The sequence below is a fragment of the Pseudofrankia coriaricola genome, from assembly GCF_001854805.1.
GTDB lineage: Bacteria > Actinomycetota > Actinomycetes > Frankiales > Frankiaceae > Pseudofrankia.
Map to the genome: position 1 here is coordinate 1 of NZ_MBLO01000091.1, position 55,964 is coordinate 55,964.

A 55,964-nucleotide genomic window follows, 5' to 3' on the forward strand; every position below is an offset into this window, starting at 1 on the left:
GACCTCCTCCAACGTCCGAGGATGCCCATCCGTCAACCCGAACCGCAGCTGGATGACCTTCTTCTCCCGATCCGACAACGTGTGCAACACCGAGTCCAGCTGCTCCTGCAACAACAGGAAACTCGCCGCGTCCACCGGCACCACGGCGTCGGTATCCTCGATGAAGTCCCCGAGGTGGGAGTCCTCCTCCTCACCGATCGGCGTCTCCAGCGAGATGGGCTCCTGGGCGACCTTCTGGATCTCCCGGACCTTGTCCGGGGTCAGGTCCATCTCCTTGSCGATCTCCTCCGGGGTGGGCTCACGGCCCAGGTCCTGCAGGAGCTGCCGCTGGATCCGGATCAGCTTGTTGATCGTCTCGACCATGTGGACCGGGATCCGGATCGTCCGCGCCTGATCCGCGATCGCCCGCGTGATCGCCTGCCGGATCCACCACGTCGCATACGTCGAGAACTTGTAGCCCTTGGTGTAGTCGAACTTCTCGACCGCCCGGATCAGACCCAGGTTCCCCTCCTGGATCAGATCCAGGAACAGCATCCCCCGGCCGACGTAGCGGCGGGCGATGGAGACCACCAGCCGCAGGTTCGCCTCGACCAGTCGGCTCTTCGCGACCTCGCCGTCACGCTCGACCCACGACAGGTCCTCGCGCAGCCGGACCGCCAGGCCGCTGCCGGCGGCGAGTTTCTCGGCGGCGAACAGGCCGGCCTCGACCCGCTTGGCGAGGTCCACCTCCTCCTCGGCCGTCAGCAGCCGGACCCGGCCGATCTGGGAGAGGTACTGGCGGACACTGTCGTGCGACATCCGGTCAGCGGCCGACGCCGCCGCGGGCGTCGGGCTGGCCTCCTGCTCGTCGGGCTCGTTCTCGGCCTCGGCGGACGCGTCGAACTCGGCGTCCTCCTCGTCGTCGTCGTCACCGCCCGCCGCGCGCGGGGCCGGTGTCGCCTCGGCTGGCGCCGGCGTCTTGTCGGCGTCGGCCTTGCGACGCCCCGCCCCGCCCGGGCCAGCAGGCCGGCGGGACGGGGCTTTCGTGGCCTGCCGAGGGGCCTGCGCCGCTGGCTGCCCCGCGCCCTGGGCGCCGGGCTCCTGCGCTGACGGCTGCCCCGAAGACTGCGTGACAGGCTGAGTCGCGGGCTGTGTCAACGCCACCCCTCCCGAATCCTGTTGCCGGAATGACGATGATGAACCGATCTGGCGTGATCGACCGACCTACAGTAATCGCCAAAGTGGCCGGGACCGGTAGATGCGCGCTCGATTTTCAAGATCGCACCTCCTTTGGTCGGCCCGCCCTGCCTGATCTGGTCGTTTCGTCGCGCCGGACTGTCGTCGGGCTCACCGTCGCCGCGCATCCAATGTATTGACCAAACTACCGTGATGTAGTATAGTGGCGAGGTTTCGCCCTCAAGGATACGACACAACTCGCGGTGAGTGGGTAGCGAGGCTGCGGCCCGGTTCGACGAGGCGGTCCTCGCTGTTCCCGGCCCCCCGGCGGTGACCGGTGGCCGCCCGACGGCGGCGCGGATTCCCGGCGGCTCCCGGAGCGCGTCGACCGGGGAGACGTTCACCCGATCTCCTGCTCGGTGCCCGGAGAATCTCGCTTCGCACGGGGGCGGGCGCGGGCGCCCGACCGCGGGTCGGTCCCCTGAAACTCCCGGTGGTGGGTGGAACAGCCCAGGCTCCCGGATGTCACGCTTCGGCTCGCTCCGATCCTCGCGGGTCGGCATGGCTGACCCGCATACTTTCGCACTTGGGCGACGGCTGGACCGGCGGCACGCGGAGACGACGGCACAAGGACCCTCCGCCCTGCCTGGCCGGACTCGCCCATAGCGCCCATCTCCTCGCCTGCCGACGTCACCGGGCCCGGCGACGCCGAGTCCCCGACGGCGGCGTGATCGTTAGGGGAGCGCAGCCATGGTCGCACGATCTCGCCTCCGCCACCACAACCGTCGTCTTTCTCATCGAGTGGTAGGCCGGGGAGTGCCGCGCGCCGGAACGCCCGGTCCTCGGCAGTTCGGCCGCCCGCCGCGTCGCGTCGCGTCGCGGACCTCGCGGGAACTCCGGGCTCCGCCGAACGGCGGGAACCTGGTGCCCTGTGCCCCGGTGTTCCCGCTCCGGTGCCCTGGTGCGACGCGGACACGTCGGTGCCGAGGACGACGCTCGTGGGCCTGCTCCGGTTGTCAGGCGGCTGTTACCCGCTGAGAGATGCGCCAGCCGGCCGTGGTGCGGACCAGAGTGACGTCGTGGCGCTCGGGCGCGGCCTGCTCCTTGCGCAGGAGCACCTTGCCGCTCGCGTCCAGGATCTCGTAGGCGTCCAGCTGGTCGGTGACCCGCAGTACCGCGCGGTCCTGGGTCTGCTCGCGGATCTGGAGGTCCACGACCCGCAACGACAGCCCGGAGACGTGGCCACCCTGGCTGGCGACCTGGCGCAGGAGGGCCAGGTCGGCGGCGTAGACCGCGCTGCCGACCTCGTAGACGTCGGCGAGCGCGGACTCGTTGGCCTGCTCGAAGGCGCGGCCCCTGGCCGCGTCCAGACCGGCGAGCACCGTCTCCCATGCCTTCTCCGGCGGCTGGCTCGCCGTCGCGGGCGTCGTCGCCGACGGCCTGGGCGCGCTCCCGCTGGCCGAGCTCCCGCCGCCGGGAGTGACCGCGCCGGATACCGGGGCACCCACCTCGTCGTGCGTGCCGCCGCCCGAGGTGCTCAGCAGCACCGCGGCGACAGCGACCGCGACGAGCCCGACGACCCCCGTCAGCACCAGCACCGGGCGTGACAGCCGGCCGCGCCCGCGCGCCTCCCGGCTGCCCAGCCGGGGCGGTGTGTGGGCCCGGTTCCGGCCCGCGGTGCCCGCGCGCCCGTCCGGCCGGGCGCCTCCCACCCGCGCGCCCGACCGGATGTCCGGCCCCGCCGCGGTGCCAGGACCGCCGCCGCGTGGCGCCGTCGCGGGACCTCGCCCGGCGCCGGGAGTCGAACCGTCCGTGGGGCGGCCGCCGGGGAACGGCCGGGGGGCGCGGCCGCGCGGGCGTCCCTCGCGGATCGGGGGTGCCGACCCGGGAGGCCTGGGGTGCCTAGGGCCTGGCGGTTCCGGCCGGGGCAGTATCGGCAGGACGTCGACCTCCGGGTCGACGACGGCCCCCTCGACGACCGTGCCGTCGGCCGCGGGCTCGTCGTCCATGACGGATGGGCCGATGATGACGGCGTCGACGACGTCGTCGTCTTCGCCTCCAGTGCCGGTGCCGAACGTCTCGTGGACGGCGCCGCCGCCGTACCTGTCGTATCCGTCGTCCTCGTCCTCGTCCTCGTCCTGCCCGCCCTCTCGGCCTGGGTCGCCCGGCTCTGCCTCGGTGGCGGGCGCCTGGGCGTCATCTGTGGCCAGGACGCCGTCGCCGCCCCGGGGACGGAGCTCCTCGTCGGGAGGCGGCACCGGTGGCGGGGGGTCAATCATCTGGACGGGGGCCGGGCGGGCGCTGTGCGCGAGCGCCGAGGCGAGCTCCGCCGCGGTGGGCCGTCTGGCCGGGTCGGGCACCAGGGCGGTCGCCACGGCGACCGCCACCGCCGCGGCATCCGGCCCGGTCGCCCGCGCCATCGTGTCGAGCAACAGGTCCGCGAGGTCGTACACGTCGCCCGCCGCCGTCGGCGCGGGCCCGCCGGCCGCGAGCGCGCGCAGCGCCGCGACGCCGATCCCGGCGAGCTGGGGCCGGCCGTTCGGCTCCAGCAGGATGTCGGCCGGAGTGAGCGTGCCGTGCGCGAGGCCGGCCTCGTGCGTGGCCGCCAGCGCCTGCGCGAGCGGCAGGCCGACCGTGACGACCTCGCCCGGCTCCAGCCGGTCACGTGCGGCGAGCAGCCTGCGCAGGCTCACGGCCTCCGGTACCCGAGCCATCACCACCGCGAGGCCGTCGTCGACCTCCTCCACCGCGAGTACCGGCACCAGGTGGGCATGACTCAGCTGGATGAGACGCCGCCCCGCGGAGGCGGCCCGGCCGCGCCTGACAGGGTCGGCCGGCAGCCGGATCAGCCGGACCACGCACGGGGTGGCGTCGTCGTCGAGTGTCGCGGCCCAGACCTCGCCGGTACCCGCGTCGCCCGGCCATCCGCCGAGCGTCACCCCTGGCACCGTCGGCGGCGCGGGCGTCTCCGCCCCGCCCGGCGGCCCCAGCTCGTCCGGGCCGTCGGGCGGGGGAGGTTCTGGCCCATAACCGTGGGTCGACGTCACAAACCGCGACGCTGGCCGATTGGGATAGCGATGTCCCGGGTTCCGCGCAAGTTGTGGATAACTTCCTGCCATGCGGTGCTGATCCCGGCCGCACCGATCGTCGGAGCGGGGCCAGCGCGGCACCTCGGCACCGGCACGTCGGCCTGATCCGCCGCTTGGCCACCCATCACGGACCTCCTCGCGAACCTCCTGGCTGGCCTGCCGGCGGGCGGCTCGGCTTCGCCGGTCCGGGAGGATCCACGGGAGCCCCGCGGATAGGTTGGGATCGAGGCCGGACCGGCCCCAGGTCCCGCCCTAGGACTGGAGCGCAGCGGTGAACATCCTCGCGACGAGCGGCGGCTACCGCCCGGACGGGCGCTACGGGGCCCGGATCGGGCCGCTGATCGAGCATGCGATCGCCCTGTCGGGCGCCGGTGACCGGCCGCGGGTGTGCCTGCTGGAGACCGCGCTCGGCGACGACTCGGCGGCCTACGCCCGCTGGTACGCGGCGATGTCGCGCGACCGTCCCGACGTGCGGGCCAGCCACCTGGCGCTGTTCCCGATGCCGAACGTGGACGACGTCCGCGCACACCTGCTCGGCCAGGACGTCATCTGGGTCGGCGGCGGAAGCGTCGCGAACCTGCTCGCGGTGTGGCGCGCGCACGGGCTGCCGGAGATCCTGGCCGAGGCATGGCGGGCCGGGGTGGTGCTCGCGGGAGTGTCGGCCGGCTCGCTGTGCTGGCATGTCGGCGGCACGACCGACTCCTTCGGCCCCGACCTGCGGCCGGTGACGGGCGGCCTTGCGCTGCTGCCGTTCAGCAACACCCCGCACTACGACTCCGAGGCCGCCCGGCGCCCGCTCTACCAGAAGCTCGTCGGCGACGGCGTGCTGCCCGCGGGCTGGGCCACCGACGACGGGGTCGGCCTGCACTTCCGCGGTACGGAGCTCGTCGAGGCGGTCGCCGACCGGCCGAACGCCAAGGCCTGGCGAGTCCAGCTCGGTGAGGACGGCGCGGTCGTCGAGACGGCCGTCGAGCCCCGGCTGCTACCAGACCCGCACGGCTGAGCCTCAGTCCTTCGCCCGCTTCTACTTCTGCCCCGGCCCGGCGCGAGGGGTCCCGGTGGCAGGTAGGCTCGGGCGGGTGGATGTCCTGCGGTTGTCCGTAGTGCCGTATGTCGAGGCGTGGGATCTGCAGCGTGACCTGGCGGCGAGGCGGGCCGCGGGGGACGCGCCGGACACGCTGATCCTGCTGGAACACCCCGACGTCTACACCGCCGGCCGGCGCACCGAGGCCTGGGAACGCCCGCTCGACGGCACCCCGGTCGTCGACGTCGACCGAGGTGGCAAGATCACTTGGCACGGCCCTGGCCAGCTCGTCGGCTACCCGATCGTGGCGCTGCCCCGGCCGCTCGACGTGGTCGCCTACGTCAGGGCGCTTGAGGGCGCGATGATCGCCGTGTGCGCCGGGTTCGGCGTGCCGACCCATCGGGTTGAGGGGCGATCGGGCGTCTGGACGATGGACGACCAGCGAAAGCTGGGCGCCATCGGCATCCGGGTGCGCAAGGGCGTCACCTACCACGGCTTCGCGCTGAACTGCTGCCCCGACCTGGAGGCCTTCAGCCGGATCATCGCCTGCGGGATCACCGATGCGAGCGCCGGCAGCCTCACCGGTGAGCTGGGCCGGACCGTGACGGTCGCCGAGGCCCGACCGGTCGTCGAGCACCACATGCTCCATCACCTCAGCCACCTCCTCACCGGCGGTCGCCCGTCCGACGGGGACGGCGCGGTCCTGGCGGCGCACGAGCCGACGGCGGCGGTGTCCGCATGAGCGCGGTGGCGCCGGAGGGGCGCCCGCTGCTGCGGCTGGAGGCGCGCAACGCGGCGACGCCGATCGAGCGCAAGCCGCCGTGGATCCGCACCCGGCTGCGCACCGGGCCGCAGTACTCCGACATCAAGAACCTGGTCCGCGCCGAAGGCCTGCACACGGTGTGCGAGGAGGCCGGCTGTCCCAACATCTACGAGTGCTGGGAGGACCGGGAGGCGACGTTCCTCATCGGCGGTGATGTCTGCACCCGCCGGTGCGACTTCTGCCAGATCGACACCGGCCGGCCGGCCCCGCTCGACCGGGACGAGCCCCGCCGGGTCGCCGAGTCGGTGCGCACGATGGGCCTGCGCTACGCGACCATCACCGGTGTCGCCCGCGACGACCTGCCCGACGGCGGCTCCTGGCTGTACGCGGAGACGGTCCGCGCCGTGCACGAGATGTCTCCCGGTACCGGGGTCGAGGTGCTCATCCCCGACTTCGGCGGCCGTCCCGAGCAGCTGGCCGAGGTGTTCGGCGCCGTCCCAGAGGTGCTGGCGCACAACGTCGAGACCGTTCCCCGGATCTTCAAGCGGATCCGGCCGGCGTTCCGCTACGAGCGCTCGCTGGAGGTCATCGGCGCCGCCCGCGCGGCGGGGCTGGTGACGAAGTCGAACCTGATCCTCGGGCTCGGCGAGACCGACGACGAGATCGAGACGGCGATGGCCGACCTGGTCGCCGCCGGCTGCGACCTGCTGACCGTCACCCAGTACCTGCGGCCCACCCCGCGTCACCATCCGGTGGAGCGCTGGGTCAGGCCGGAGGAGTTCGTCGCGTGGGCGCGGCGAGGCGAGGAGCTGGGCTTCGCCGGTGTGCTCGCCGGTCCGCTCGTCCGCTCGTCCTACCGCGCCGGCCGCCTCTACCAGCAGGCGATCGCGGCCCGCCGCCAGTCTCCGGACGCGATGACCGCCCCGACCGCCTGAGCACCGCCCGCGTATCCAGTCGGATACGCGGGCCCCGCAGACATCCCATGGGCTCGGATGTCCAGCCACAGCTGGTGACGGCGCATTGGCGCAGTACCTACCCAGCCACCTCGTCAGCCCGGTCCCAGCTCTACCACCGCCATCTGCCAGGGCCCGGTACCACGCGGGGAGGGCGCTCAGCGCCCGACACGGGGCGAGCGCGTCCAGCGTCTCGCCCCGATGGGCGGCCCGCGCGGTGCGCGGGCCGCCCTCGTACCCGGTGCTAGAGGCCGAGCTCGGCCTCGAAGGCGCCCTCTTCCAGGCGGGTCTTGATCGTGTTGAGGAAGCGGGCCGCGTCGGCGCCGTCGACGACCCGGTGGTCGTAGGTCAGCGACAGGTAGACCGTCGAGCGAACGGCGATCACCTCGCCGAGGTTCGGGTCCTCGATGACGGCCGGGCGCTTGACGACGGCGCCGGTGCCGAGGATGCCGACCTGCGGCTGGTTGATGATCGGCGTGTCGATCAGCGCGCCCCGGCTGCCGGTGTTGGTCAGCGTGAAGGTGCCGCCGCCCAGCTCGTCGGGCGAGACCTGGTTCGCCCGGGTCCGCTTCGCCAGGTCGTCGATCTTGCGGGCCATGCCGGCGAGGTTCAGGTCGCCGGCACTGTGGATCACGGGCACGAGGAGGCCGCGATCGCTGTCCACCGCGATGCCCAGGTGCTCGACGTCGTAGTAGGTGATCGTGCCGGCCTCGGTGTCGACGCTGGAGTTGAGCACCGGGTGCTCGCGCAGCGCCTCACAGGCGGCCACCGCGAAGAACGGCAGGAACGACAGCTTCACACCCTCGCGGGCCACGAACGCGTCCTTCGCCTGCGCCCGCAGCCGGGCGATCTTCGTGACGTCGGCTTCGACGATCGTGGTCAACTGGGCGCTGACCTGCAGCGACTCCACCATGCGGCGGGCGATGACCGAGCGCAACCGGGACAGTTTCTCGGTCTTGCCCCGCAGCGCCGGCACCGGGGCGGGGGGGGCGGCCGGGCGGGTGGGCGCGGGAGCGGGCACGGCGGCGGCGGTCGGAGCCGGGGCAGCCGGGGCCGGGGCGGCAGTGGGAGCCGGCGCGGGTGCTTCGGCCGGCGCGGGTGCCGCCGAGCGGGCGGCGTCCAGGATGTCCTGCTTGCTGATGCGGCCGCCGGGGCCTGAGCCGGTGACCGACCCCAGGTCGACGCCCAGCTCGCCGGCCATCTTGCGCACCAGCGGGGTGACGTAGCGCGCCTCGCCGTTGGCGGAGGGAGCCGGGGCGACGGCGACCGGGGAGGGAACCGGCGGGGGCGTCGGCGCGGCCGGCGCCGGCGCCGGCGGCGGGGTAGCGGCGACAGGAGCTGGTGCCGGCGGGGGCGTCGGTGCCGGCGGGGGCGGGGGCGGGGGAGCCGGAGCGGGCTCGGGCGCGGCGGCCGCGGCCGGGGCCGCGGCCCCGCCGGCGCCGTCCTCGATCACCGCGAGCTCGACGCCGACCTCGACGGTCTCGTCCTCGGCGACCTTGATCGAGGCGAGCACGCCGGAGGCCGGCGCCGGGATCTCGGTGTCGACCTTGTCAGTGCTGACCTCGAGGAGGGGCTCGTCGGCCTCGACGCGCTCACCCTCCTGCTTGAGCCACCGGGTGACCGTGCCCTCGGACACGCTCTCGCCCAGGCGGGGCATCGTGACGGATACAGACATTGCTGCGGGACTCCTTCATGGTGCCCGTGGGGCGCCCCGCCACCGCGCCGCCCGGCCGGCGTCTCGACATCGCCCCGCTCGCCTGCCGCCGGACCGAGCGTGCGGTGGCAGGCGGGCAGACGGGCGGCATGATGCCGCGACGCCGGGCGGGCGTCCACGGGGCGGCGATACGCCTAGCGGGACGCGTGCCGGCACTGGCCGAGGCCAGGTGCCGTGCCTGGCGAGTTGCGGTGCGGTGCGGTGCGGCGGGTCGCCGGGGTCTCGCGTGAGCGGGGATGCACCCGGCGCCAGCCGTCAGTCGTGCAGGTGCAGCGGCTTGCCGGCCAGGGCGAGGTGGGCCTCGCCGAGTGCCTCCGACATGGTGGGGTGTGGGTGGATCAGCTGGGCGACGTCCGCCGGGTACGCCTCCCAGTTCGTGATCAGCTGCGCCTCGGCGATCAGCTCGCCAACCCGGTCACCGACCATGTGCACGCCGACCACCGGCCCGTCCTTGACGGCGATGACCGTGACCGCGCCGGAAGTCTTCAGAATCTGGGACTTCCCGTTGCCCGCGAGGTTGTAGGTCACGGAGGTGACCGCGTCCGCGCCGAACCGCTCCTTCGCGACCGCGAGCGTCACGCCGACCGAGGCCACCTCCGGGGAGGAGTACGTGACCCGGGGGACGTTGTCGTAGTCGATCGGCACCGGGTTCAGCCCGGCGAGCTGCTCGGCTACGAAGATGCCCTCGGCGAAGCCGACGTGCGCGAGCTGCAGGCCCGGCCGCAGGTCGCCGATCGCCGAGATCGTCGGGATGTTGGTCCGCAGGTCGCGGTCGACGAGCACGAAGCCACGCTCGATCGCGACGCCGACCTCGTCGTAGCCGAGGCCCTCGGAGACCGGGCCGCGGCCGACCGCGACGAGCAGCAGCTCGGCGTCCAGCGTCGAGCCGTCCTCGAGCGAGACCGTGACGCCGTGGTCGGTGGTCTTCACCCCGGAGAAACGGGTCTTCAGCTTGAACTTGATGCCACGGCGACGGAAGCCGCGCTCCAGCAGCTTCGAGCTGGACTCGTCCTCCAGCGGCACCAGGTGCGGCAGGGCCTCGACGATCGTGACGTCGGCGCCGTAGGAGCGCCACACCGACGCGAACTCGCAGCCGATGACGCCGCCGCCGAGCACGACGACCGAACCGGGCACCCGGTCCAGCTCCAGCGCGTCCTCGCTGGTGATGACCTTCTCGTGGTCGATCTCCAGGCCAGGAAGGGAGCGCGAGTAGGAACCCGTGGCCAGGATCACGTGCCGGCCCTCGACGACCCGGCCGCCGACGGCGACCGCGGTCGGGGAGACCAGCCGGCCCTCGCCCGTGACGACCTCGATGCCGCGCGCCTTGATGAGCCCCGTCAGGCCCTTGAACAGGCCGCCGACGACCGACTCCTTATACGCGTTGACCTTGGCCATGTCGACCCCGTTGAAGGTCGACAGGACGCCGAAGGTCTCGCTCTCGTGGATGTTGTCCACGATCTCCGCCGAGTGCAGCAGCGCCTTCGTCGGGATGCACCCGCGGTGGAGGCACGTGCCGCCAAGCTTGTCCTTCTCGACCAGGACAACGCTCAGTCCGAGCTCGGCGGCGCGCAGCGCGGCGGCGTATCCGCCGCTGCCGCCACCGAGGATGACAAGGTCGACGGGACCGGCCGCAGATTCTGCCACGCCAAGGGCCCCTTCTCGTTACTCGTAGCCAGCAGGGCCGCGCGGGCCGCGATCATGTTGATCCGCGTGCCCTGCCACCCCTGCGGGACCGCCGATGGTCCCGGCTGCCCAGTCTTTCACGGCATGGCCACCCGTCGGGCAGGTTGTGGCGGTCGGCGATAAGGATGCTTGCGCATCCATCGCCGACCCGCCTGTCGGGGCGAGACGCTGGGCGCGCTCGCCCCGTGTCGGGCGCTGAGCGCCCTCCCCGCATGGTTCCGGGCCCTGGCATATGGCGGTGGTAGAGCTGGGACCGGGCTGACGCGGTGGCTGGGTAGGCATTGCGCCAATGCGCCGTCACTTGCTGTGGCTGGACATCCGAGCCCATGGGATGTCTGTCGGGCGCGGGGCGCCCTCCCTCTGTGGTTCCGGGGATGGCGTGTATGTCCGGGGCTGGGCTGGTTACGGGTCGGGAACATGCCGTGCGCTGTGCATCGATTCCGGTCCGGTTCGAAGCCGGGATTGCGACCAGGCTTCGTCGATGGCTGCCGGCCAGTGTGACCAACCTCGCAGGTCGGCCGTCGAGGATCGACGACCGCGGCGCGGCCGCTACTTGGGCGACGACGGGACGAACGGCGGGCGCACCACCGTCATCGTCGACCGCCGTCCGCGGACGTCCACGCCGACCTCGTCGCCCTCGCTCACAGAGCGGTCGAGCAGCGCGAGGCCGATGCCGACCCGCAGGGTCGGCGAGAACGTGCCGCTGGTGACCTCGCCCACATCGGTACCGGCCGCGTCGAGGACGTGCATGTGCGGCCGGGGGATCCCGCGGTCGGTGGCCTTCAGGCCCCACAGCAGCCGCGTCGCCCCGGCGGCCCGCTCGGCGAGCAGCGCCTCCCGGCCCCAGAACGCCTCCTTGCCCCAGCCGACCGCCCAGCCGGCCCGCGCCCGCACCGGGCTGATCGACAGCGACAGGTCCTGACCGTGCAGCGGATAGCCCATCTCGGTGCGCAGCGTGTCCCGCGCGCCCAGACCGCAGGCCCGCCCGCCGAGACCGGAGGCGACGGCGAGCAGCGCGTCCCACAGCTCGACCGCGTCGCCCCAGCGGGGCAGCAGCTCGTAGCCGCGCTCGCCGGTGTAGCCGGAGCGGCAGACGACGACCGGCCGGCCCTTCCACTCGGCGTCGCGGAACGACATGTAGTCGCCCTCGGCCGGCAGGCCAAGCGCCACGAGCACCTCGGGCGCGCGCGGGCCCTGCACGGCGAGCACGCCATAGGCGTCGTGCAGATTGGTGACCGTGAGCCCGGGCGGCGCGGCGGCGGCGAGCCGGCGCACCACCTCCGCGGTGTTCGCCGCGTTCGGCACCAGAAAGACGTCCTCGTCACCGTAGAGGTAGGCGATCAGGTCGTCGACGACGCCGCCGGACTCGTCGCAGCACAGCGTGTACTGCGCTCGCCCTGGGCTGATGCGGCCGAGGTCGTTGGTGAGGGCGGCGTTGACGAAGGCGGCGGCGCCGGGGCCGGCCACCCTGGCCTTGCCGAGGTGGCTCACGTCGAAGACGCCGACTGCCTCGCGGACGGCCTTGTGCTCGGCGAGCACCCCGCCGCCGGTGTACTCGATCGGCATCTCCCAGCCACCGAACGAGGCGAGCTTGGCACCGGCCTCAACGTGCCGCTCGAACAGCGGCGTGCGCAGCAGCGGGGCGCCGCCGGTGGTCTCGGTGGTCTCGGAGGTCGCGGAGGTCTCGGCCATGTCACCGCAGCGTAGACCGCTTCCACCTGGTCGGGCGCGAGCAGGCACTTCCGCTTGGAAGCACTAGGCTTTGGGCATGACCTCCGCCGCCGCCGCAGCCGCAGCCCTCAAGACCCTGGACGTGGACGCGGTGGTGATCGGTACCGCCGCCGGCGATGACGGCCCGATACCGCTCGGCGGCTCGACCGAGCTTGACGCGGCGCTCGGCGGCCGGCTGGCCAAGGTGCTCGCCGACGTCGGCGCGACCGGCCGGGCCGGCGACGTGGTCCGGTTCGCGACGCTCGGCGCGATCCAGGCGGGCAGCGTCGTCGCCGTCGGGGTCGGGCCGCTGCCGGCCGGCGGGGCGGGGGAGCTCGAGCACGAGGCGCTGCGGCGCGCCGCGGGGGCGGCGACGCGGGCGCTCGCCGGCACCGCCAAGGTCGCGACCACGCTCGCGCTCGCGGGCGGCGCGGCCACCCCCGAGTCGGTGCGGTCGGTCGCCGAGGGCGCGCTGCTCGGCGCGTACAGCTTCGACGTGTTCCGGACGACGTCGGCGAAGGGCCGCCCGGCCCCGGCCGAGGAGGTCGTCGTGCTCGTCGACGAGGCGGACGCGGAGATGGCCGCCACCGCGGTCGAGCACGCGGTGACCGTGACCGACGCGGTCCGGCTGGTGCGTGACCTGGTGAACACCCCGCCCGGGCACCTGCCCCCGGCGCGGCTCGCGGAGATCGCCGAGCAGGAGGCGGCCGCGGCCGGCCTGCTCGTCGAGGTCCTGGACGAGAAGGAGCTCGCGGACGGCGGGTACGGCGGCCTGCTCGGCGTCGGGCAGGGCTCCACCAACCCGCCCCGGCTGGTGCGCCTGGAGTGGCCGGGCGCGGGCGCCGCCGACGGCGCCGAGCCGGCGCCGGTGGCGCTGGCGCTCGTCGGCAAGGGCATCACGTTCGACTCGGGCGGCCTCTCGCTCAAGCCGCCAACGTCGATGGAGTGGATGAAGACCGACATGGCGGGCTCCGCGTCCGTGCTGGCGGCCCTCGTCGCGGCCGCGCGGCTGCGGCTGCCGGCCCGGGTGGTCGGCTGGCTCGCCTGCGCGGAGAACATGCCGAGCGGGACGGCGATCCGGCCGTCGGACGTGCTCACGCTGCGCGGTGGCACCCGGGTCGAGGTGCTCAACACCGACGCCGAGGGCCGGCTGGTGCTCGGTGACGCGCTGGTGCGGGCGGGCGAGGAGAAGCCGGCGATGATCGTCGACGTCGCGACGCTCACCGGCGCGCAGATCGTCGCGCTCGGCCAGCGCACCACCGGCCTGCTCGGCCGGGACGGCGCCGTCGACGCGGTCGCCGCCGCGGCGAAGGCCACCGGCGAGGCCGTCTGGCCGATGCCGATGCCGCCGGAGCTGCGCAAGGGCCTGGACTCGACGGTCGCCGACATCGCCAACGTGCCGACCAACGGCAGCCGCGACGGCGGCATGCTTGTCGCCGCCCACTTCCTGGCCGCCTTCGCGCCCGCCGACATCCCCTGGGCTCACCTGGACATCGCCGGCCCGTCCTGGAACGGCGGCGAGCCCTACGGCCACACCCCCAAGGCCGCCACCGGCGCCATCACCCGCACCCTCATCCAGCTCGCTGAGGACCGCGCCTCAGCCAGCTGATCCGAGCACGCCTCCGATCCCCCGTCCAGGCCGGACGCCTGGGCGGGAGGATCAGCCGCCGATGGCGTCCTGGATGCGGCCGGGGATCGTGAAGGCCATCGTGATGAGGGCGACCGTGACGGTCAGCTCGACGATGGCGCAGAGGACCGGTGCGGGGGTGCCGCCGAGACGGCGGGCCAGGAACCGGCGCAGCAGCAGGCCGGCGGCGGTGGCGAGCGCGAGGGCGACGACGGCGCGCAGGGCTCGGCTGGGGTCGCCCCCGTCGTAGTCGAGGCGGCCGGCGATCGTGGCCAGCACGAACGACAGCACCGTCGCGAGCGCCGCGCCGGACGTCGAGACCTGGCCCACCACGATCCGCCGCCTGGACACGGCCGCGCCGGCGACCGTGCTGGCCGCCGGGACGGCGGCCCGGGCGGAGAGACGGGTGGCGGGCACCTCGCCTGCCTCGGGTTCCCGCGAGAGGCGGGCGCCGGCCAGGGTGACGGCCAGCCGGCTGGCCAGACAGGCGACGAGGATGCTGACCGTGCCGCGATGGGCGAGGATCGCCGTGCTCAGCGCGAAGACCTGGATCAGCACGGTGAACAGCACCGTGACCGCGCCGACCCCGGTCAGCGCGCCGCCGGGGCTGTCCGCCGGCGCGTCCCAGACCGGCGCATCCCGCCTGGCCCGGTCACCGGCGAGAGCGTCCGCGACCGCGGCGAGGCCGGTCAGGTGACGTGCCCCGGTCGCCAGAGCGAGCAGCGCCAGGCCGCCGGCGGCCGGCAGCAGCGACTGGGGCTCGCCGCCGGGCAGCTCCGCCCACACCCGGATGGTGACGACGACCACGGCCGTGACCAGGCCGAGCAGCAGGCCGCCCAGCGGGGCGAGCGTCGTCAGCCGGCTCGCCGCGGTCCGGCTCACCGGCTCGGTCGGGCGCACCGGCGCGGCGGTGAGCACGGCGAGCATGGTGCGAAGGCTCATGGACGAACCATCAGGTGATGTCCGCCGCGTCGACGTCGGCCTCGGCTTCGCCCGCCGCCGCCCCGGCCTCCGCCGCGGCGGCGTCGAGGTCGGCGGCGGTCTCCACCGCGGCCGCCACCAGCGCGGCCGCGGCGAACGCGCCGGTTCCGTCGTCGACGCGGATCTTCAGGTCGACCAGCGGGGACAGGCTGAGCGCCTCGGCCGCGTGGCGTGCCGCCGGGTCGGGACAGTCGCTGCCCACCAGCCACCAGGCGCGCGAGCCCGGCGCCAGCCGCTCGGCGGCGAGCGCCGCGGCGCAGGCCGCGGGGCCGTCGACGATGACCGGGGTGCGCCGGACGGCGGCCTGGACGAGCACGCCGGCGATGGCCGCGAGGTCCGCGCCGCCGGCGACCCGCAGCACCGAGCGGGCGTCGGGGGCGAACGGGCGGGTGCGGCGAAGCGCGTCCCGGATCGCCGCGGTGCGCAGCATCCAGCGCGCGTCGTCGACGCCGTCGCCGCGGTCCACGACGTCGATCGGCTCGTGGTCGCGCAGCGCCGCGACGACGACCGCTGCGGCGGTGTCGGCCCCCACGCCCAGCGCGCCCGGGATCAGCAGGTCCGCGCCCGCGTCGATCTCCTCGTCCGCGAGCCGCCGGCCGGTCGCGAAAGCCCGTTCGGCCTCGGCGACGGTCAGCGCGTCGTCCTGGTCGATCCGCCCGTTGCCAGCCCGTACCCGGTAGCCCTCGTCGTCCGGCAGCCCGGTTCCCGCGCCGCCGTCGGCCGTCACGCCGAGGGCGATGTCGACGAGGCGCAGGCCGACGCCGGCGCGGCGGGCGAGGACGGCGAGCGGCGAGGCGCCGGCGGCGACGGCGGCCAGCCGGCGGGCGGTGGCGCCGGCCGGCCAGGGATACAGGCCTGCCTCGGCGATGCCGTGGTCGGCGGCCAGGAGGATGGCGCGGGCCCGCGTGATCGGCCGCGGCGGCGACGTGCCCTGGACCGCGGCGAGCCAGGCGGCCACCTCGGAGAGCTTGCCGAGCGAGCCCCGCGGCAGGTCGAGCGCGCGCGCCCGGCGGTGCGCGGCGGCCTGCTCGACGGCGGCCGCCGCCGCGTCCGGCTCGGGCACCTCGCCGATGTTGGCCGAGACGCCCGCCCAGCTGGCCGTGGCCGCGGGCGACACCCCAGCCGTCGGCTCTCCGGCCGAGGACGCCCCGGTCGCGGCGGTCAGCGGGTTCTCCACGAGGTCCTTACTACCTGATTGTCCGTGCCCCGGGCCGCGCGCCCCCGTGAGTGGCTCGTCGGCCGAGGTCGACGACGGTCACCGGCCCTACGTCGGCGGGGGTTCGGGCCGACCCGGGCCGACGTCGGCCAGTGCGGGCCGGTGGGGGGCGCCGATCCGGTGGGCTCACCTCAGCCGGGGCGATGTAGGGGCACGAACGGGGGTGGACCTCACGGCCCGGGAACATCGCATGATCACCGTGGACGAACCCGCCGAATCGGGCCGGATCGGGTAGGTCGCATGTGGGCGGACGGTGAGACCAGATGGCGCGAACAGCATGAATCGGGCGAGCGACACAACCGGCGAGCAAGGATGGCGATCAGGGTGGGGCGAAGGCGGTAGTTTCCAGATGTGTCGCTGGTTCCGGATCGGCGGGGAATCGCCCCGCGGAGGTGGGGGGCGGGCGACCGGCGGCGGGTGTTCCTCAGCCACACGTCCGAGCTCCGGGCCTACCCGCGCGACCTGTCGTTCGTCGCCGCGGCGGAGCGTGCCGTGGCGCGGGCGGGCGACCTCGCCGTCGACATGGCGTACTTCGGTGCCCGCGACGACCCGCCGGCCGACTTCTGCGCCCAGCAGGTCCGCGCGAGCGACGTCTACGTCGGCCTGATCGGCTTCCGCTACGGCTCGCCGGTGCGCGAGCGGCCGGACCTGTCCTACACCGAGGTCGAGTTCGAGGCGGCCACTGAGGCCGGCATCCCACGGCTGGTGTTCCTGCTCGCTGAGGATGCGCTCGTCCCGTTCCAGGAGTTCTCGGACATCGTCCACGGCGGCCGCCAGCGCCGCTTCCGTGAGCGGCTGAACGACGCCGGCCTCATCACCACGAGCTTCCGGGCGCCGGCCGACCTCGAGACGGCCGTCCTCGATGCCCTGGTCAAGCTGCGTGAGCGCGAGCGCCGCGAGCTGGAGGAGGCATCCGCCGGCCCTGCGAACGGCCACACCCTGATGCCTGGCCCCGCCGTGGTCATCGTCGGGGTCGGCACGGTCAGCCCGGACGCGGCGCCGGTGGGCACCGGGCCGCGCCGGCCGTGGATGGTGCCGTCGCCGCACGGCAAGGTCGTCGCCCGTCCGGAGCTCACCGAGGCCGTTCTCACCCGGCTGCTGGCCCACGCCACCGGCGTCACCCGCGCCGCCACGCCGCCCGCTGGCGCGGCGGCACCGGACGTCGACGTGGACGCGGACCTAGACGCGGACACCGTTGACGAGATCACCTTGCCCGCCCTGCCGCCTTCGCTGGTCCACCGGCAGATCGCCCAGACGGCCGGGACCTCGGCGTCGCGACTGCCGGCTGTGCCGTCGGCGGTCGGCGACGGTGGGACGGGCGCCTTTCCGGTCGTCCCCGGCGGCGCGGCGCCGGGGGAGCGGTCCCAGGGCGCGGTCCCGCCACGGACGGTGGTGCTGCGCGGAGTGGGCGGCTTCGGCAAGACCACGCTCGCCGCGGAGGTGTGCCGGCGCCCGGAGATCGCCGGCGCGTTCCCCGGCGGGGTGCTGTGGGTGACCGTCGGCGAGTCGGTGACCGGCGCGAACCTCGCGGACAAGATCAACGACCTGAGCGAGGCCCTGTCGGGCGCCCGGCCGGCGCTCGCGGACCCCGAACAGGCCGGGTTCCGCCTCGGCGAGCTGCTTGGCACGCCTCGGCGGCTGCTCGTCGTCGACGACGTATGGACGCGGGCACAGCTCGCGCCGTTCCTGCAGGGCGGCCCGGGCTGCGTTCGGCTGGTCACAACCCGGATGCGGGATCTGCGTTCGGACCTCGCCGCCGCCGACACGGTCGAGGTGCTGGCGATGTCCGACGCGGAGGCCGCCCGCCTCCTCACCCTCGACCTCAGCCCGGGGCAGGGGGAGGCGCCCATCTGGGGGACTGGCACCGGCGGCGGCGCCACCCGCGGGACCGATGCCACCGGCCGGACCGATGCCAGCGGCGCGACCGAGACCGCCGAAGCCGGGGTTCCTGCCGGATCCGGGGTCCCTGCCCGATTCGGGGTTCCTGCCGGATTGGCGGAGCCTGCGGAGCCAATCTGGGAGGTCCGGAAGCCGATCGGGGAGGTCGGGAAGCCGATCCGGGAGGTTGGGCTCGCGCTGGGCCAGGTGCTGCCGGCCGACCGGGCGCGGCGGCTGCTGGACGCGACCGGGCGTTGGCCGGTGCTGCTGCGGCTGGTCAACCGGGCACTCGTCCGGCTGGTGCGCGACGGCGTGCCGCCACCGCGTGCCGCCGACCGGGTGCTCGCCCGGCTGGCCCGCCGCGGCCCGACGGCGTTCGACGTCACCCGGCTCGAGGACCGCAACCAGGCCGTCGGCGCCACCCTGTCGGCGAGTGTCGGCCTGCTCACCGGCGACGAGCTGGACCGGTACCTGGAACTCGCCGTCTTCCCCGAGGACGTCGAGATCCCCCGCTATGTGCTCGACGCCTACTGGGGCGCCACCGGGGAGCTCACCCTCGACGAGGTCGACGACCTGTGCCAGGAGCTCCTCGACCTGTCGCTGGTGCTCGCCTACCGCCGGTACCCGCCGGCGTTGCTGATGCAGGATGTGCTGCGCTCCTACCTGCGTGTCCGCGTCGGCCCGCGGCGGCTGCGTGAGCTGCACGGGGTGCTGTGCGACGCGCTGCGGGCCCGACTGCTCGTGCCGGGCCGGCCACCCGCGGCCGGCCTTCCGGGCGCCGAGGACACCGGGGGCTACGGCTACGACCTCGGGGACACCGACAACTACGGCGGCGACGTCGCTGGTGGCACCGAGCGCCCCGGCGTGGGCTTCGCGGACCCTGGCGCCGATCCGGCGGGAAGCCCTGCGCCCGTGGCCTGGTGGGAGCTGCCGAGCCGAGCCGGCTACGTGTGGACGAACCTGGTCGCGCACCTCGGCGGCGCCGGCCGGGCCGACGAGGCGCTCGCGCTGGTGCGCGACCTGCGCTGGACCGTCGCCAAACTCGCCCGGCCCAGCCTCGGCCTGGTCGCCGTCGACGCGGACCTGGCGCTCGCCACCGAGCTGGACCCGGCGGATCCGGCGCCCAGGGCGTTGCGTCGTGTGCTGCGCCAGACCGCCCACCTGTTCGGCCCCACCGACCCGCCGGACGCCCTGAGCGCGGTGCTGGCGAGCCGGCTCGACGGCATCCCGGCGCTGGCCGGCGCCCGCGCCCAGTTCGCCGCCACCGTGCGCGGGCCGCGGCTGGTCAACCGCTGGAGCCTGCCCGACCAGCCGCACCCCGGGCTCGTCCGGGTGCTCCAGGCCCATCGCCCGTCGGTCAACGCCTGCGCGGTGGCCCCGTCGGGCGACTGGCTGGCCTGCGCCGGCGACGACGGCACCGTTCAGATCTGGGACGCGGACGCATCCGCCGCCCGCGCGGTGCTGACCGGCCACACGGGCGCCGTGCACACCTGCGTGATCGCGCTGGACGGCGGCTTCCTCGTGTCGGGCGGCGCGGACCGGGTGGTCCGGGTCTGGGACGCCCGCGGCGGCCCGGCCCGGTTCGAGCTGCGCGGCCATTCCGGGGAGGTGCGCGGCGCCGCGGTCGCGCCGTCCGGCGCCTGGTTCGCGACCTGTGGCGACGACGGCATCGTCCGCTGCTGGCGCGCCCGCAGCGGCCTGCCCGGCCCGATGATCGTGGTGACACCAGGCCGCCGGCTCCGCGACTGCGCGATCTCGCCCGACGGCTCGCTGCTCGCGGCGGCGTGCGAGGACGGGGTGATCCGGCTGTTCGACACCCGCCAGGGCGGCGCCCCGGTCGGTGAGCTGCGCGGGCACCGCGGTCCGGTGCGCCGGCTCGCTGGCTGCCACGGGCCGGCCTGGCTGGTCTCCGCCGGGGAGGACGGCACGGTCCGGCGGTGGGACCCGGCGGCCCGCATGGCCGTCGCGCGCTACGACGTGGGCGCCGCGGCGCGCGGCTGCGCGGTCACCGCGGACGGCGCGGCGGTGGCCGCGACCGCGGCCGACGGCGTCGTGCGGCTGTGGGACACGGCGACCGGCACGCGTCGCCAGCTGGTCGGTCCGAGCGGGACGGCGGCGGTCTGCGCGATCGCCCCGGACGGGAGCTGGCTGGTCTCCGCCGGTCGGCACGGGGCGCTGCGGATCTGGGATGTGGGGCTCGCCGACCCGGGCGTCGCGGCGAGCGGCCGGGATGAGGGGATGCGCGCCTGCGTCGCGAGCTCGGACGGGCGCTGGGTCGTCTCCGTCTCCGAGGACGCCACTGCCGTCCAGTGGGACGTCGCCACGGCCGAGCAGGGGGCCGCGCTGGTGGGGGAGCGGCTCAACCCCGTCCGTGGCGGCGCGGTTGCCCCCGACGACAGCTGGGTGGCGCTGCCCGGCCGGGACGGCGGTGTGCGGCTGTGGGAGCCCGCAACCGGCACGGTCCGGGCCGTCCTTAGCTCACCGAGCGAGGTCCGCGGCTTCGCCGCGTCGCCCGACGGTTCCTGGCTGGTGGGCGCATGCGCGGACGGCGCCGTGCGGATGTGGGACACCCAGAGCGGCGAGTGGCTCGCCTCGTTCGCCGGCCGCAAGGCCGGCGGCGGCAGCGCCGGCGGCCGCGGCGCCAGCGGGCCAGGCGGCGCCGGCAGCCGCCGGCCGGGTGAGCCGTCGCGCCTGTACGGCAGCCAGCCGTCGACCAGCCAGCCGTCCACCACGGGCCGACGGGCCCGGAACCCGAACGACACCGACCTGTACCCGACCGGTCCATACCCCGAAGATCCCTACGACATCGAGGCTTACTACACCGAACCGGCGACCGGTGGCGGTGGCGCCGGGCACACCTGCGTCGTCGCCCCGGACGGCGCCTGGGTGGCCGCGGGCGGCGCTGACCAGGAGATCCGGGTCTGGGACGTCGCCACGCTGGAGCCGCTGGACCTGCTCACCGGGCACACCGGCGAGGTGCTGGGCCTCACCGTCGCGCCGGACGGCCGTTTCCTGGCCTCCGCGGGCGCCGACCACACGCTGAGGGTCTGGTGGACCGACGGCTGGCGGGCGGGCCCGGTGCTGACGGGGCACACCCACACGGTCCGGGGCGCGGCGGTCAGCCCCGACGGGGCGTTCCTCGCCAGCGCCGGCGGCGACGGCTCGGTGCGGATCTGGGAGACGGCGCGCTGGCGGTGCGTCACGCTGATGCGGTTCGACGGCGCGGCCAGGGACTGCGCCTGGCTGCCCGACTCGCGCGGCCTCGCCGTAGCCGCCTCCGGCGGCCTCTACCTCTACGAACTACGCCTCGACTGAGCCACCTCGCGTCGGCGTCAGCCGATGTTGGGTGGGGTGAGGGCCGCGGCGGCCGAGGCCACCACCACGAGCATGAGCGCGAGCGCCGAGACGGCGTCGAGCCTGGCTCGCCCGGCCGGCGGGCGGGCCCGCGCGGAACGGCCGGTGACGACGACCCCCAGCGCGACGACGCCCACCAGCGCCGCCAACCGGCCGGAGACGCCGTCCGCCGGCACCCAGCCGAGCCCCGCCCACAGACCCATGAGCACAGCCAGGGCGCGTCCCATGCGAACGCCGCGGCCACGGACATTGTGGCCCGTCCGACACGTCACGGCAGGGAAGTACCCACGGTGCCAGATCCGGACGCCGGTGCCCCGGCGGGGCGGGCGGAAGGGCCCGCCCGGGCTGTCCTGTTCGCGGAGCCTTTGCCGCTGCCCGGCCGGGGGACGGGTGCCCGGCCGGGCAGCGCCGGCCTCAGCCCGGCGAGGGAAGCGTGACGGTGGCGCGCTTTCCGGGGGCGGCCTCGAGGACCGCGCCGTCCGGAAGCAGGTCGACGCCGATCGCGGCCAGGCGCTCGGCGAGCCGCGGACCCGGCGGGTTGCGGTGGCTCAGGTGGACGGCGACGACGGTCGAGGTGCCCGTCAGGGCGCCATGCGCGCGGAGCCGATCGACGTCGGCGGCGAACGTCGCCAGGTCCAGGTGGTCGCCGAAGCCGGGCTGGTCGCCGTTGTTCTCCTCGACCAGTGCCACGTCGAACTCCCGGCCGGCCAGCGCCTCGATGGTCGCCGCGGGCAGCGGACCGGTGTCGCAGGCGTAGAGCAGCCGGGCACCGTCCGGGGCGGTGATGTCGTAGAGCACCGCGGGCCCGATCGAGGCGTCCCCGTGCGCCGCCGCGACCGGAACCACCAGGTAGCCGTCCCCGTCCGGCCCCGGACCGCCCAGCCGGATGGCATTGCCGGCAAGGGCCTGCCTGGGGCGCAGCGGCGAGCCGGCCTCGCCGGGTGCCCGTCGCTCCCAGCGGGTCAGGAAGGCCGCGACGACGTCGAGCACCGCCGGCGGGCCGACAACGTCGAGCGGGCGGTCGGCCGCGGTGCTCCACGACCGCCACATCAGCACCTCCGGCCCGATGTGGTCCGGATGGGCGTGCCCGACCACGAGGTGGCGCAGGCCGCCCAGGTCGACGCCGAACCGGGCCGCCGCGCGCGGCACGTCCGGCCCGAGATCGACGAGCATGGCGTCGTCGAGCAGCACGCCCGTCTGCGTGCGGGCATTACCGGTGTCGCGTGCCCAGGTGCACGACGAACACGCACACCACGGATTCGGCCAGCCGTCGGCCGAGCCCGTGCCCAGCAGGGTGACGCGCACTTCTCCTGCCCCGCTCTCTGCCGCGGACGGCCGGTGTCAGACCAGGCCGCCCGCCGCGCCGGGGCCTGGCCGAGGCGTCCCCAGCCACCTGCTGGCGCGGTTCGTGGGTGCCGCCGCGGCGGGCGTGACGCCCACGTGGCCGCGGGCCCTCCGGCGGATGCTCAGACGTGCGGGTGGCGCTTGCGCTCCGCGAGCGTCATCAGCGTCAGCACGATGCCGAGCAGGATGATCGAGCCGAACGTGAGGGCCGCCACGACCCAGGGGGCGAACCCGCTGTCGCTGTGCTGGGCCGCCTCGGCGAGCTGTGTGACCACGTGGACATTCCTCCGCTTCTGATGCTGGCCTGCGCGTGCCGGTGCTGGCGCCGACATGCCGGGTCTTGCCCGGCCGCTGGGCCGCCCGGCCCGTTCGTCCCCTGGCAGGTCCGGGCCCGCCGACGTGCCCGCGCGCGGGCGCCGGCCGGCTGACCACCGAACGCGAGGCGGGGCGTCGCGCCTACGGTAGCCAATCGGTGGCGAATCCGTGCCGAGGTCGCGGACAGCCGGCGTTACCGACGTAGGGCACATCCTGGCCTGACCGCCCCGCCCGAGGCCAGTGACGGTTGGATGGGGTGGACGGCGGGATGCCGCCGACGGTCGTGGCGGGTTCACGAGGAGGTGCGCGGGTGAGCTGGACCTGGCGGTACGAGGCCGAGGACGGGGCGCTGGTGACGGTGGCCGGGGCGTCCGGGTCCGAGTCGTTCCCGAGTCAGGGCGACGCGGAGACCTGGATCGGGGAGATCTGGTCCGAGCTGCTCGACGGCGGCGTCACGCAGGTCACGCTGTGCGATGCGGGCCGCAAGGTCTACGGCCCGATGAGCCTGCGCCCGACGACCTGAGCCGCGAGCACGAGCGGCCTGGCGCGCACGCGGCGCCACCGCGGTCGGTGAAGATCCAGATCGTCGTGGCTAACAAAGTTAGCCACGGCGGTTGACGAAGCTAACGGCGTTAGCCATAGTGGGCTAACGCTGTTAGCTACCTTCTTGGGAGTCGTCATGAACGAGGCCCTGCCGGCCGCCGAGTCCACTGTTTCCGCCGAGGCCGCTGGTTCCGCCATGCCGGGCGCGTCGGCGCACTACCAGGCGCCGGGCGCGTTCACCCGGAAGGTCTTCAACCGCCTGGTCGCGGCCCTCACCCGGCGCGGGGTGAGCGTGCTCGGCAGCCGAGTGCTCGAGGTGCGTGGCCGGACCAGCGGCGAGCCGCGGCGCACGCCCGTCAACCTTCTCGTCCTCGACGGCCGGGAGTATCTGGTGTCGCCTCGCGGCCACGGCCAGTGGGTGCGCAACGTGCGGGCGGCCGACGGCGAGCTGTACCTGCTGCTCGGCCGGTCCCGAGCCCACTACCGAGCCACGGAGCTGGCCGACCAGGAGAAGGTCCGGGTGCTGCGCTCCTACCTTCAGCGGTGGAAGGCCGAGGTCGGCGTCTTCTTCGGCGGTGTGGGGCCCGACTCGTCCGACGAGGAGCTCGCCGCGATCGCTCCCCGCCACCCGGCCTTCGTCCTGGAGCGGATCAACTGACCGCCCACGCCACCACGACGGCGGGGGGCGTCGGCGGGGAGCTGGCCGGGCTGCCGCTGGCGCGGATCGCGGCGCGGCCGGAGCCGGCGGGACGGTCGGAGCGGGTGCGCGAGATCGTCGCCGCCGGGCTCGCGGTGCTGGCGGCGGAGGGGGCGGACGCGTTGACGATGCGCCGTCTCGGTGACGAGGTCGGTATCAGGGCGGCGTCGCTCTACAAGCACCTGCCCGGCAAGCCGGCGCTGGAGGCGGCGCTCGTCGAGACCGGCCTGTTCGAGATGGGCGACGCGCTGCACGCCGTCGTCGACTCGGCGAGCGCCGCGGGTGTCGTCACCGCGCTCCTGGCCGAGTACCGGCGGTTCGCGCTCATGAGCGCCAACCTCTACCGGCTCGCCACCTCCGGCCGCATCGACCGGAGCCTGCTGACCCCCGGTCTGGACGGCTGGTCCGGCGAGCCGTTCTACCGGGCGACCGGCGACCCCTGGGTCGCCCAGGCGCTGTTCGCCGCCGCCCACGGCGCGGTGATCCTGGAAATGGACAGTGCCTACTCCGACATGTCCGACCTGGACGCGACCTGGCGCGCACTCGCCAGGGCTTTCACCGGCTGACCGCTGGCCGCCGTTCGCGGCGAAGTCCTCGTACCCGCCACGCGCGGCTGTGGTGGCCGGCCGGCATACGGACCGGGCCGGCCACCACAGCCGCGCGTGCCTGGCTAGGACTCGGCGACGCCGCCGAGTGCCTCGTCGATGCGGGCGAGGGCCTCCGGGGCGAGAGTGACGCCGGCGGCCTTGACGTTCTCGCGGACCTGCTCGGGCCGGGATGCGCCGATGATCGCGGACGCGACGTTGTCGTTCTGCAGCACCCACGCGACGGCCAGTTGGGCGAGCGAGAGCCCGGCCTCGTCGGCGATCGGGCGCAGGTTCTGCACGGCGGTCAGCACATCGTCGCCCATCAGGCGCTGGATGAAGCCGGAGCCGGTGGCGCCGGTGGCGCGGCTGCCGGGGGGCGGAGGCTGCCCTGGAAGGTACTTACCGGTCAGCACGCCCTGCGCGATCGGCGACCAGACGATCTGCGAGACACCCGCCTTCGCGGACGCCGGCACGATCTCGGCCTCGATCGTGCGCACGAGCGCCGAGTACTGCGGCTGGTTGGAGATGATCCGGTCCAGGCCCAGCTCCCCGGCCAGCCGCACCGCCTCGGTGATCTGTTCGGCGGACCACTCGGAGACGCCGATGTAGAGCGTCTTGCCGGTGCGCACCAGGTCGTCGAACGCCCGAAGTGTCTCCTCGAGCGGCACCGTCGGGTCGTAGCGGTGCGCCTGGTACAGGTCGACGTAGTCGGTGCGCAGCCGCTTCAGCGACGCGTTCATCGACTCGATGATGTGCTTCCGGCCCAGGCCCCTGTCGTTCTGGCCGGGGCCCGTCGGCCAGAAGACCTTGGTCGCGAGCTCGTAGGACTCGCGCCGGACGCCGGCGAGCGCCTCGCCCAGCACGGCCTCGGCCCGCCCGCCGGCGTAGACGTCGGCGGTGTCGAAGGTTGTGATGCCTTCGTCGAAGGCTGCGCGCACGCAGGCGATCGCCTGCTCGGCCTCGATCTGGTCACCATGGGTGATCCAGTTTCCGTATGCGATCTGGCTAACGGTCAGGCCGCTGCGCCCTAGGCGTCGATACTCCACCCCGCCGACTCTAGGACTTCTACAGGAGACCGAACGTCGCGGTTCCCGCCCTGCGCAGGTCGCCTGGAACCAGGCGGGTCAGGGCGCTCCGCGCCAGCTCCACCGCCTGTGACGTCGCCCCGGGTGCTGTGTGACGGCTTAGCGCCCCGCCTTTCCGCGGGAGACGCGGGGCGGTGGCATGCGCCAGCGGCGCGGGACCAGCGAGCGCTGCACCGCATACGCGCGGACCTTCACCCGCGAGTCCGGGTAGCGTTCCTGGACCGCCTTGCTGACCTTGCGGGCCAGGAAGAAGCCGTCGATGACCACGGCGGCGATGCCGAGGATCATCACGTAGACGGCGACCAGCCGCACGTAGCCGTTCGGCACGATCCCGCCGACGAAGTAGACGACGATCGCGAACAGGAACAGCGAGCCGGCGTTGATCCGGCTGTCCACGACGTCGCGGGCCAGCACCCGCTCCGGCACGCGCTCCCGCGCGGGCATCTTCGACAGGTCGCCGGAACGCAGTGCGGCCCGCTGCTCGGCCATCGCGCGGCGACGCTCGCCGCGGTCGCGCTGGCGCCCATCCTTGGTGTTCGCCGAGGGGCTGAAGGCGCCGACCGTCGAGCGGGCCGCGCGCGCCTGCGAACGCTTCGGCGTCGGCCGGCCCTTCTTGGCCGTCATCCGCGCTTCCGTCGTGGGGGCGAGCTCGTCCACGTCGACCGTCGCGCCGGAGTCCTCCGGCTCGGCGTCGCGCGACCGCTTTCTGAGGCCGATCGTGGCCATTACGGGAGAGTCAACATCTGGTCGAGGGCCTTTCGGGCATATGTGGCCACGTCCGGCGCGACCGTGATCCGGTTGACCGGCTCGCCGCGGACGAGGGACTCCAGCGCCCACACGAGGTGTGGCATGTCGATGCGGTTCATTGTGGAACAGAAACACACGGTGCGGTCCAGGAAGACGATGTTCTTGTCGGGGTGGCGGTTCGCGAGCCGCTGTACGAGGTTGAGCTCGGTGCCGATCGCGAACGACGAACCGGCCGGGGCCGCGTCCACCACCTTGATGATGTACTCCGTCGATCCGACCAGGTCGGCGGCGGTCACCACCTCGCGCTTGCACTCGGGGTGTACCAGGACAGTTACCCCGGGAACCCGCGCTCGCACCTCGTCGACGCAGTTCCGGCTGAACCGGCCGTGCACCGAGCAGTGGCCCCGCCAGAGGATCATCTTCGCGTCCCGCAGCTGGGCGGGGGTGAGCCCACCGTTCGGGCGGTGCGGGTCGTAGACGACGCAGTCGGCCTCGGTCATCCCCAGCTCGCCGATCGCGGTGTTGCGGCCCAGGTGCTGGTCGGGCAGGAACAGCGCACGCTGCCCGCCGCGCTCCGGGCCGAACGCCCAGTCGAGCGCGCGCCGAGCGTTCGAGGACGTGCAGACAGTGCCGTCGTGGCGGCCGGTAAACGCCTTGATCGCGGCCGAGGAGTTCATGTAGGTCACCGGCACCGTGCCCTCGGCCGCGCCCGCGTCGAGCAGGTCGTCCCAGGCCTGCTCGACCTGTTCGGCGGTGGCCATGTCGGCCATCGAGCAGCCCGCGGCCAGGTCCGGGAGGATCACTCCCTGGTGCGGCGCGGTCAGGATGTCGGCGCTCTCGGCCATGAAGTGCACGCCGCAGAACACGATGTGCTCGGCCTCGGGCCGGGCCGCGGCCTGCTGGGCGAGCCTGAACGAGTCACCGGTGACGTCCGCGAAGGCGATCACGTCGTCGCGTTGGTAGTGGTGCCCGAGGACGAAGACCTTCTCGCCCAGCGCGGCCTTGGCCGCGGCGGCCCGCTCGGCCAGCGCGGGATCGGCGGCCGGGGGCAGCTCGCCTGGGCACTCGACGCCGCGCTCGCTGCCGGCGTCCGTCCCGTGGCCGAGCAGCAGGAGGGCCAGCGGTGACGGGGTTACGCCTATGCGTTCCAGGGTCGGGTTGGTCGTCATGGCAGGCCCCCTTGGGTGGCGCGCTGTGTGCGAGGACGGCTCCACCGGTCGGCCCCGGCCGACCTGGGACGCTCCGCACGGCTCCGATGGCTCGGGACCGCGGGCGACGCCGGGCTGGCTCTGGTGATCGGTGGGTAGGTCGGTCGACATATGGTCGAAGAGACTCTAACTCATTAATGGTCGACGAGACACTAACTGCGGCCCGTGGGCCATGTGTGGTTTGTCCGAGCGTCGCTGACCGGTCACCCTCCCGACAGCTCCGGCCGTCCGGGCGATCGCCGGGGGGCTCTTGGCGGAGGGGCCTGAGCGCCTGGGCCGAGTCACCCGAGTTTGCCGAGGGCTGCCGGAGTTCCCAGGGCTCGTCGGGGTTCCCAGAACTCGTCGGGGTTCCTGGAGGGCCCTGCCGGATCCGGGGTTCCTGCCCGATTCGGGGTTCCTGCCGGATTGGCGGAGCCTGCGGAGCCAATCTGGGAGGTCCGGAAGCCGATCGGGGAGGTCTGGGAGCCGATCTGGGAGGTCAGCGATCGGGGAGGTCTGGGAGGCGATCCCGGAAGTTCGTGATGGGCCGGGCCGCCCACACCGGGGCGCCCGTTCGGTGGAGTAGGGGCGTTCGACCTGAGTGAGAGATGGGTCACTGGGGGAACGCGAACGGGCCGTCTGGCTGGGAATGCCTGCCCCGCCGGCACTGGCGCCGCGTGCCCGCGGCCCAGGGAGCGCGCTGGGGAAAGGGCCGGCGTCATGGCCGGCCCACCGGCCGGTAGCTACGATGGGAAGCGGAACCGGGCCGAGGTTGTTAGCGCTGACGACATGACACCAGTGACACGGTGTGCGTCGAGACGGCGTGCGTCACCTCGGCTGAACCACGCGGCGGCAGCGGTGCCGTCGTGGCACCGACTGGGCCGCGTGGAGGGCGCCGGCGCGGCTCGGGTCGCGCGGATCCCCGCGGCGCACCCTGTAGGCACCTTCCGAAAGGGCAGGAGCAGCCCCTATGACCGTCCAGGACACGACGACGGACACCCAGACCCGGCCTAGCCAGGTCATCCTCACCGACCTGGCCGCGAGCAAGGTGAAGTCCCTGCTCGAGCAGGAAGGCCGCGACGACCTGGCACTGCGCATCGCCGTGCAGCCCGGCGGCTGTTCCGGTATGCGCTACCAGCTGTTCTTCGACGAGCGTCAGCTCGACGGCGACACCGTCCTCGATTTTTCCGGTGTCAAGGTCACGGTTGACCGGATGAGCTCCCCGTACCTGGGTGGCGCCACCATCGACTTCGTCGACACCATCGAGAAGCAGGGCTTCACGATCGACAACCCCAACGCCCAGGGCTCCTGCGCCTGCGGCGACTCCTTCCACTAGATCGACTCGGCGCCCACGGGCGCGCCGTTGGCTGATCGTCCGAGAGCCTGGTGTGACGGGATGAATCCCGTCACACCAGGCTCTCGGTTTGTCGAGTCCCGGCCGCGCTCGTGGGGCGATACTGATGGTGATCAGGGGGCAAGCTAACATTGGGCATCGTGCGTATTGCCGTCACCGGGTCCATCGCGACCGATCACCTCATGCGTTTCCCCGGGCGCTTCGCCGATCAGCTGATCGCCGAGCAGCTCGAGCGGGTGTCGCTGTCCTTCCTCGTCGACGAGCTGGTCATTCGGCGCGGTGGCGTCGCGGCCAACATCAGCTACGGGCTGGGCCGGCTCGGCCTGCACCCGGTCCTGGTCGGCGCGGTCGGTGAGGACTTCGCCGACTACCGCTCCTGGCTCGACCGGCACGGCGTCGACACGGCGTCGGTGCGGGTGAGTGATCTCGCGCACACCGCGCGCTTCGTCTGCACGACCGACGACGACCTGTGCCAGATCGCCTCCTTCTACCCGGGCGCCATGTCCGAGGCGCGCAACATCGAGCTCGCCCCGGTCGCCGACCGGTTCGGCGGCCTCGACCTCGTGATCATCAGCCCGAACGACCCCGAGGCGATGCGGCGGCACACCGACGAGTGCCGCGAGCGTGCCTACCCGTTCGCCGCCGACCCGTCCCAGCAGCTCGCCCGGATGGACGGCGAGGACGTCCGCCGGCTCGTCGACGGCGCCGCCTACCTGTTCTGCAACGAGTACGAGAAGGCCCTGCTGGAGCAGAAGACCGGCTGGTCGGACGCCGACGTGCTCGCCCGGGTCGATACCCGGATCACCACGCTGGGTGCCAATGGAGTGCGCATCGAGCGCGCCGCGGACGGCATCCCGATCCAGGTACCGGTGGTTCCGGCACGCGACACTCCGGACCCGACCGGCGTCGGCGACGCGTTCCGCGCTGGCTTCTTCGCCGGGCGCTCCTGGCACCTGTCGCTGGAGCGCTCCGCGCAGCTTGGCTGCCTCCTGGCGACATTGGTGCTCGAGACCATCGGGCCACAGGACTACGAGGCCGACGAGGCCGAACTGCTCAAGCGGCTCACCGAGGCCTACGGCGCCGAGGCGGCCACCGAGATCAAGGACTACCTCCCGCGGTCCTGAGTTCCATGAGGCCGTGGAGTTCTGAGGCTTGAGGGTTCCGCGGGTCCTCAGGCTTTGAGGTTCTGACGTCCACGGACGCGGCGTGGCGGCGGTGACCGAATCGGGTTCACCGCCGCCCGCCACGCCCGCGGCGCTGCTGACCGTCGGCTGACGCCACCTTCCAGCTTCAGTGCGTCCGGCGGATGAGGTACGCCTGGCCGGTGGGCAGATCGCGGGTGCCGAGAAGCTGCTGGCCGCGCAGGCGGCACCAGGCGGCCACGTCGGCGGCGGCGGCCGGGTCGTCGGCCAGCAGCTCGACCGTGCCGTCGACCGGCACCTCGCCGATTCGTCTGGCCAGGTCGATGATCGGCAGCGGGCAGAGCCGACCCAGCGCATCCACCACGACGTCCGGGGCGTCCAGCGCCGGGTCAGGATCCGCGTCGCTCATGCCCGCTGCCCGCCCTCCTCCGCCTTCCCGGCGTCTCGGTCTTCGGCGTCCTCGGCCACTTGCCTTCCTGGCGTCTTCGGCCACTTGCGCCCTTCCGGCTGTCTTCGGGCGTCTGTGCCGCGGACATCATCGCCGTTACAGGCCCACCGCGCCGGCTCGCTCGCGGATCGCGGCGACGGCGCCCGGCAGGACATCCAGCAGGGCCGTGAGGTCGGCGGCGGTGGAGTCGCGGCCGAGTGAGACCCGCACGTTGCCATGCGACAGGGCGCCCATCGCCACGAGCACGTGGCTCGGCGTCAGTGAGTCCGACGTGCAGCTCGACCCGCTGCTGACCGCGATCCCCGCCCGGTCCAGCTCGCCGAGCAGCGCCTCGCCCGCGACGTACAGGCAGGAGAAAGCGACCAGGTTCGGCAGCCGGCCGGCTGGGTCCGGATCGCCGAGCAGCTCGACGTCGTCGACCAGCGCCGGCAGCCGGGCGCGCAGCTGGGCGGTGAGCGCTCCCAGCCGTTCGCGTTCGGCGGCGAGCTCGCCGGCCCTCGCGTGCAGCGCCGCCGCGGCCGCCACGATCGCCGGCAGGTTCGGGAAACCGGCGGCCCGGCCCGCCTCGCGCTCGTCGGCCGGCATCGGGTTCGTCCAGCGGGTGCCGGCCCGCACCACCAGGATCCCGACACCCGCCGGCCCGCCGAACTTGTGCGCGCTCGCCGTCAGCAGGTCGGCGCCCAGCGCGGTGACGTCCACCGGGATGCGCCCGACGGTCATCGCGGCGTCCGTGTGCAAGGGCACCCTGTCCACCGAACTTCTGTCTACCGAACTTCTGTCCACCGAACTTCTGTCCGCAGACCCTCCTGCGCCCGCCGGGCCGCTGGCGTCCCTGGAACCGGCGGCCGTGTGCAACGCCTCGGCCACCTCCGCCACCGGCTGGATGGTGCCGACCTCGTGGTTGGCGTGCTGCACCGAGACGAGCGCGGTGCCAGGCGGGGGCACGCAGCTCGCCGGGTCCACCCGGCCGTGACGGTCCACATCCAGGGTGCGAGTGCGCCCGCCGGCCCGTTCGTGGCGCTCGGCCGCGTGCAGCACGCTCGAGTGCTCGACCGCGCTGACCAGCACCAGGTCGCCGGCGCGTCTGCGCGCCGCCGCCGTGCCCAGCACGGCCAGGTGGGCGGCCGTCGCGCCGCTGGAACAGAAGGAGACCTCGTCGGCCCGCGCTCCGAGGACCCCGGCGACGGTCTCGCGCGCCGCGTCCAGCAGCATGCGGGCGCGGCGGCCCTCCCGGTAGAGCCGGGCCGGGTCGGCCCAGCCGTCGTCGAGGGCCGCCAGCAGCGCCGCGCGGCCGGCCGGGTGCAGCGGGGTCGTCGACGCGTGGTCAAGATAGGCCGGCACACCCCGACGCTACGACCTTCCCGACGGGGCCAGGCCGCGGGCGTCAATCGGGCCAGGCCGGAGACGCTGATCGGGCCAGGCCCGCGTCGTCGGCTGGGTCACATTAGTGGTCCTGCTGGGCCCCCTGGCGGGGGCTGAGGCCCCGGTTTGGCGACTGATCGTAAATGATCGTTACGCTGTGTTTTCTTCCGCCGGATCGATTCGTGTGAAGCCCGGCGTGGGAGGGCCTCTGGCGAGAACCGTGACGTCGGCTGGGATACGCTCCCGTCGCAGCATCTACAGCGTGTCGAAGACCGTGCGCCGGCCCAGGTGACCCACCCTTGCGTGTCCCGGGCCGACGTAGTCGTGGGAGGCAGGACCTGGTGAGGAGTTCCTTCGGTCGGATCCGGCCGGCGCGCGCGGACGCGGGTGAGGCGGGCGCTGCGCGCCCGCCCGCGCGGCTCGGGGCTGAGGCCGAGTCCTATGACGATGGCATGGCCTCGTCCGGGGTCGGAGGAGGTGGCTGGCAGACCTCCCAGATCGGCGTCGCCGATCCGGCAGGGACCCCGGGCGCCGCGCCGATGCTCCGGGAGGCCGCCGACGGCGCGGGCGAGTCAGCCCTCGAGGGTGGCGGTCGCGACGCCGGTATAGCCCGTAGCAGTCATCGCCGCGGGCGCGTCGGCCGCGTGACGCGGCTCGGCGCTGGCCTCGCCGTGCTCGCGCTGACCGCGACCGCCTGCGGCGTGCCGAACTTCGGGTTCCCGGACGGGGTGACCAACCAGACCCCCCGCATTCTGAACCTGTGGAAGGGCTCGGCCATCGCCGCGCTCGCCGTCGGTGTGCTGGTCTGGGGGCTGATCTTCTACGCGATCATCGCGTTCCGGAAGCGGTCGGACGTCCTGCCTCGCCAGGTCCGGTACAACCTCCCCGTCGAGGTGCTGTACACGATCGTGCCGCTGGTGGTCGTCGCCGGGCTGTTCTACTACACCGCCCGGGACGAGACCAAGATTGACAAGGTCTCGGCCAACCCGGACGTCACGGTGAACGTGGTGGGCTTCCGCTGGAACTGGCAGTTCCGTTACACGGACACCGGCCAGAACGGCGGTAACGTCGTCGAGGTGACCGGCCAGCCCGGCCAGCCGGCCGTGCTGGTGCTGCCCGAGGGCCGCTCCGTGAAGTTCGTGCTGACCTCGCCGGACGTCATCCACTCGTTCTGGGTGCCGGAGTTCCTGTTCAAGCGGGACGTCGTGCCGGGCCGGATCAACACGTTCGAGGTCACGCCGACCGAAACCGGCACGTTCATCGGCCGCTGCGCCGAGCTGTGTGGCGCGGACCACGACAAGATGAACTTCTACGTCAACGTCGTCCCCGCCGACCAGTACGACAAGTTCATCGCGGAGCAGGAGGCGGCGAGCGCCACGGCCGTCGGCGCTCCCGCGCTCACCACTGCCGGCAGCGGCACGACCTCCGGGAGCGGACAGTGACGCTTGTGCACGAGCCGCCGGTCGGGCACGCTGGCCCGCCGGCCGACGAGGCGCCGCCCAAGGCGGTGAACAGCCTCCTGGGCTACCTGCGGACGACGTCCCACAAGGACATCGCCCTCATGTACTTCCTGACCTCGTTCGCGTTCTTCGCCTTCGCCGGCATCCTGGCCATGTTCATGCGGGCCGAGCTCGCCCGGCCGGGCCTGCAGTTCCTCTCGAACGAGCAGTACAACCAGCTGTTCACGATCCACGGCACGCTGATGCTGCTGATGTTCGCGACGCCGCTGGCCTTCGCGTTCGCGAACTACCTGATCCCGCTGCAGATCGGCTCGCCGGACGTCGCGTTCCCGCGGCTGAACGCGCTGTCGTACTGGCTGTTCCTGTTCGGCAGCCTGACGGTGGTCGCCGGCTTCCTGACGCCGGACGGCGCCGCGGCCTTCGGCTGGTTCGCCTACGCGCCGCTGAACAGCGCCACCTACTCGCCCGGCGTCGGCGGTGACCTGTGGGTGCTCGGTCTGGCGACCTCCGGTATGGGCACCATCCTCGGCGGCGTCAACATGATCACCACGATTCTGTGCCTGCGGGCGCCCGGGATGACGATGTTCCGGATGCCGATCTTCTGCTGGAACTTCCTGGTGACGTCGATCCTGGTGCTGGTCGCCTTCCCGCCGCTGGCGGCGGCGCTGCTGGCGCTGGAGGCCGACCGCCGGTTCGGCGCCCACATCTTCGACGCGGCGAACGGCGGCGCGATCCTGTGGCAGCACCTGTTCTGGTTCTTCGGGCATCCCGAGGTCTACATCATCGCCCTGCCGTTCTTCGGGATCATCACCGAGGTGCTGCCGGTCTTCTCCCGAAAGCCGCTGTTCGGCTACAAGGGCCTGGTCTTCGCAACCATCGGCATCGGCGCGCTGTCGATCTCGGTGTGGGCGCACCACATGTTCGTCACCGGCGCGGTGTTGCTGCCGTTCTTCGCCTTCCTGTCGTTCCTGATCGCGGTGCCCACCGGGGTCAAGTTCTTCAACTGGATCGGCACGATGTGGCGCGGCTCGCTCACCTTCGAGACGCCGATGCTGTTCGCCCTCGGCTTCCTGGTGACGTTCCTGTTCGGCGGTCTGACCGGTGTGCTGCTCGCCAGCCCGCCGATCGACTTCCACGTCTCCGACAGCTACTTCGTCGTCGCCCACTTCCACTACGTGGTGTTCGGGTCGGTCGTGTTCGCCGCCTACTCCGGCGTCTACTTCTGGTTCCCGAAGGTGACCGGTCGGCTGATGGACGAGCGCCTCGGGAAGATTCACTTCTGGACGCTGTTCTTCGGCTTCCACCTGACCTTCCTGGTGCAGCACTGGCTGGGCATCAAGGGCATGCCGCGCCGGTACGCCGACTATGGCCCGAACGACGGCTTCACCACGCTGAACACCGTCTCGACGGCGGGCGCGTTCCTCCTGGCGCTGTCGACCCTGCCGTTCATGTACAACCTGTGGCATTCGTACAAGAAAGGCCGGATCGTCAAGGTCGACGACCCGTGGGGCTTCGGCAACTCGCTGGAATGGGCCACGTCCTGCCCGCCGCCGCGGCACAACTTCCTGTCGCTGCCGCGGATTCGCTCCGAGCGTCCCGCCTTCGACCTGCACCACCCGTCGTACGCCCCGGGCGGGGCGATCGAGCACCGCGCCACTCCGGAACTGACCAGCTAAGGCGGCCGTGGGATGAGGGTAGAAGGGTACGTCTTCAGCATCGTCGGCGCCTTCGCGGTGATCGTCGACATCATCTACTGGATCTACTCGCACGACCCGACAGGCACCGCGGCGCTGGCCCTGACCGGGGGCATGGGCTTCCTGGTGGGCTTCTACCTGCTGTTCACCGGCCGCCGGATCGGGATGCGCCCGCAGGACCTTCCCGACGCGGAGGTGGCGGACGGCGCGGGCGAGCTCGGGCATTTCACCCCGGGCAGCTACTACCCGTTCTTCATCGCCGCCAGCGCCACCGTCGGCGTCGCCGGCCTGATCTTCGGTATCTGGCTCGCCCTGATCGGCGCCCTGATGACCGTGTTCTTCGTGACCTGCCTGGTCTTCGAGAACTTCTGGCACCCCCCGGTCCCCGAGGACTAGCGAGACCCTGACACCGGGTACGGCAAAGGCCTGGCGGTAGAACACGGAACTCCGTGTTCTACCGCCAGGCCTTTGTGCTGCCGCGCGCGACGTCCCGAACCGGGCCGCGCCGGGTGGCGTGGCCGCGCTGGCCAGCTGGTGACGTCAGTTGTGGAGCCGGCGGGCGGCGGCGACCACCTCGTCGAAGATCCCCTCGCGCAGTGCCGCGCCCTCGCGGCGGACCTCCGCCGGGTCGAGGACAAGCAGCCGGTCGAGCCGGACCTCGCTCGGCCGGCCCTCGCGGTCCCAGCCGCCGGTGCCGACGTCCATCCAGTGACGGCCGTGGCGCGCTTCCTGCTCGGCGTCCCGGTCGTGGTCCTTGCTGGTGAGCATGAGGCCGAGAAGCCGGCTGCCACGGGTGCCGATCAGCAGCACGGGACGGTCCTTGCCCTGGCTCGGGTCGTCCTCGAAGGGCACCCATGCCCATACGACCTCGCCCGGGTCAGGGCGCCCGTCGCGCCTGGGCTCGTAGACGATCTGGTCCCGCACGTCGTCGATCATGATGCTGAGCCTAGTGGAGGCCGGCGGGCTTCCGCCCGGCTGGCTGGCGCCTTCGAGGAGGCCCGACGCGCGTCCCGGCTGGCGGTGGCCGGGGCGGAGATCGGCGGGTCCGCCCGGCGCGTGTCCGGCGCGTGCTCGTCCGAGCAGCCCGGAGCACGGATGGGCCACGCGGTCCCGTGAGCCACGTCGCCCCGCCGGGCCGGGGCCATCTATGCCTGCCCGGGCCGGCGGGACGCGTGAGCGGGAACTAGGCGGCGGCGGCCTGGCTGGCGGCGGCCCAGCGCTCCAGGAGGGCGGCGGCCGTGCCGGAGTCGACGGCGGCGGCGGCGCGCTCGAGCTGCGCGCGGATCTGCTCGGTCACGGGCCGCTCGGTAGGGCCGTCGGCCGCGACGATCGCGGCGGCGGCGGCGAGCAGCACCGCGTCGCGCACCGGGCTCGGCTTGCCGGCGAGCACCGCGCGGGTGATCCCGGCGTTGAACGGCGCGTCCGCGCCGCGCAGCGCCTCGAGATCCGGCACGTCGATGCCGACGTCGCGCGGGTCGAAGCGCTCCGTGCGCAGCTCACCGTCACCGCCGGTCACCCAGATCGTCGACGTCGCGGACGGGGAGAGCTCGTCCAGTCCGTCGTCGCCGCGGAACACCAGCGCCCGGGTGCCCCGGTCCGCGAGCACCCGCGCCATCACCGGCGCGAGCCGGGCGTCGGCGACGCCGAGCGACTGCGCGCCGGGCCTGGCCGGGTTCGTCAGCGGCCCGAGAATGTTGAACGCCGTCGGCACCCCCAGCTCGGCGCGCACCGCCCCCACGTGGCGCATAGCCGGGTGGAACGCCCTCGCGAAGCAGAAGGCGATCCCCGCCTCGGCGAGCGTCGACGCGACCCCCGCCGGCGACAGCTCGATGACGACACCGAGCTCCTCGAGCAGGTCGGCCGAGCCGCACGACGACGACGACGCCCGGTTGCCGTGCTTGACGACCGGGATGCCGGCGGCGGCGACGACGATCGCCGCCATCGTCGACAGGTTGACGGTGTGCGACCGGTCCCCGCCGGTGCCGCAGGTGTCGACGGCGGCGGCGAGCAACGAGGCATCGGCGTGCACGGGCAGGGCGAAGTCGAGCATCGAGGCGACCATGCCGCCGATCTCGGCCGCGGTCTCGCCCTTGGCGCGCAGCGCGGTGAGGAACGCGGCGACCCGAGCGGGGCTCGCCGCCCCGGACATGATCTGGTTCATCGCCCAGCCGGCCTGCTCCGCCGCGAGGTCCTCGCGGGACAGCAGCGCGTGCAGCAGGTCGGGCCAGGTCTGCTCGGCCGGCGCCCGCGCCGGAGCCGAGGCCGTCACGGCTCGGACGTTCCGTGCGCGGCGTAGGTGACCGGCCGGCGGACAGGCGCGCCGGAGACTCGGGCCCGCAGCAGGCCGACGACGGCGGCCGTCAGCTCGTCCGGGTCGACCGGGTGAGTCACCACCGCATCGGCCAGCGACCATGTCGCGAGCCACCGGTCGTCCTGACGTGCCACCAGCAGGATCGTGGGCGGGCAGTCGGTGACCTCGTTCTTCAGCTGGCGGGACAGGCCCATCCCGCCCTCAGGGGTGGCCTCCGCGTCCAGGACGCAGAGGTCGGCCTCGCCGTGGTCGACGGCGGCCACCAGATCGCGGCCGTGGGTCACGTCGACGAACTCGATCTCGCCGAGCTGCTGATCGGGGAGGGTGCCGATGGCCGCCTTGACGCGCTCGCGCACGTCAGCCCGGTCGGCGTACACCAGGACTGTGCTCATGTCCTGCGCGGCCTTTCGCTCCGAGGTACCGCCGCGGTAGGCGGCGGGGCGGCGCCCCGTCCGTCGCGGCCGGCCGAGGGCGCCGGCCGGGCCGGCATGCCAGCCCGGCCGCTCGCCGCGCCTGCCGGTGCCCGCCGACACCCGCGACGCCAACGGCGCTGGCTTGGGCGTGGTGAACACCACGACGACAAGGAGTCCGGTGCGAGGGTATCGGACCAGGCGCGATACGGTCTGCCCAGCCCGGGGACCGACAGCGGCCCAGGCCATGAGACCCACCTCACCATCCCTCCGTTTGTCACCCGTCAGTGGAGGAATCGATACTGAGACTCGTTCTCAGAGATGGCTTGGCTCGGCCAGCAGGAACCGCCGACCGGCCCGCCATGGTGTGAAGGAGGTGACGCGTGCCGAGCCGGGAGCAGGAATTACGGCTGACTCCTCAGCGTGCCGCCGTGCTGGCGGTGCTGCGGGCGGCGCACGACCATCCGACCGCGGCGGAGGTGTACGAGCGGGTACGAGCGGTCGCGCCGGGCATCGGGAGCGCGACCGTCTACCGCTCGCTCGGGTTGCTGGTCGCCACCGGGCACGCCCTGGAACTGAACCTGGGCGCCGGGGCCGCCGCCCGCTATGACGCCAACACCGACCGCCATGACCACGCGGTCTGTGACCGGTGCGGACGCGCGGTCGACATCGACCACCCCATCCCCAGCGGGATGGTGGCGGAGATCGCTCGGGACTCGGGCTTCTCCATCACCGGCTACGACCTGCAGTTCCGTGGCCTGTGTCCGGAGTGCGCGGCGCCAGCGGGCGCCGTGACCGGCCCGAGTGCGGACAACGGAGCCTGAGGCCCACGCGGGACCGAGGGCGCCGACGGATCCACCTCAGCTCGAAACGACATCGAAGGAGCACGTATGCCGAAGCTCGAGGGCACTAAGACGCACGCGAACCTCAAGGAGGCGTTCGCTGGCGAGAGCCAGGCCAACCGCCGCTACCTGTACTTCGCGCGCAAGGCCGACATCGAGGGCCTGACCGACGCGGCCTCGCTGTTCCGCGACACCGCGGAGGGTGAGACCGGCCACGCCTTCGGCCACATGGACTTCCTGGCCGAGGTCGGCGACCCGGCGACCAACGAGCCGGTCGGCGACACCTCCAAGAACCTGGCCTCGGCCGTCGCCGGTGAGACCTACGAGTTCACCGCGATGTACCCGGGCTTCGCCAAGGACGCGCGCGAGGAGGGCTTCGAGGAGATCGCCGACTGGTTCGCCACGCTGGCCCGGGCCGAGAAGACCCACGCCGGCCGCTTCAAGAAGGCCCTCGACGCCGTGCTGGCCGAGGAGAACGCCTGACCTTCGGCCCGCACCGGCCGGAGCGCCGCACGCCGCGGGCAGTGCGAGGCTCCGCGTCCGGGGTTTCCTGACGGCGCATTGGCGCAGTGCCAACGCGACCACCCCACCGACCCGGGGCCGGGCCAGCCATCGCTGTGTGGCCTTGCCCCGGATCGGCGGGGGAGGGCGCCCCAGGCGCCCGACACGGGGCGAGCGCGTCCAGCGCCTCGCCCCGACACCGTCGCCGCCGCCCGGGCCCCGGTCCCGCGCATTTCACGACCGGTGCCCGCCCGAGCCGGGCCGGCACGCTCAGGTTCGCGTACGCGTGCGGGCGGCTCAACCGTGGCGCGTTTCCCTGAGCCAGGACCGGACCGCGGGCCGCGGGCCACCGTGCCGCTCGCACCCAGGGGGTTACCGATGATGCTGACCGTCGACGACATCAACACCGACCACCAGGCCTACGCGGCCACCCGCGCTGAGATGCGCAAACGCATGATTCCGGTGCGCGCCGAGCGGCGAGTCCGCGTCGGCGACATCGTCGCGTTCGAGTTCGAGAACCTGGACACGCTGCGCTACCAGGTGCAGGAGATGGTCTACACCGAGCGGCTGACCGAGCGGTCGGACGTCGCGCACGAGGTCGAGGTGTACGGGCGCCTGATGCCGTCCAGCCATGCGCTGACGGCGACGATGTTCGTGGAGCTCAGGGCCACCGAGTCGGTCCGCGAGGAACTGGCGCACCTCGACGGCCTGCAGCGCGCGATCTCCCTGGAGATCGACGGCGAGAGCGCGCCCGCCGAGGAGATCCGCGGCACCGAAGAGGACCTGGACATGCCGAGCGAGACCGTCTCGGTGCACATGTTCCGATTCCCGCTGACCGACGAGCAGCGCGACAAGTTCCGCGACCCCGAGGTCGCCGTCGAGCTCGTCGTCGACCATGAGGCCTACAACGACTCGACCCCCATCGAGGGCGCGACCCGCAGGAGCCTCATCGCCGACCTCACCCTGCGCTCCTAATTTTTGGTTTGCTCCGCGCGGGCTGTGTTGCTGGTTCGCTCCGTCTGGGCTGCACGGGTCTGGGACTGGTTCAGGCACGACAGACGCGGAACATGATCGGGCTCGGGCGGGAAGGTTGTTGCTGGTTCGCTCCGTCCGGGCGCGGCGCTCCGGCCCCTTACTCGCTTCGCTCCCAAGGGACCTCCGCGCCGCGTCCTCCTGCGCTCACGTGCGCTGCGGCGACCTCCGCTGCGGCCCGACCACGTCGCTTCGCTCGTGGCCGGGCCTCCGCGAAGGCACGCCTCCGCGCCAGCGCAGTTGCGTTTCGCTTGAACGTCACCAATCCAAGGCCGACCCCGGAACCGTGGTCAGACCTTCGCGGGAGCCACGTCGCTTCGCTCGTGGAACGTCTGGACTGGTGCTGGTCGCGTTCCGTGCCGATCAGGTGCGAAGGCCGCCCACGAGCGAAGCGACGTGGCCCCACCAAGACAGCAGCTTCGGCCTCGCGACGTGCAGCGGGACGCAACCGGGCTGGGCGCGGAGGCGCGCCTCGCGGAGGCTCTCCTACGAGCGAAGCGACGTAGGGGGGCCGCAGCGAGGTCGCCGGAGCGCCCGTGAGCGGAGGAGGACGGCGCGCGGAGGTCCCGTGGGAGCGAAGCGAGTACGGGGCCGGAGCGCGCCGCCCGCACGGAGCGAACCAGAAACAACCTTCACCCCGACCCCGGAACCTGTTCTGCGGCGGCCCGAAGCTGCCGCCGAAGTTCGTGAGCCGCAGCACATCCTGGGCAAGGCTTCGCGATGCTGGCTGACTCGGCCGGCTCGGGGCCGGTCGGCGCGTTCGGCACCGGAAGCGCGCTGCGGGCGGGGCGCGGTAGGGCCTGGGTTTTGGGAGATTTTTGCCGCAGTGCTGGCGGTGCGCTGCGGGGGTGTCGGCGCTGGCCGGTGCGCGTCCTACCTAGCTCAGAAGGGCCATCGGACAGTCTTCTACTAGTCGTAGGAGGTGGGTCGGCGGGCCCTCGACGGGCCGTAGTCCTACCGAACGTCGAACCTTCGGTGGCGCTTGCGCCAGCGCGTGCCAGAATGACCGACGTGGCCACGGCACCCGTCCTCGAGAAGGCTCCGCCACCACATCCCATGGCCAACCGTCCGTCGATGGTCTCGGTTGGCACCGTGGTGTGGCTGTCGTCGGAGCTGATGTTCTTCGCGGCGCTTTTCGCGATGTACTACACGATCCGTTCGGTCAACAGCGGCAACTGGCCGCCTACGACCGGTGACCCGGCTGGTTCCGAGATCGGCCCGGTGCACCTGCACGTCGCCTACGCGCTGGTCTTCACGATCATCCTGGTGCTGTCCAGCGTGACCTGCCAGCTTGGCGTGTTCGCCGCGGAGCGGGGCGACGTGTTCGGGCTGCGCCGCTGGTACACGATCTCGTTCGTCATGGGCCTGGTCTTCGTCCTCGGCCAGGCGAACGAGTTCTTCCGGGAGAACGAGTTCGGGCTGAACTCGCACGCCTACGGCTCGGTCTACTACCTGACCAGCGGCTTCCACGGTCTGCACGTGATCGGTGGTCTGATCGCCTTCATCATGGTCCTGGCCAGGTCGACCTTCGGGCGCTTCACGCCGGAGAAGGCGACCTCGGCGATCGTCGTGTCGTACTACTGGCACTTCGTCGACGTCGTCTGGATCGGCCTGTTCGCGACCATCTACCTCCTCCAGTGAGCGACATGACTGCATCCACCGGCAACGAGAACGACATGGCCGCGCCCACCGGTCCCGCCGACGAGGCGGCCGCGGTGACCGCGTCGACCGACGTGACCGAGGCGGCGGAGGTGAGCGACGTGGCCGGGGCGGTGGAGATGGCCGAGGCGAGCGACGTGACCGAGGTGGCGGAGCCGGAGGCCGGGCCGACGGAGCCGGAGGCCCAGGCGGAGGACGCCGAGAAGCCGGAGGCAGCCGCGTCGGCGCCCCCCACGGGTGTACGCGGGCGGCTGGTCACCAGGACCTCCCGCCGGTCCCGCGGCCCGGCCAGCGCGCGCCGCCGGCGCCGCTCGTCCACGCTCGTCCTCTCGCTCGCCCTCATGGCCACGGGCGTGCTGTGGTCGGTGCTGGCGCCCAGCGGCAGCGCGGCGGACTCGACCGACAACGCGGCGGTCAAGGCGGGCCGCGCTCTCTACGTGCAGGGCTGCTCGACCTGCCATGGGCTCAACGCGGCCGGCACCGTCTCCGGCCCGAGCCTGATCGGCGTCGGCTCCGCCGCGGTCGACTTCCAGGTGTCCACCGGGCGCATGCCGCTCGCGCACCCGGGCGCCCAGGCAGAGCGCAAGGACCCGAGCTACTCGGAGACGCAGATCGACCAGCTCGCGGCCTACATCCAGACGCTCGGCGGCGGCACCACCACGCCGGAGATCAGCAAGGATGACCTCGCCGACGCGGACCTGACGTACGGCGGCGAGCTCTACCGGGCGAACTGCGCACAGTGCCACCAGTCCGCGGGCGCGGGCGCTCCGCTGACCTACGGCAAGTACGCGCCGGCGCTGACCAACGCGACGCCGGAGCAGATCGTCGAGGCCATGCGCGTCGGTCCCGAGTCGATGCCGGTGTTCGGTTCCGGCCAGATCGACGACGAGGGCGCCAAGGCGATCGCGGCCTACATCATCATGAACCGCGACACCCCCAGCCCCGGTGGCCACAAGCTGGGCAGCTACGGCCCCGTCCCAGAGGGCCTGCTCGGCTGGCTGATCGGCATCGGCGGCCTGCTCGGCGTGTGCCTGTGGATCGGAGCGAGGCAGAAGGTATGAGCGAGCAGGACGACACCTCCACCGGAGGTGGGAGCGTCTTCGACCGGGTGAAGCGCCCGGCCGGGGGCGGGCCGGCCGGCGGGAGCGGTGGCGCCGGGGCCCCGGAGGGCCCCGAGGTGCTGGGCACCCCGCCGGCTCCGACCGACTCCACCCAGCTGGAGGAGCACACCTCCTGGCGGCACGCGGGCGTCGCGCACCGGCCGCCGCGGGCCGAGGACGTCGACCGGCGCGCCGAGCGGCGTGCCGAGCGGCTGATCGCGCTCTGGTTCACCGTCTCGGTGATCGGCACGCTCGGCTTCATCGTCGCGAACTTCGCGGGCGACAAGCACAAGGCGTACTACACCCCGTGCCTGGGCCTCGGGATCGCGCTCGCCGTCGGCGGCCTCGGCGTCGGGATGATCCTGTGGGCCAAGCGGCTGATGCCGCACGAGCAGGCCGTGCAGGAGCGGCACTCCTTCAAGAGCACCGACGTGGAGACGGCGGTCCTCGAGGAGGAGGTGGCGCTCGGCTTCGACGCCATGGGCCTGGGCCGGTTCAAGCTGGTACGCCGCAGCCTGCTTGGTGCTGGCGCCGTGCTCGGCGGCCTCGCGGTGGTGCCGCTGCTGAACCTCACGAACGCCAAGCCGGGCAAGAAGCTCGACCACACCCACTGGGTGAAGGGCGCCCGGATGGTCACCGGCGAGGGACGGTTCGTCAAGCTCGGCGACATCTCCATCGGCGGCATCGAGACCGTCTTCCCGGCGGTGCCCGTCAAGGACGCGGGCGGCACCACCAGGTTCGAGCCCCAGCTGGACCTGCACACCAAGGCCGACAGCGCCACGATCCTGGTCCGCCTCGAGCCGGGCATCAACAAGCCCCGGCCCGGGCGGGAGAACTGGGACCTGGCGGGCCTGGTCGCCTACTCGAAGATCTGCTCGCACGCCGGCTGCCCGGTCAGCCTCTACGAGCAGCAGACCCATCACCTGCTCTGCCCGTGCCACCAGTCGGTGTTCGACGTGCCGGACGGCTGCCGCGCCATCTTCGGCCCGGCCAGCCGGTCGCTGCCGCAGCTCGCGCTCGGCGTCGACGGCGATGGCTACCTCATCGCCCGGGACGGCGACTACACCGAGCCGATCGGGCCCGCGTTCTGGGAGCGCTCATGACGACGACGCACGGGCCGGCCGGTTCGCCCGCGGCCGCCCCGAAGCTCGAGAAGCGGCCGAGCCCGGTTCGCAAGCTCAACCGGGCGGCGGACGAGCGGTTCCACACCCAGCGGGCGCTGCGGGAGAACCTGAACAAGGTCTTCCCCGACCACTGGTCGTTCATGATCGGTGAGATCGCGCTCTACAGCTTTATCATCCTGATATTGACCGGGATCTACCTGACGCTGTTCTTCGACCCGAGCAACACCGAGGTCATCTACAACGGCTCGTACGTCCCGCTCAAGGGCGTGGAGATGAGCCGGGCGTACGCGTCGACGCTGGACATCAGCTTCGACATCCGGGCCGGGCTGGTGTTCCGCCAGATCCACCACTGGGCGGCGCTGCTGTTCGTCGCGTCGATCATGGTCCACCTGTTCCGGGTGTTCTTCACCGGCGCGTACCGCAAGCCGCGCGAGATCAACTGGCTGATCGGTGTCGGCCTGCTGGTCATGGGCATCTTCGAGGGCTTCGCCGGCTACTCGCTGCCGGACGACCTGCTCTCCGGCACCGGCCTGCGGATCGCCTCGTCGATCGCCCAGTCGATCCCGGTGGCCGGCACCTGGGCATCGTTCCTGCTGTTCGACGGCGAATGGCCCGGCATGAACTTCCTGCCTCGGCTCTACGTCGCGCACATCCTGCTGATCCCCGGCCTCCTGCTCGCGCTCGTCGGCGCGCACCTGGGCATCCTCTGGTACCAGAAACACACCGACTTCCCCGGCCCGGGCAAGACCGAGGACAACGTCATCGGCCACCGGGTGTTCCCGGTGTTCGCGGTGAAGTCCGGCGGGTTCTTCATGATGGTCTTCGCGATGCTGGCGCTGCTGGGTGGCCTCGCGCAGATCAACCCGATCTGGGTGTTCGGCCCGTACGACCCGTCGAAGGTCAGCTCGGCGTCTCAGCCGGACTTCTACATCGGCTTCCTGGACGGCTCGACCCGTCTCATGCCGCCCTGGGAGTTCCGCGGGCTCGGGCACACGGTGGCCGCGGTGTTCTGGCCGACGGTGATCCTTCCCGGCATCCTGTTCACGCTGCTGGCGCTGTGGCCGTGGCTCGAGGCGAAGTTCACCGGGGACCGCGAGTCGCACAACTTGCTGCAACGGCCGCGGGAGGCGCCGACCCGTACCGCGATCGGCGCCATGTCGATCAGCTTCTACCTGGTGCTGCTGATCTCGGGTGGTAACGACGTCATCGCGAAGACGTTCAGCATCTCGCTGAACGCGATGACCTGGGCCGGCCGAGTCGGGCTGATCATCGTCCCACCGATCGCGTACAAAGCCACCAAGGTGATCTGTATCGCGCTCAACAAGCGGGACCACGACATCGCCCACCACGGCATCGAGACCGGCATCATCCGGCAGCTGCCGACCGGCGAGTTCGTCGAGGACCACCGGCCCAAGCCGGACCCGGTGCCCGACTACCCGCTGGTGCCGACGCACCGCTTCGAGCTGCCGGCTCCGGGCCACGGCAACGGCGATGGGCACGCGAAGGGCGGCATCACCACCCGCGCCCGCAAGGCCGTCACCGGCTTCTTCACCGAGGAGAAGACCGAAAGCGGCGAGGAACCGGTAGGCGGCCCCCGCCACTGAGTCGGGCGCCGCCTGGTCGGGCGCGGAGCGCCCTCCCGGCCTTGGTTCCGGGCACAGCCGTATGGCGGCGGCTCGGCCTGTCTGGGGTCGGGGACGTGATTGGGTTGGCGCCAGCGCTGATGCGCGGTCGCTTGCTGTGGCTGGATTGAGTGATTTGCCCGCTGGAGCGGTGCGGCACGCATCGTCGCTGAGGGAGGCACGTCCTCGAGGGCGTGTCTCCCTCAGCTCTTTCCCGGCGCAGGCGTGCGGGCGGAGCGGTGGGGTTCGCCTGGGCGGTGGGTGAGGTCCCGGTGGTCGGTCCGTGGCAGCGGGGGGAGCTCGGCCGCGGCCCTGGCGGCGCCGGCGGCGGGCCAGGCCCAGGTGCCAGTGAGCTGGACGAGCCGGGCGCCCGGGGTGGCGAGCCAGCGTTCGATCCGCTCCATCTCCTCGGCGCTCGCCGCCGGCGTCGGCCCGGGGCCCGGGCGGACGGTCTCGGCGGTGGCGACGACCGCATCCACCCAGGGACGCGGGTCGACGCCCCGCGCGACGGTCGCGGACGCGGCGAGCCGGCCGTACCGGATGACGGCCAGGTCCCAGCCACGGTCGGCGGTGGGCACGGCGCCCACCAGTTCGGGGACGACACCCAACGCGGTCAGCCGCTGCTGACGGGCGGAGGCCCGGACAAACGCGACCATCCGATCCCTGGCCAGCGCTGCCTCCTCGAACCGGGTCTGCGCGGCCAGCACGGAGATCCGCGCCCGCGCGGCGGCGACGACGACCGTCGGGTCGCCCGCCATCGCCTCCCTGGCATCGGCCACGACCGCGGCGTACTCCTCCAGGGACTGCCGCCTGTCGCAGGGCGCGCCGCACTTGCCGAGGTCCGCGAGCGCGCAGGCCGGGTTCGACTGCCGCGGTGAGAGCCGCCCTCCGCAGCGGCGCAGTGCCACCGCCTCCTGCAGGCCGTCAGCCGCCAGCTCGGCCCCGCCGACGCGGCCGAAGGGGCCGAGGTAGGTTCCGCCGTCGGCGCGCACCTGGCGCACTCTGGACAGCCGGGGAAACGGCTCGTCGGTGAGGCGCAGGAACACCGTGCGCTCCGGGAACCGGGAGCGGCGGTTGTAGGGCGGTTTGTGCTGGGCGATCAGACGCAGCTCGCGCACCTCCGCCTCGAGCGTGTGCGCGCACTCGATCGCGTCCACCCGCTCCGCGGCGGCGACCATCTCGGCCATCCGGGTGCGCGTCTCGCTCGCGGTGAAGTAGGTGCGTACGCGGGCGCGTATCGAGGCCGACTTGCCGACGTAGAGCACCCGGCCGGAACCATCACGGAACAGGTACACCCCGGGGCCGGTGGGCAGGTCGTCGGCGAGCGTGCGCTTGCGCCGCTGGGCGGGGGAGACCCTGTTGCTGTACTCGTGGACGTCCTCCAGCGTCCTCACTCCGAGGTTGCCGAGCCGCTCGAACAGGCCGTGCAGGACGTCCACCGTGGCGCGGGCGTCGGCGAGCGCGCGGTGACGCGGCTCGTGGCGAGCGTGGAACAGCCGGGCGAGCGAGGACAGCTTGTTGTCGGGGCTCTCGTCGCGCGTGACGACCCGGCGGGCCAGCCTGACGGTATCCAGGTGCTCCCAGGCGGGGACGGGGTAGCCGACGCGTTCGCAGGCCGCCTTGAGGAAGCTCAGGTCGAAGCCGGCGTTGTGCGCGACGAGCACCGAGCCGCGGATGAACTCCAGGAACGCGGGCAGCACCTCGGCCAGCGCGGGCGCCGTCGCGACCATCGAGTCAGTGATCCCGGTCAGCACGGTGATCAGCGGCGGCACAGCGTTCGACGTACGCACCAGTGTGGCGAACTCGGCGATCACCTCACCGCCGCGGACCTTCACCGCGCCGAACTCGGTGATCTCGGAGTCGGCCGGCCCGGTGCCGGTCGTCTCCAGATCGAACACGACGAAGGTGACGTCCCGCAGCGGCCGGCCCAGCTCGTCGAAGCTGCCCTGCCGCCCGCCGGCTGGGGCCGGCGCCGAAGGCTCAGGTGACACACCGCGAACCTAGTGACGAGGTCCGACACTCCACGAACCGGTGACCAGGTAGCGGGTGATGTGACATCCGGCCGCCGCCAGCCTGCCGCCTGGCTCCCCTGTGATCATGTTCGGTGGCCTGACGATGTCTGGCTGGCTGATCGGGCCCGTCGCGGTCCAACTGGCCGACGGCACCCGCCTCGTGCCCATCGGGCCGATGCGTTCCCGGTTGCCCGAGTCCCTCGTGCTCGAGCCGACGACGACGCGCACCTGGCCGGCCCGGTGGAATCGAGCGGCCTTCTTCGCTCTCGTCGGCACCGCCGTGTGCGGCACGTTCGCAACGATGATTGCCATCGCCGGCAGGCTATTCCGTCGGAGCGATCGCGGCCGGCGCGCTGGCTCCGGGGTCGCTGGGGGCGCCTTTCTCGTCAACGCCTGGGCCGGTCACGGTGATGCGCCGCCCTGGCCATGGGAAGTCGGCCCGCGCCGCCCGGCTGGGCGCGGCTGCGGCTACGCGAAGGGGCGGGTGAAGGCGGCGGGGCCGGCGGTGATGACACGGAACTCGTTGCCCTCGGGATCGGCGAGAAGGTAGCCGGCCTCGCCGACGGCCTCCAGGCGGCGGACTCGCCGGGCGCCCAGGGTGGCGAGCCAGCTGGCGACGCGCTCGGCGTCGACCGCGTAGAGGTCGAGCTGGAGACGGTTGCGCGCCGGCCCGAGCTTGCGGACCTGGCGCAGCAGCAGCTTCGGCCCCGCACTCGCCGGGTGGCGCAGTTCCGCGGTGTCACCGTCGCGGAGGGTTACCTCGTATCCCAGCGCTCTGGACCAGAAGCGGATCATTCGGTCGACATCCACGCAGTCGACCCCGACTCGCGCTACCCTCAGCCCGTGCGTCTCAAACCTGGCCACTCGCGCATGATGCCGCATTGCGGGTGCCTTGGTTCATCGGTGGCCGGCGTGTTGTGAAACGGTCATCGATCCGAGCCGGCCGAAGGGCCCGGCGGCGGGCCGCGTCCCGCTAGATCCCTTGGGGCACCTGGATCGGTAGGGTCCTGGCCATGCCGACTATCTTCACCCGGATCATCAACGGGGAGCTGCCGGGTCGGTTCGTCTACGAGGACGAGCACACGGTCGCCTTCCTGACCGTCGCCCCGATCCGGCCGGGCCACACGCTCGTCGTGCCGCGCCTCGAGGTCGACCACTGGATCGACCTGCCGGACGCCGAGCAGCGCGAGCTGTGGAGCGCGGCGGCGAAGGTCGGCAGAGCGATCCAGGACGCGTTCCAGCCGCGCCGGGTCGCGGCGATCATCGCGGGGCTGGAGGTGCCGCACGTGCACGTGCACCTCATCCCGATCGACAGCGAGAAGCAGCTGGACTTCGGCCTCGCGGATTCCAGCCCGACGCCCGAGGCGCTGGACGAGGCCGCCGAACGGATCAGGGCCGCGCTCGCCTGACCCGCGGCGCGAACTCCACGGGGCTGCCGGGAGCGTGGCGACGAGGAGGACGGTCAGCCGGCCCTGCGGGAGCGGCGGCGGGGGCCGGCGGCATCGGGGCGGCGCGCCAGGGGTCCCTGCCGGATCGGCGAAGCCGCATCCGGGAGGTTCGGGGAGCGCCGACGCGGGCCGACCGCGAACGGCTCGGGAAGTGGAATCATCTGCTGCGCCGTCGGGACCTCCGCCGCGGCGCCGCCGTCAGCCGGCACGACGTCCAACGGCGTCACCAGCCGGAGCCTCGGCAACAGGCCCGCGTCGGCGAGCAGCGCGAGCGCTCGGCGCTCGTCCTCATCCCACTCCACGACCGGTGGTGGTGCCAGCAGCACCGACAGCACACAGTCCTCACACGCGTCCCCACGCGCCACGCACGAATCACAGTCGATCAGCATCGCGCTCACCTCTGTCGCTCACACTGTGTCATCGCTGACGGTAGACGCGTGGTCCGACAGTTTTTCGCGACGTGGGTGTCGCCTCAGCGCTCCAGCCGGGCGAGGAGGGCGGCGGAGGGAACGGCGCGGGCACCGGCGGCCGCGCAGGTCTCGGCGACCTCACGGTCAGAGGTCACGACCACCACCGGGCGGCCGGAGGGCTCGGCACGGACCAGCCGGACGATCTCCTCGTCGGCGAGCTCGCCCAGCCGGCTGAACAGCACTCGCACGCCGCGTGGTGCCGTCACCCCGACCGGGCGGCTGACGACCGCCGTCGCGTCGAAGACCACGGTGACCTCGGCGTCCGACGCCCGGCCGGCGAGCGGGCCGAGACCGGACAGCAGCCGCACCCGTTGGGCCTGCAGCGGCAGCGCGCCGTAGCCGCGCTTGGTGACGTTGTACCCGTCGATGATCAGGTGGATGCCGGGGATCGCGAGAACCTCGTCGATGACCGTCGGGTCGTCGTCGGGGCGCCCGCGGGCGCCGACCGCGGAGAACGGGTCGCGCGCCTGCCCGTCCTCCGTGGCGCACAGGTCCGCCGGGCGCTGCACCGTGCTGGGCAGAGCAAGCTCGCGGCGCACGCCGTTGGCCGCGCCCATCAGCGTGTCCAGCAGCACCCGCAGGCGGGCGTCGTCGAGGCTGCGCGCGTCGCGCCCCTCTCGCCGGGCGGCGGCGAGCGCCGTCTCCAGCTCGCCGACCCGGGCCCGCAGCCGGCGGGTCTCGCCCTCCGCGGCCCTGACGAGGGCGCGCGCCGCGTCCCGGTCCGCGGCCGCGGCCGCGATCTCCTCCTGCGCCGCTTGCTCGGCGCGGCGGACCCGCTCGGCCGAGCCGCGCATCCGCCGGCGCAGGTCGTCCACCTCCAGACGGGCCGTGGCCAGCTGGTCGCGCAGCTGCGCCCGCTCCGCGCGGCCGCCCTCCTGGACCGCGGCGAGCGCCTCGGTGAGCCGGTCGACCTCCCGGGCGGCCTCCTCGGCCTTGGCCGACACCGCGGCCTGCACGGACGAGGTGGCGGCGACGGCGAGCAGATCCTCCCAGCCAGCCGGGCGCAGCACGAAGGCGACCGCGGCCACCTCGGCCGGCGGCGCCGCGGCCGGCGGGCCGTCGGTCGCCATCACGGCGTCCGCGAGCCCCGGATGGGCCCGCCGGACCCACTCCGCCACCCGGCCCCGGAAGACCGCGTCGTGCTCGACCGCGGCCGCGAGCGGGACCGCGCCCTGCTTGGGCCGGCGCGCGGGCGTGAACCTGCGCACGGCGACGAGGCTCGCGGGCACCTCGGCGTCCTCGAGGCCGGCGAGTGTCTCGGCGGCGAAGGCGACGACCTGGGTGCGTACCTCCACCGGCAGCGGCTCGCTCACCCGGCGTCCGGGGGAGGCAGGTCGACGGGCACGGTACGGACTCCCTGTCGCAGGAACGAGTGGCAGCACTCCAGCGTAGTCCGGCGTCGGAGCCATCACCATCCGCCATGAACCATCACCATCCGCCACGAGCCCGCGAACGCGGCGGGGATGGGACAACGCGTGCCCGGTGCTTCCGCCGGAGCGGGGGACCCGCTGGCCCGGGAGTGCTCCAACCGTCGGGTATCCACGCCGGTAGGTCACCGCGATGTCAATCCCAACGACGGGGAGACAACATTGGCCGAAGGATGTCCCGCGCCGGTTGACACAACCATCGAGAAAGTGTTCGACAAGGGCATTTCCCTTGTGGATGACTGACTTCTGTAATGTCGCGCTATCCATCCCCATGCTCCGTTTTTGGCAGCGGGGTGTACGCCGAGAGGAACACCGTGAGCGACCAGAACCCCCCGACCCCGCCAGATGGTGGGGGTGGAAACGCGCAGAACGGCGGTGGGTGGCCGCCGAGCACCCCAGTGCCGGACTGGCAGGCGGCACCGACTACCAGGGCGGATGGCTCGGCCTGGCCATCGGGCGCCGGCCAGACCCCGCAGGGCGTCACCCCTGGAGCGACGCCGCCGGGCACCCCGACCTCACCCGGCCAGTGGCCCGCACCCCCCGGCTACCAGCAGCCCGACTACCAGCAGCCCGGCTATCAGCAGCCTGGCTATCAGCAGGCCGGCTACCCGCCGCCCGGCACTCCGCCGCCCGGTGGCTACCCGCCGCCCGGCACGCCGGCACCAGGTGGCTACCCGCAGTCGACGCCCTATCCGCAGGGCGACGCCTACCCGCCCGCCGGTGGCTACCCTCCCTCGCAGCCCGGCTACCAGCAGCCTGACTACGCCCAGCAGGGCGGCTACCAGCAGCCTGACTATGCCCAGCAGCCTGACTATGCCCAGCAGGGCGGCTACCAGCAGACGGGGTACCAGCAGGGCGGCTACGCCCAGCCCGGGACTCCTACCGGCTGGACCGGTCAGCCCGGCCAACCCGGTCAGCCCGGCCGGCCAGGCCGCTCCAACCGCAACGTGGTCATCCTCGTCTCCGCGCTCGTGGCGGTCCTGGCGATTGTCCTCGGCGTCGTCATCGCGCTCGCGGTGAGTGGCGACGACGGTGACAACACGCCGATCACCGCACCGCCGGTGACCACGCTGGGGACAGGTACCCCGTCTCCGGCGCCGACGCAGGCATCCAGCGGGCCGGTCACCGCGCCGTCGACGCGCCCGGGGCCGGCCGGCTGCACGCCGATCAGCCCTCCGGGAGGCGCGCCCGCGGCGGGCGTCGCCGACATCGGCCAGACGGCGACCGTCATGGGCGAAGGCACCAGCGACCTCACCACCTACACCGCGCGGATCACGCTGAACAGCATGTGCCGCACCACGGCCCCGGTGACGACATACGGCGACCCGCCGGAGAACGGCGTCTTCATCGTCGCCAACTTCACGGTGCAGATGGTCACCGGCAAAGCCAACGTCTACCCGCTGAGCTTCTTCGGCCAGACCACGGACGGCACCCGGTACGACGCCAGCTACGAGGAGGTCGGGTCGCGGCTGGACGCCGATGACCTCGCGGCCGGCCAGCAGGTGCGAGGCAACATCGTCTTTGACGTTCCGGACGACAACCACCTCGTGTACTGGGAGCCGCTGTTCGCCACGTCCCGGGCGAACTTCCGCTACTGATCGGCACCCCACTCGGGACCTGGCCCAAGACCCGGCCCGGTCCCGACAGACAACCTCATCGGCCGGCGGCGGTGGCTGGCGCCCTCCGGCGCCGGCCGCGGCCATGGCACGTCCCGGTCGGGTCCTCGGGCCGTGGCCCGGCCGTCAGGCCGCGCGGTCGCCCGACGCCGCGATGACCTCGCCGAGCCGCACGCTCCGCCGCGCGTGCCCTTCCGGTAGGGAGGGGCCAGCGGTGGAAGGGCCGGTAGAGGACCATGGGCGCATGCGGGTGCTCGTGGTGACCAACGACTTTCCGCCGCGTGCCGGCGGCATCCAGGCATACGTGCACAACTTCGCGAGCAGACTGCCCGCCGGCGACGTCGTCGTCTATGCGCCCGCGTGGAAGGGCGCGGCCGAGTTCGACGCGGCCCAGAGCTTCCCCGTCATCCGGCACCCGACGTCGCTGATGCTGCCCACCCGGTCCGTGCTGCGCCGCGCCCGCGGGATCGCCCGCGCCGAGCGGTGCGACGCGGTCTGGTTCGGCGCGGCGGCGCCGCTCGGCCTGCTCGGCGCGCCGCTGCGCGCCACGACCGGGATCGAGCGCGTCGTCGCGAGCACCCACGGCCACGAGGTCGGCTGGGCCGCGTTGCCCGGCGCTCGCCAGACGCTGCGCCGCGTCGGCGCGACCACCGACGTCATCACCTACCTCGGCGACTACACCCGACGCCGGATCGGCCCGGCCTTCGGGCCTCGCCCGCGCCTGGAGCGGCTGCCCAGCGGCGTCGACGCGGAGCTGTTCCGTCCCGGCGCCGGCCGCGACGAGATCCGCGCCCGGCACGGGCTCACCGGCCGGCGGGTGGTCGTCTGCGTGAGCCGTCTGGTCCCGCGCAAGGGGCAGGACATGCTGATCCGCGCCCTGCCGAGCTGGCGGCGCCGCTACCCGGACACCGCGCTGCTGCTCGTCGGCGGCGGCCCCTACCGCGCCGACCTGGCCCGGCTCGCCAGGGAGCACGACGTCGAGGACCACGTCGTCTTCACCGAGTCGGTGCCCTGGGAGGAACTGCCGGCGCACTACGCGGCCGGGGACATCTTCGCGATGCCGTGCCGCTCCCGGCTCGGCGGCCTGGAAGTCGAGGGCCTGGGGATCGTCTACCTCGAGGCGTCCGCCGCCGGGCTCCCGGTCGTGGCCGGGGACAGCGGCGGCGCGCCCGACGCCGTGATCGACGGCCGGACCGGTCTCGTGGTCGACGGCCGCCGGCTGGCAGACGTGGCCTCGGCCGTCGCCGAGCTGCTGGACGACCCGGACCGCGGCCGATCCATGGGCGCCGCCGGCCGCGCCTGGGTCGAGCTCACCTGGCGCTGGGATCTCCTCACCAAGAACCTCGCCGAGTTCCTCAGCGGCTGACGCGCGGCCCGGTCGCTGCGGCTGACGCGCGGCCCGGTCGCTGCGCGCCCGTCCGCTGCGTCAGCCTGTCGGGCGCCTGGGGCGCCCTCCTGGGCTGGTTCCGGGCTGAGGCATTTGGCGGTGGCCGGGGCTGAGTTCGGGTCGGTGACGTGGTGGCGTTGGCGCAGCGCCGATGCGGCTGACGCGCGGCCCGGTCGCTGCGCGCCCGTCCGCTGCGTCAGCCTGTCGGGCGCCTGGGGCGCCCTCTTGGGCTGGTTCCGGGCTGAGGCATTTGGCGGTGGCCGGGGCTGAGTTCGGGTCGGTGACGTGGTGGCGTTGGCGCAGCGCCGATGCGCTGTCACCTTCTGTGGCTCGGTTGCGTACATTGCTCGCCAGAACGACATCCGCGTACGCGGATGTGGGCGCGGGACGGGCTAGGACGGCGTTGACATCTTGGTGTCCGACGCCCGCCCCGATACCCCAGGTGCGCGCCGTCGGTTTAGGCGCGGCCCAGTGTGACTGTGCGGGCCAGGTCGGCCGCCCCGACGAAACCCGCGTCGGGTCCCAGGTCGGCGAGGACGATCTCGGCCTCGGGGCGGTGGCCGCGGCCGGGGAGGGCGGCGCGGAACTGGGCCCTGGCCGGGCCGAGCAGGAGCTCACCGGCGTCGGAGACGCCTCCGCCGATGACGAACCTCGCCGGGTCGAGCACGGCGGTGAGGCTGGCCAGGCCCTGGCCGAGCCAGTAGCCGACCTCCTCGAAGCACTTGATGGCCGCCGGGTCGCCCTCGCGGGCCGCGGTCGTGACGTCCGGGCCGGTCAACTGCCCCAGGTCGCCGCCGGCGAGCTCGAGCAGCCGCCGCCCGGCCGCCGACGAGCCACCGATGATCTCCCGGGCGTGGCGGACCAGCGCCCGGCCGCTCGCGTACTGCTCCCAGCAGCCCTGGCTGCCGCAGCCACACGGGAGCCCGGCCGGTACCACCTGCATGTGGCCGAACTCGGCGCCGACGCCGAACGCGCCGTGGCGCACCTTCCCCTCCACTACCAGCCCGCTGCCGATCCCGGTGCCCACCGTGACGCAGACCAGTTCGGCGCAGTCGCGCCCCGCGCCGAAGCGGTACTCCGCCCACGCCATCGTGTTCGCGTCGTTGTCGACGATCACCGGGCGGCCGAGCCGGTCGGAGATGATGTCCCGCAGCGGCTCGTCGCGCCAGGCGAGGTTCGGCGCGAACATCACCCGCGCCCCGTCGCGGTCGAGCCAGCCGGCGGCGCCGATGCCGATCGGCGCCTCCAGGCCGACGGCGTGGCGGGCGAGCAGCTCGCCGACGACCTCGGCGATCGTGTCCGCCACCAGCGCCGGCTCGTGCCCCGGGGTCGGGCGGCGCACCGAGCCGACGATCCGGCCGTGCTCGTCGACGACGCCCGCGGCCACCTTCGTCCCGCCGACGTCGACGCCGATCGCCAGACCCCGCGCGCCGCCGGCCGGCGCGAGCGGCGGGGGCGGCGCGCCCGGCTCGGTGCCGGGCATGCCGGACGTGCGCGAGGCCGGGGGCGCAAAGGGCGCGCCGGACGAGATGGATGTGCCGGATGTGCCGGTCGTGTGCGTGCTACTCACCGATGTCGATCCTCTGTACCCGGCCGCGGGCCGGCCGGGTCTGCTGCGTCGCGGTCTGTCGTGGAGAAGCCTGCCAGCCCGGCGGGTCGTCGTGCTGGTCACCCGTGCCCTGGCCGGGGCCGCCTGCGGGCGGCCAGGCGGCGCGGGCCGCGGCGGCGAGCGAGCTCGCCGCCGCGAGCAGGTGCCCGAGGACCTCCGCGTGGCTGCCGGCGACGCTGGCGAGCAGCCTGCACAACGGGCAGCCGGTGCACAGCGTCTCGCCCGGTCCCACCGCCCAGGGCGGGCCGTGGCGTGGCCCCGGGCCGGGCGTGGGGCCGTCGC

The 55,964-nt window shown here is 73.2% G+C and carries 47 protein-coding genes and 1 pseudogene; 23 read left to right on the plus strand and 25 right to left on the minus strand.

Going from position 1 to position 55,964, the window contains the following annotated elements:
• Together BCD48_RS14925 and BCD48_RS14930 are read right to left on the minus strand one after the other, a co-directional pair.
• Nucleotides 1-1,143: sigma-70 family RNA polymerase sigma factor (locus BCD48_RS14925; RefSeq protein WP_083418661.1), on the minus strand; the 1,143-nt coding region annotated here is incomplete at its 3' end.
• Between the two features lie 1,028 nt (nt 1,144-2,171).
• Nucleotides 2,172-4,202, minus strand: a complete 2,031-nt coding sequence (locus BCD48_RS14930; protein WP_131803997.1) for a protein kinase family protein — start codon at nt 4,200-4,202, stop codon at nt 2,172-2,174.
• Nucleotides 4,203-4,515: 313 nt separating this feature from the next.
• Here BCD48_RS14930 and BCD48_RS14935 point away from each other — a divergent pair, with 313 nt between their 5' ends.
• The 3 genes from BCD48_RS14935 to lipA are packed head-to-tail and all read left to right on the plus strand — an operon-like array spanning nt 4,516 to nt 6,966.
• Complete coding sequence (locus BCD48_RS14935) at nt 4,516-5,247, plus strand: Type 1 glutamine amidotransferase-like domain-containing protein (protein ID WP_071048972.1); 732 nt, start codon at nt 4,516-4,518, stop codon at nt 5,245-5,247.
• Between the two features lie 55 nt (nt 5,248-5,302).
• Nucleotides 5,303-6,010, plus strand: a complete 708-nt coding sequence (lipB, locus tag BCD48_RS14940; protein ID WP_241841739.1) for a lipoyl(octanoyl) transferase LipB — start codon at nt 5,303-5,305, stop codon at nt 6,008-6,010.
• Complete coding sequence (lipA, locus tag BCD48_RS14945; RefSeq protein WP_071048974.1) at nt 6,007-6,966, plus strand: lipoyl synthase; 960 nt, start codon at nt 6,007-6,009, stop codon at nt 6,964-6,966. Before lipB ends, lipA begins: the two co-directional genes overlap by 4 nt.
• Before the next feature lie 262 nt (nt 6,967-7,228).
• On the opposite strand, the gene sucB is transcribed toward lipA, so the two are convergent.
• The 3 genes from sucB to gcvT form a co-directional block, all read right to left on the minus strand.
• Entirely contained in the window at nt 7,229-8,659 is a 1,431-nt protein-coding gene (gene sucB, locus BCD48_RS14950; RefSeq protein WP_071048975.1) for a 2-oxoglutarate dehydrogenase, E2 component, dihydrolipoamide succinyltransferase, read from the minus strand.
• Between the two features lie 294 nt (nt 8,660-8,953).
• Nucleotides 8,954-10,342, minus strand: a complete 1,389-nt coding sequence (gene lpdA / locus BCD48_RS14955) for a dihydrolipoyl dehydrogenase (RefSeq protein ID WP_071048976.1) — start codon at nt 10,340-10,342, stop codon at nt 8,954-8,956.
• 588 nt (nt 10,343-10,930) lie between these two features.
• Nucleotides 10,931-12,073, minus strand: coding sequence for a glycine cleavage system aminomethyltransferase GcvT (gene gcvT / locus BCD48_RS14960; RefSeq protein WP_071048977.1), 1,143 nt, complete (start codon nt 12,071-12,073; stop codon nt 10,931-10,933).
• Nucleotides 12,074-12,149: 76 nt separating this feature from the next.
• Here gcvT and BCD48_RS14965 point away from each other — a divergent pair, with 76 nt between their 5' ends.
• The gene (locus tag BCD48_RS14965) at nt 12,150-13,700 is read left to right on the plus strand and encodes a leucyl aminopeptidase (RefSeq protein ID WP_071048978.1); all 1,551 of its coding nucleotides are present in this window, start codon (nt 12,150-12,152) and stop codon (nt 13,698-13,700) included.
• A gap of 51 nt (nt 13,701-13,751) precedes the next feature.
• On the opposite strand, the gene BCD48_RS14970 is transcribed toward BCD48_RS14965, so the two are convergent.
• Nucleotides 13,752-14,660 (minus strand): adenosylcobinamide-GDP ribazoletransferase, encoded by a 909-nt coding sequence (locus BCD48_RS14970; protein ID WP_071048979.1) that lies wholly within the window; start codon nt 14,658-14,660, stop codon nt 13,752-13,754.
• A gap of 10 nt (nt 14,661-14,670) precedes the next feature.
• The gene (locus BCD48_RS14975; protein ID WP_083418662.1) at nt 14,671-15,876 is read right to left on the minus strand and encodes a nicotinate-nucleotide--dimethylbenzimidazole phosphoribosyltransferase; all 1,206 of its coding nucleotides are present in this window, start codon (nt 15,874-15,876) and stop codon (nt 14,671-14,673) included.
• Nucleotides 15,877-16,332: 456 nt separating this feature from the next.
• Here BCD48_RS14975 and BCD48_RS14980 point away from each other — a divergent pair, with 456 nt between their 5' ends.
• Nucleotides 16,333-21,108 carry a DUF4062 domain-containing protein gene (locus BCD48_RS14980; RefSeq protein WP_071048980.1) on the plus strand — a complete coding sequence of 1,592 codons (4,776 nt, stop codon included), beginning with the start codon at nt 16,333-16,335 and terminating at the stop codon, nt 21,106-21,108.
• A gap of 17 nt (nt 21,109-21,125) precedes the next feature.
• On the opposite strand, the gene BCD48_RS14985 is transcribed toward BCD48_RS14980, so the two are convergent.
• From BCD48_RS14985 to BCD48_RS52225, 3 genes are all read right to left on the minus strand, one after another.
• Complete coding sequence (locus tag BCD48_RS14985) at nt 21,126-21,374, minus strand: hypothetical protein (RefSeq protein WP_071048981.1); 249 nt, start codon at nt 21,372-21,374, stop codon at nt 21,126-21,128.
• Nucleotides 21,375-21,561: 187 nt separating this feature from the next.
• The gene (locus BCD48_RS14990) at nt 21,562-22,452 is read right to left on the minus strand and encodes an MBL fold metallo-hydrolase (protein WP_071048982.1); all 891 of its coding nucleotides are present in this window, start codon (nt 22,450-22,452) and stop codon (nt 21,562-21,564) included.
• A 161-nt stretch (nt 22,453-22,613) separates the two neighbouring features.
• On the minus strand, nt 22,614-22,766 hold the full coding sequence (locus tag BCD48_RS52225; protein WP_198543247.1) for a hypothetical protein: 153 nt from the start codon (nt 22,764-22,766) through the stop codon (nt 22,614-22,616).
• A gap of 350 nt (nt 22,767-23,116) precedes the next feature.
• On the opposite strand from BCD48_RS52225, the gene BCD48_RS14995 reads away from it, so the two are divergent.
• From BCD48_RS14995 to BCD48_RS15005, 3 genes are all read left to right on the plus strand, one after another.
• Nucleotides 23,117-23,329: a hypothetical protein gene (locus BCD48_RS14995; RefSeq protein WP_071048983.1), complete on the plus strand. Its 213-nt coding sequence runs from the start codon at nt 23,117-23,119 to the stop codon at nt 23,327-23,329.
• 216 nt (nt 23,330-23,545) lie between these two features.
• Nucleotides 23,546-24,007, plus strand: coding sequence for a nitroreductase/quinone reductase family protein (locus tag BCD48_RS15000; RefSeq protein ID WP_071049010.1), 462 nt, complete (start codon nt 23,546-23,548; stop codon nt 24,005-24,007).
• A gap of 104 nt (nt 24,008-24,111) precedes the next feature.
• Nucleotides 24,112-24,612, plus strand: coding sequence for a TetR/AcrR family transcriptional regulator (locus BCD48_RS15005; RefSeq protein WP_491677135.1), 501 nt, complete (start codon nt 24,112-24,114; stop codon nt 24,610-24,612).
• Nucleotides 24,613-24,716: 104 nt separating this feature from the next.
• Here the strand turns inward: BCD48_RS15005 and BCD48_RS15010 are convergent, their stop codons facing one another.
• The 3 genes from BCD48_RS15010 to nadA form a co-directional block, all read right to left on the minus strand.
• Nucleotides 24,717-25,679: an aldo/keto reductase family protein gene (locus BCD48_RS15010; protein WP_071048984.1), complete on the minus strand. Its 963-nt coding sequence runs from the start codon at nt 25,677-25,679 to the stop codon at nt 24,717-24,719.
• 138 nt (nt 25,680-25,817) lie between these two features.
• Entirely contained in the window at nt 25,818-26,444 is a 627-nt protein-coding gene (locus BCD48_RS15015; protein WP_071048985.1) for a DUF3043 domain-containing protein, read from the minus strand.
• Nucleotides 26,444-27,634, minus strand: coding sequence for a quinolinate synthase NadA (nadA, locus tag BCD48_RS15020; RefSeq protein ID WP_071048986.1), 1,191 nt, complete (start codon nt 27,632-27,634; stop codon nt 26,444-26,446). Before nadA ends, BCD48_RS15015 begins: the two co-directional genes overlap by 1 nt.
• A gap of 988 nt (nt 27,635-28,622) precedes the next feature.
• Between nadA and erpA the strand changes: the two genes are divergently transcribed.
• Nucleotides 28,623-28,988: an iron-sulfur cluster insertion protein ErpA gene (gene erpA, locus BCD48_RS15025; protein WP_071048987.1), complete on the plus strand. Its 366-nt coding sequence runs from the start codon at nt 28,623-28,625 to the stop codon at nt 28,986-28,988.
• Between the two features lie 158 nt (nt 28,989-29,146).
• On the plus strand, nt 29,147-30,130 hold the full coding sequence (locus BCD48_RS15030; protein WP_071049012.1) for a carbohydrate kinase family protein: 984 nt from the start codon (nt 29,147-29,149) through the stop codon (nt 30,128-30,130).
• A gap of 166 nt (nt 30,131-30,296) precedes the next feature.
• On the opposite strand, the gene BCD48_RS15035 is transcribed toward BCD48_RS15030, so the two are convergent.
• Both BCD48_RS15035 and BCD48_RS15040 read right to left on the minus strand, forming a co-directional pair.
• A complete protein-coding gene (locus tag BCD48_RS15035; protein WP_071048988.1) occupies nt 30,297-30,557 on the minus strand; it encodes a sulfurtransferase TusA family protein in 261 nt (86 codons plus the stop codon).
• A gap of 135 nt (nt 30,558-30,692) precedes the next feature.
• On the minus strand, nt 30,693-31,937 hold the full coding sequence (locus BCD48_RS15040; protein ID WP_071048989.1) for a cysteine desulfurase family protein: 1,245 nt from the start codon (nt 31,935-31,937) through the stop codon (nt 30,693-30,695).
• Nucleotides 31,938-32,299: 362 nt separating this feature from the next.
• On the opposite strand from BCD48_RS15040, the gene ctaC reads away from it, so the two are divergent.
• The 3 genes from ctaC to BCD48_RS15055 are packed head-to-tail and all read left to right on the plus strand — an operon-like array spanning nt 32,300 to nt 35,508.
• The gene (gene ctaC, locus BCD48_RS15045; protein ID WP_241841740.1) at nt 32,300-33,400 is read left to right on the plus strand and encodes an aa3-type cytochrome oxidase subunit II; all 1,101 of its coding nucleotides are present in this window, start codon (nt 32,300-32,302) and stop codon (nt 33,398-33,400) included.
• Entirely contained in the window at nt 33,397-35,094 is a 1,698-nt protein-coding gene (ctaD, locus tag BCD48_RS15050; RefSeq protein ID WP_071048990.1) for an aa3-type cytochrome oxidase subunit I, read from the plus strand. The genes ctaC and ctaD overlap by 4 nt, the downstream gene beginning before the upstream one ends.
• Before the next feature lie 12 nt (nt 35,095-35,106).
• A complete protein-coding gene (locus BCD48_RS15055; protein ID WP_071048991.1) occupies nt 35,107-35,508 on the plus strand; it encodes a cytochrome c oxidase subunit 4 in 402 nt (133 codons plus the stop codon).
• Between the two features lie 144 nt (nt 35,509-35,652).
• Here BCD48_RS15055 and BCD48_RS15060 read toward each other — a convergent pair whose 3' ends face one another.
• The 3 genes from BCD48_RS15060 to BCD48_RS15070 all read right to left on the minus strand — a co-directional run bounded on the left by BCD48_RS15060 (nt 35,653) and on the right by BCD48_RS15070 (nt 37,815).
• Nucleotides 35,653-36,048 (minus strand): type II toxin-antitoxin system PemK/MazF family toxin, encoded by a 396-nt coding sequence (locus BCD48_RS15060; RefSeq protein ID WP_071048992.1) that lies wholly within the window; start codon nt 36,046-36,048, stop codon nt 35,653-35,655.
• A gap of 247 nt (nt 36,049-36,295) precedes the next feature.
• Entirely contained in the window at nt 36,296-37,381 is a 1,086-nt protein-coding gene (gene trpD, locus BCD48_RS15065) for an anthranilate phosphoribosyltransferase (protein ID WP_071048993.1), read from the minus strand.
• Nucleotides 37,378-37,815 carry a response regulator transcription factor gene (locus BCD48_RS15070; RefSeq protein ID WP_071049014.1) on the minus strand — a complete coding sequence of 146 codons (438 nt, stop codon included), beginning with the start codon at nt 37,813-37,815 and terminating at the stop codon, nt 37,378-37,380. The genes trpD and BCD48_RS15070 overlap by 4 nt, the downstream gene beginning before the upstream one ends.
• Before the next feature lie 401 nt (nt 37,816-38,216).
• Here BCD48_RS15070 and BCD48_RS15075 point away from each other — a divergent pair, with 401 nt between their 5' ends.
• The 7 genes from BCD48_RS15075 to qcrB all read left to right on the plus strand — a co-directional run bounded on the left by BCD48_RS15075 (nt 38,217) and on the right by qcrB (nt 45,695).
• On the plus strand, nt 38,217-38,657 hold the full coding sequence (locus tag BCD48_RS15075) for a Fur family transcriptional regulator (protein ID WP_071048994.1): 441 nt from the start codon (nt 38,217-38,219) through the stop codon (nt 38,655-38,657).
• Nucleotides 38,658-38,723: 66 nt separating this feature from the next.
• A complete protein-coding gene (locus BCD48_RS15080; RefSeq protein ID WP_071048995.1) occupies nt 38,724-39,158 on the plus strand; it encodes a rubrerythrin family protein in 435 nt (144 codons plus the stop codon).
• A gap of 396 nt (nt 39,159-39,554) precedes the next feature.
• A complete protein-coding gene (locus BCD48_RS15085; protein ID WP_071048996.1) occupies nt 39,555-40,151 on the plus strand; it encodes a DUF3501 family protein in 597 nt (198 codons plus the stop codon).
• A 1,059-nt stretch (nt 40,152-41,210) separates the two neighbouring features.
• Nucleotides 41,211-41,849: an aa3-type cytochrome oxidase subunit III gene (gene ctaE / locus BCD48_RS15090; protein ID WP_071048997.1), complete on the plus strand. Its 639-nt coding sequence runs from the start codon at nt 41,211-41,213 to the stop codon at nt 41,847-41,849.
• Nucleotides 41,846-42,928: a cytochrome bc1 complex diheme cytochrome c subunit gene (gene qcrC, locus BCD48_RS15095; protein ID WP_083418666.1), complete on the plus strand. Its 1,083-nt coding sequence runs from the start codon at nt 41,846-41,848 to the stop codon at nt 42,926-42,928. Before ctaE ends, qcrC begins: the two co-directional genes overlap by 4 nt.
• Nucleotides 42,925-44,070, plus strand: coding sequence for a cytochrome bc1 complex Rieske iron-sulfur subunit (gene qcrA / locus BCD48_RS15100; RefSeq protein WP_071048998.1), 1,146 nt, complete (start codon nt 42,925-42,927; stop codon nt 44,068-44,070). The genes qcrC and qcrA overlap by 4 nt, the downstream gene beginning before the upstream one ends.
• Nucleotides 44,067-45,695, plus strand: a complete 1,629-nt coding sequence (gene qcrB, locus BCD48_RS15105) for a cytochrome bc1 complex cytochrome b subunit (protein WP_071048999.1) — start codon at nt 44,067-44,069, stop codon at nt 45,693-45,695. Before qcrA ends, qcrB begins: the two co-directional genes overlap by 4 nt.
• 221 nt (nt 45,696-45,916) lie before the next feature.
• Here qcrB and BCD48_RS15110 read toward each other — a convergent pair whose 3' ends face one another.
• The 3 genes from BCD48_RS15110 to BCD48_RS15120 form a co-directional block, all read right to left on the minus strand.
• Nucleotides 45,917-47,704, minus strand: coding sequence for a DEDD exonuclease domain-containing protein (locus BCD48_RS15110; protein ID WP_083418667.1), 1,788 nt, complete (start codon nt 47,702-47,704; stop codon nt 45,917-45,919).
• Between the two features lie 9 nt (nt 47,705-47,713).
• Nucleotides 47,714-48,037, minus strand: coding sequence for a hypothetical protein (locus BCD48_RS15115; protein WP_071049000.1), 324 nt, complete (start codon nt 48,035-48,037; stop codon nt 47,714-47,716).
• A 156-nt stretch (nt 48,038-48,193) separates the two neighbouring features.
• Nucleotides 48,194-48,607 carry a VOC family protein gene (locus BCD48_RS15120; protein WP_071049001.1) on the minus strand — a complete coding sequence of 138 codons (414 nt, stop codon included), beginning with the start codon at nt 48,605-48,607 and terminating at the stop codon, nt 48,194-48,196.
• A gap of 131 nt (nt 48,608-48,738) precedes the next feature.
• Between BCD48_RS15120 and BCD48_RS15125 the strand changes: the two genes are divergently transcribed.
• Nucleotides 48,739-49,134: an HIT family protein gene (locus BCD48_RS15125; RefSeq protein WP_071049002.1), complete on the plus strand. Its 396-nt coding sequence runs from the start codon at nt 48,739-48,741 to the stop codon at nt 49,132-49,134.
• 53 nt (nt 49,135-49,187) lie between these two features.
• Here the strand turns inward: BCD48_RS15125 and BCD48_RS15130 are convergent, their stop codons facing one another.
• Both BCD48_RS15130 and BCD48_RS15135 read right to left on the minus strand, forming a co-directional pair.
• Nucleotides 49,188-49,562, minus strand: coding sequence for a hypothetical protein (locus BCD48_RS15130; RefSeq protein ID WP_071049003.1), 375 nt, complete (start codon nt 49,560-49,562; stop codon nt 49,188-49,190).
• A gap of 83 nt (nt 49,563-49,645) precedes the next feature.
• A complete protein-coding gene (locus tag BCD48_RS15135) occupies nt 49,646-50,956 on the minus strand; it encodes an NYN domain-containing protein (RefSeq protein ID WP_071049004.1) in 1,311 nt (436 codons plus the stop codon).
• A gap of 428 nt (nt 50,957-51,384) precedes the next feature.
• Here BCD48_RS15135 and BCD48_RS15140 point away from each other — a divergent pair, with 428 nt between their 5' ends.
• Both BCD48_RS15140 and BCD48_RS15145 read left to right on the plus strand, forming a co-directional pair.
• Nucleotides 51,385-52,668 (plus strand): DUF4352 domain-containing protein, encoded by a 1,284-nt coding sequence (locus BCD48_RS15140; protein ID WP_071049005.1) that lies wholly within the window; start codon nt 51,385-51,387, stop codon nt 52,666-52,668.
• A gap of 262 nt (nt 52,669-52,930) precedes the next feature.
• A complete protein-coding gene (locus tag BCD48_RS15145) occupies nt 52,931-54,052 on the plus strand; it encodes a glycosyltransferase family 4 protein (protein ID WP_071049006.1) in 1,122 nt (373 codons plus the stop codon).
• A 478-nt stretch (nt 54,053-54,530) separates the two neighbouring features.
• Here BCD48_RS15145 and BCD48_RS15150 read toward each other — a convergent pair whose 3' ends face one another.
• Both BCD48_RS15150 and BCD48_RS15155 read right to left on the minus strand, forming a co-directional pair.
• Nucleotides 54,531-55,643, minus strand: a complete 1,113-nt coding sequence (locus tag BCD48_RS15150; RefSeq protein ID WP_241841741.1) for an ROK family glucokinase — start codon at nt 55,641-55,643, stop codon at nt 54,531-54,533.
• Nucleotides 55,636-55,964, minus strand: a pseudogene (locus BCD48_RS15155) (hypothetical protein); the annotation flags it as partial. The gene BCD48_RS15150 and the pseudogene BCD48_RS15155, both read right to left, overlap by 8 nt.

What these genes read in the sequence shown, in the direction of transcription:
- lipA (WP_071048974.1), top strand. Translation starts at nt 6,007, where the DNA reads ATGAGCGCGGTGGCGCCGGAGGGGCGCCCGCTGCTGCGGCTGGAGGCG.
- sucB (WP_071048975.1), bottom strand. Translation starts at nt 8,659, where the DNA reads ATGTCTGTATCCGTCACGATGCCCCGCCTGGGCGAGAGCGTGTCCGAG.
- gcvT (WP_071048977.1), bottom strand. Translation starts at nt 12,073, where the DNA reads ATGGCCGAGACCTCCGCGACCTCCGAGACCACCGAGACCACCGGCGGC.
- BCD48_RS14965 (WP_071048978.1), top strand. Translation starts at nt 12,150, where the DNA reads ATGACCTCCGCCGCCGCCGCAGCCGCAGCCCTCAAGACCCTGGACGTG.
- BCD48_RS14970 (WP_071048979.1), bottom strand. Translation starts at nt 14,660, where the DNA reads ATGAGCCTTCGCACCATGCTCGCCGTGCTCACCGCCGCGCCGGTGCGC.
- BCD48_RS14985 (WP_071048981.1), bottom strand. Translation starts at nt 21,374, where the DNA reads ATGGGACGCGCCCTGGCTGTGCTCATGGGTCTGTGGGCGGGGCTCGGC.
- BCD48_RS15000 (WP_071049010.1), top strand. Translation starts at nt 23,546, where the DNA reads ATGCCGGGCGCGTCGGCGCACTACCAGGCGCCGGGCGCGTTCACCCGG.
- BCD48_RS15015 (WP_071048985.1), bottom strand. Translation starts at nt 26,444, where the DNA reads ATGGCCACGATCGGCCTCAGAAAGCGGTCGCGCGACGCCGAGCCGGAG.
- nadA (WP_071048986.1), bottom strand. Translation starts at nt 27,634, where the DNA reads ATGACGACCAACCCGACCCTGGAACGCATAGGCGTAACCCCGTCACCG.
- erpA (WP_071048987.1), top strand. Translation starts at nt 28,623, where the DNA reads ATGACCGTCCAGGACACGACGACGGACACCCAGACCCGGCCTAGCCAG.
- BCD48_RS15035 (WP_071048988.1), bottom strand. Translation starts at nt 30,557, where the DNA reads ATGAGCGACGCGGATCCTGACCCGGCGCTGGACGCCCCGGACGTCGTG.
- BCD48_RS15055 (WP_071048991.1), top strand. Translation starts at nt 35,107, where the DNA reads ATGAGGGTAGAAGGGTACGTCTTCAGCATCGTCGGCGCCTTCGCGGTG.
- BCD48_RS15060 (WP_071048992.1), bottom strand. Translation starts at nt 36,048, where the DNA reads ATGATCGACGACGTGCGGGACCAGATCGTCTACGAGCCCAGGCGCGAC.
- BCD48_RS15070 (WP_071049014.1), bottom strand. Translation starts at nt 37,815, where the DNA reads ATGAGCACAGTCCTGGTGTACGCCGACCGGGCTGACGTGCGCGAGCGC.
- BCD48_RS15080 (WP_071048995.1), top strand. Translation starts at nt 38,724, where the DNA reads ATGCCGAAGCTCGAGGGCACTAAGACGCACGCGAACCTCAAGGAGGCG.
- BCD48_RS15085 (WP_071048996.1), top strand. Translation starts at nt 39,555, where the DNA reads ATGATGCTGACCGTCGACGACATCAACACCGACCACCAGGCCTACGCG.
- ctaE (WP_071048997.1), top strand. Translation starts at nt 41,211, where the DNA reads ATGACCGACGTGGCCACGGCACCCGTCCTCGAGAAGGCTCCGCCACCA.
- qcrA (WP_071048998.1), top strand. Translation starts at nt 42,925, where the DNA reads ATGAGCGAGCAGGACGACACCTCCACCGGAGGTGGGAGCGTCTTCGAC.
- qcrB (WP_071048999.1), top strand. Translation starts at nt 44,067, where the DNA reads ATGACGACGACGCACGGGCCGGCCGGTTCGCCCGCGGCCGCCCCGAAG.
- BCD48_RS15115 (WP_071049000.1), bottom strand. Translation starts at nt 48,037, where the DNA reads ATGGCAATCATCGTTGCGAACGTGCCGCACACGGCGGTGCCGACGAGA.
- BCD48_RS15120 (WP_071049001.1), bottom strand. Translation starts at nt 48,607, where the DNA reads ATGCGGCATCATGCGCGAGTGGCCAGGTTTGAGACGCACGGGCTGAGG.
- BCD48_RS15125 (WP_071049002.1), top strand. Translation starts at nt 48,739, where the DNA reads ATGCCGACTATCTTCACCCGGATCATCAACGGGGAGCTGCCGGGTCGG.
- BCD48_RS15130 (WP_071049003.1), bottom strand. Translation starts at nt 49,562, where the DNA reads ATGCTGATCGACTGTGATTCGTGCGTGGCGCGTGGGGACGCGTGTGAG.
- BCD48_RS15145 (WP_071049006.1), top strand. Translation starts at nt 52,931, where the DNA reads ATGCGGGTGCTCGTGGTGACCAACGACTTTCCGCCGCGTGCCGGCGGC.